This window comes from bacterium, from assembly GCA_035308905.1.
In the GTDB taxonomy this organism is placed as follows: domain Bacteria; phylum Sysuimicrobiota; class Sysuimicrobiia; order Sysuimicrobiales; family Segetimicrobiaceae; genus DASSJF01.
In genome coordinates this window covers 57,672-115,342 of the sequence record DATGFS010000031.1, presented here as the reverse complement: position 1 = coordinate 115,342, position 57,671 = coordinate 57,672, and the positions used below count along the sequence as shown (strand labels likewise).

At 68.3% G+C, this 57,671-nt stretch carries 51 protein-coding genes (2 of these 51 cut by a window edge); 27 read left to right on the top strand and 24 right to left on the bottom strand.

Going from position 1 to position 57,671, the window contains the following annotated elements; genetic code table 11:
• A protein-coding gene (locus VKT83_10010; protein HLY22787.1) for a glucoamylase family protein crosses the window boundary here: on the bottom strand, positions 1-6,004 show its 5' portion. Its footprint begins 2,795 nt before the window's first position; 6,004 of the gene's 8,799 nt are visible here — the first part of the coding sequence; its start codon is at positions 6,002-6,004; its stop codon lies off the left edge, out of view.
• 441 nt (positions 6,005-6,445) lie between these two features.
• Positions 6,446-7,696, bottom strand: a complete 1,251-nt coding sequence (locus VKT83_10005) for a M20/M25/M40 family metallo-hydrolase (protein ID HLY22786.1) — start codon at positions 7,694-7,696, stop codon at positions 6,446-6,448.
• A 144-nt stretch (positions 7,697-7,840) separates the two neighbouring features.
• Between VKT83_10005 and argH the strand changes: the two genes are divergently transcribed.
• The gene (argH, locus tag VKT83_10000) at positions 7,841-9,340 is read left to right on the top strand and encodes an argininosuccinate lyase (protein HLY22785.1); all 1,500 of its coding nucleotides are present in this window, start codon (positions 7,841-7,843) and stop codon (positions 9,338-9,340) included.
• On the top strand, positions 9,337-10,725 hold the full coding sequence (locus VKT83_09995) for an MmgE/PrpD family protein (GenBank protein HLY22784.1): 1,389 nt from the start codon (positions 9,337-9,339) through the stop codon (positions 10,723-10,725). Before argH ends, VKT83_09995 begins: the two co-directional genes overlap by 4 nt.
• On the opposite strand, the gene VKT83_09990 is transcribed toward VKT83_09995, so the two are convergent.
• The 7 genes from VKT83_09990 to VKT83_09960 form a co-directional block, all read right to left on the bottom strand.
• Positions 10,722-12,596: an ABC transporter ATP-binding protein gene (locus VKT83_09990; protein HLY22783.1), complete on the bottom strand. Its 1,875-nt coding sequence runs from the start codon at positions 12,594-12,596 to the stop codon at positions 10,722-10,724. The two genes, VKT83_09995 and VKT83_09990, sit on opposite strands and share 4 nt — an antisense overlap.
• 1 nt (position 12,597) lies before the next feature.
• A complete protein-coding gene (locus tag VKT83_09985; protein ID HLY22782.1) occupies positions 12,598-13,494 on the bottom strand; it encodes an ABC transporter permease in 897 nt (298 codons plus the stop codon).
• A 3-nt stretch (positions 13,495-13,497) separates the two neighbouring features.
• Complete coding sequence (locus tag VKT83_09980) at positions 13,498-14,442, bottom strand: ABC transporter permease (GenBank protein ID HLY22781.1); 945 nt, start codon at positions 14,440-14,442, stop codon at positions 13,498-13,500.
• A 15-nt stretch (positions 14,443-14,457) separates the two neighbouring features.
• Positions 14,458-16,005, bottom strand: a complete 1,548-nt coding sequence (locus tag VKT83_09975; GenBank protein ID HLY22780.1) for an ABC transporter substrate-binding protein — start codon at positions 16,003-16,005, stop codon at positions 14,458-14,460.
• Positions 16,006-16,021: 16 nt separating this feature from the next.
• Positions 16,022-16,432: a RidA family protein gene (locus VKT83_09970; GenBank protein ID HLY22779.1), complete on the bottom strand. Its 411-nt coding sequence runs from the start codon at positions 16,430-16,432 to the stop codon at positions 16,022-16,024.
• Between the two features lie 156 nt (positions 16,433-16,588).
• Entirely contained in the window at positions 16,589-17,965 is a 1,377-nt protein-coding gene (locus tag VKT83_09965; protein ID HLY22778.1) for an MmgE/PrpD family protein, read from the bottom strand.
• On the bottom strand, positions 17,965-19,125 hold the full coding sequence (locus VKT83_09960) for a Xaa-Pro peptidase family protein (protein HLY22777.1): 1,161 nt from the start codon (positions 19,123-19,125) through the stop codon (positions 17,965-17,967). Before VKT83_09960 ends, VKT83_09965 begins: the two co-directional genes overlap by 1 nt.
• A gap of 137 nt (positions 19,126-19,262) precedes the next feature.
• On the opposite strand from VKT83_09960, the gene VKT83_09955 reads away from it, so the two are divergent.
• From VKT83_09955 to VKT83_09945, 3 genes are read left to right on the top strand one after another with little or no spacing between them, the layout of a single operon-like run.
• A complete protein-coding gene (locus tag VKT83_09955; GenBank protein ID HLY22776.1) occupies positions 19,263-20,303 on the top strand; it encodes an ABC transporter substrate-binding protein in 1,041 nt (346 codons plus the stop codon).
• Positions 20,304-20,317: 14 nt separating this feature from the next.
• Positions 20,318-21,103 (top strand): ABC transporter permease, encoded by a 786-nt coding sequence (locus VKT83_09950; GenBank protein ID HLY22775.1) that lies wholly within the window; start codon positions 20,318-20,320, stop codon positions 21,101-21,103.
• Positions 21,104-21,105: 2 nt separating this feature from the next.
• Positions 21,106-21,876 carry an ABC transporter ATP-binding protein gene (locus VKT83_09945; protein HLY22774.1) on the top strand — a complete coding sequence of 257 codons (771 nt, stop codon included), beginning with the start codon at positions 21,106-21,108 and terminating at the stop codon, positions 21,874-21,876.
• On the opposite strand, the gene VKT83_09940 is transcribed toward VKT83_09945, so the two are convergent.
• Genes VKT83_09940 through VKT83_09925 form a run of 4 tightly spaced genes read right to left on the bottom strand, consistent with a single transcriptional unit; the run spans position 21,869 to position 24,366 of the window.
• On the bottom strand, positions 21,869-22,900 hold the full coding sequence (locus tag VKT83_09940; GenBank protein HLY22773.1) for an LLM class flavin-dependent oxidoreductase: 1,032 nt from the start codon (positions 22,898-22,900) through the stop codon (positions 21,869-21,871). The two genes, VKT83_09945 and VKT83_09940, sit on opposite strands and share 8 nt — an antisense overlap.
• Positions 22,901-22,925: 25 nt before the next feature.
• Positions 22,926-23,375: a DUF3830 family protein gene (locus VKT83_09935; protein ID HLY22772.1), complete on the bottom strand. Its 450-nt coding sequence runs from the start codon at positions 23,373-23,375 to the stop codon at positions 22,926-22,928.
• Positions 23,372-23,881 (bottom strand): DUF3830 family protein, encoded by a 510-nt coding sequence (locus tag VKT83_09930; GenBank protein ID HLY22771.1) that lies wholly within the window; start codon positions 23,879-23,881, stop codon positions 23,372-23,374. The genes VKT83_09935 and VKT83_09930 overlap by 4 nt, the downstream gene beginning before the upstream one ends.
• Positions 23,882-23,886: 5 nt before the next feature.
• Entirely contained in the window at positions 23,887-24,366 is a 480-nt protein-coding gene (locus VKT83_09925; GenBank protein HLY22770.1) for a DUF3830 family protein, read from the bottom strand.
• Positions 24,367-24,687: 321 nt separating this feature from the next.
• Between VKT83_09925 and VKT83_09920 the strand changes: the two genes are divergently transcribed.
• Both VKT83_09920 and VKT83_09915 read left to right on the top strand, forming a co-directional pair.
• A complete protein-coding gene (locus VKT83_09920; GenBank protein ID HLY22769.1) occupies positions 24,688-24,966 on the top strand; it encodes a type II toxin-antitoxin system RelE/ParE family toxin in 279 nt (92 codons plus the stop codon).
• 8 nt (positions 24,967-24,974) lie between these two features.
• Positions 24,975-25,313, top strand: coding sequence for a HigA family addiction module antitoxin (locus VKT83_09915; protein ID HLY22768.1), 339 nt, complete (start codon positions 24,975-24,977; stop codon positions 25,311-25,313).
• Here VKT83_09915 and VKT83_09910 read toward each other — a convergent pair.
• A complete protein-coding gene (locus VKT83_09910; protein ID HLY22767.1) occupies positions 25,294-26,913 on the bottom strand; it encodes an NAD(P)/FAD-dependent oxidoreductase in 1,620 nt (539 codons plus the stop codon). The genes VKT83_09915 and VKT83_09910 overlap by 20 nt on opposite strands.
• A gap of 52 nt (positions 26,914-26,965) precedes the next feature.
• Positions 26,966-28,177 carry a Xaa-Pro peptidase family protein gene (locus VKT83_09905; protein ID HLY22766.1) on the bottom strand — a complete coding sequence of 404 codons (1,212 nt, stop codon included), beginning with the start codon at positions 28,175-28,177 and terminating at the stop codon, positions 26,966-26,968.
• Between the two features lie 152 nt (positions 28,178-28,329).
• Here VKT83_09905 and VKT83_09900 point away from each other — a divergent pair, with 152 nt between their 5' ends.
• From VKT83_09900 to VKT83_09870, 7 genes are read left to right on the top strand one after another with little or no spacing between them, the layout of a single operon-like run.
• The gene (locus VKT83_09900; GenBank protein ID HLY22765.1) at positions 28,330-29,496 is read left to right on the top strand and encodes a M20/M25/M40 family metallo-hydrolase; all 1,167 of its coding nucleotides are present in this window, start codon (positions 28,330-28,332) and stop codon (positions 29,494-29,496) included.
• A complete protein-coding gene (locus tag VKT83_09895) occupies positions 29,493-30,413 on the top strand; it encodes an ABC transporter permease (GenBank protein HLY22764.1) in 921 nt (306 codons plus the stop codon). The genes VKT83_09900 and VKT83_09895 overlap by 4 nt, the downstream gene beginning before the upstream one ends.
• A complete protein-coding gene (locus tag VKT83_09890; protein ID HLY22763.1) occupies positions 30,379-31,299 on the top strand; it encodes an ABC transporter permease in 921 nt (306 codons plus the stop codon). Before VKT83_09895 ends, VKT83_09890 begins: the two co-directional genes overlap by 35 nt.
• 4 nt (positions 31,300-31,303) lie before the next feature.
• Positions 31,304-32,350, top strand: a complete 1,047-nt coding sequence (locus tag VKT83_09885; protein HLY22762.1) for an LLM class flavin-dependent oxidoreductase — start codon at positions 31,304-31,306, stop codon at positions 32,348-32,350.
• Positions 32,351-32,367: 17 nt separating this feature from the next.
• Positions 32,368-33,909: an ABC transporter substrate-binding protein gene (locus VKT83_09880; protein HLY22761.1), complete on the top strand. Its 1,542-nt coding sequence runs from the start codon at positions 32,368-32,370 to the stop codon at positions 33,907-33,909.
• 19 nt (positions 33,910-33,928) lie between these two features.
• Positions 33,929-35,089 carry a Xaa-Pro peptidase family protein gene (locus VKT83_09875; protein ID HLY22760.1) on the top strand — a complete coding sequence of 387 codons (1,161 nt, stop codon included), beginning with the start codon at positions 33,929-33,931 and terminating at the stop codon, positions 35,087-35,089.
• A complete protein-coding gene (locus VKT83_09870; GenBank protein ID HLY22759.1) occupies positions 35,086-36,111 on the top strand; it encodes an LLM class flavin-dependent oxidoreductase in 1,026 nt (341 codons plus the stop codon). The genes VKT83_09875 and VKT83_09870 overlap by 4 nt, the downstream gene beginning before the upstream one ends.
• A gap of 6 nt (positions 36,112-36,117) precedes the next feature.
• Here the strand turns inward: VKT83_09870 and VKT83_09865 are convergent, their stop codons facing one another.
• Positions 36,118-36,525: a pyridoxamine 5'-phosphate oxidase family protein gene (locus VKT83_09865; protein HLY22758.1), complete on the bottom strand. Its 408-nt coding sequence runs from the start codon at positions 36,523-36,525 to the stop codon at positions 36,118-36,120.
• 81 nt (positions 36,526-36,606) lie between these two features.
• Between VKT83_09865 and VKT83_09860 the strand changes: the two genes are divergently transcribed.
• Positions 36,607-37,668, top strand: a complete 1,062-nt coding sequence (locus tag VKT83_09860; GenBank protein HLY22757.1) for a CapA family protein — start codon at positions 36,607-36,609, stop codon at positions 37,666-37,668.
• A gap of 73 nt (positions 37,669-37,741) precedes the next feature.
• Here the strand turns inward: VKT83_09860 and VKT83_09855 are convergent, their stop codons facing one another.
• The gene (locus VKT83_09855; protein ID HLY22756.1) at positions 37,742-38,731 is read right to left on the bottom strand and encodes a hypothetical protein; all 990 of its coding nucleotides are present in this window, start codon (positions 38,729-38,731) and stop codon (positions 37,742-37,744) included.
• A 123-nt stretch (positions 38,732-38,854) separates the two neighbouring features.
• Here VKT83_09855 and VKT83_09850 point away from each other — a divergent pair, with 123 nt between their 5' ends.
• From VKT83_09850 to VKT83_09840, 3 genes are read left to right on the top strand one after another with little or no spacing between them, the layout of a single operon-like run.
• The gene (locus tag VKT83_09850; GenBank protein HLY22755.1) at positions 38,855-39,076 is read left to right on the top strand and encodes a hypothetical protein; all 222 of its coding nucleotides are present in this window, start codon (positions 38,855-38,857) and stop codon (positions 39,074-39,076) included.
• 2 nt (positions 39,077-39,078) lie between these two features.
• Positions 39,079-39,504: a hypothetical protein gene (locus tag VKT83_09845; GenBank protein ID HLY22754.1), complete on the top strand. Its 426-nt coding sequence runs from the start codon at positions 39,079-39,081 to the stop codon at positions 39,502-39,504.
• A 35-nt stretch (positions 39,505-39,539) separates the two neighbouring features.
• Positions 39,540-40,871: an HD domain-containing phosphohydrolase gene (locus tag VKT83_09840; GenBank protein ID HLY22753.1), complete on the top strand. Its 1,332-nt coding sequence runs from the start codon at positions 39,540-39,542 to the stop codon at positions 40,869-40,871.
• Between the two features lie 27 nt (positions 40,872-40,898).
• Here VKT83_09840 and VKT83_09835 read toward each other — a convergent pair whose 3' ends face one another.
• Genes VKT83_09835 through VKT83_09810 form a run of 6 tightly spaced genes read right to left on the bottom strand, consistent with a single transcriptional unit; the run spans position 40,899 to position 47,287 of the window.
• A complete protein-coding gene (locus VKT83_09835) occupies positions 40,899-41,807 on the bottom strand; it encodes an ABC transporter permease (GenBank protein HLY22752.1) in 909 nt (302 codons plus the stop codon).
• On the bottom strand, positions 41,804-42,757 hold the full coding sequence (locus tag VKT83_09830) for an ABC transporter permease (GenBank protein HLY22751.1): 954 nt from the start codon (positions 42,755-42,757) through the stop codon (positions 41,804-41,806). The genes VKT83_09835 and VKT83_09830 overlap by 4 nt, the downstream gene beginning before the upstream one ends.
• Before the next feature lies 1 nt (position 42,758).
• The gene (locus VKT83_09825) at positions 42,759-44,357 is read right to left on the bottom strand and encodes an ABC transporter substrate-binding protein (GenBank protein ID HLY22750.1); all 1,599 of its coding nucleotides are present in this window, start codon (positions 44,355-44,357) and stop codon (positions 42,759-42,761) included.
• Positions 44,358-44,408: 51 nt separating this feature from the next.
• Positions 44,409-45,179 (bottom strand): SDR family oxidoreductase, encoded by a 771-nt coding sequence (locus tag VKT83_09820; protein ID HLY22749.1) that lies wholly within the window; start codon positions 45,177-45,179, stop codon positions 44,409-44,411.
• Positions 45,180-45,195: 16 nt separating this feature from the next.
• Positions 45,196-46,008, bottom strand: coding sequence for a creatininase family protein (locus VKT83_09815; protein HLY22748.1), 813 nt, complete (start codon positions 46,006-46,008; stop codon positions 45,196-45,198).
• A 1-nt stretch (position 46,009) separates the two neighbouring features.
• On the bottom strand, positions 46,010-47,287 hold the full coding sequence (locus VKT83_09810; GenBank protein ID HLY22747.1) for an amidohydrolase family protein: 1,278 nt from the start codon (positions 47,285-47,287) through the stop codon (positions 46,010-46,012).
• Between the two features lie 132 nt (positions 47,288-47,419).
• Between VKT83_09810 and VKT83_09805 the strand changes: the two genes are divergently transcribed.
• The 5 genes from VKT83_09805 (at position 47,420) to VKT83_09785 (ending at position 53,045) form a co-directional block, all read left to right on the top strand.
• Positions 47,420-48,364 carry an ABC transporter permease gene (locus VKT83_09805; GenBank protein HLY22746.1) on the top strand — a complete coding sequence of 315 codons (945 nt, stop codon included), beginning with the start codon at positions 47,420-47,422 and terminating at the stop codon, positions 48,362-48,364.
• Positions 48,361-49,236 (top strand): ABC transporter permease, encoded by an 876-nt coding sequence (locus VKT83_09800; GenBank protein ID HLY22745.1) that lies wholly within the window; start codon positions 48,361-48,363, stop codon positions 49,234-49,236. The genes VKT83_09805 and VKT83_09800 overlap by 4 nt, the downstream gene beginning before the upstream one ends.
• Before the next feature lie 45 nt (positions 49,237-49,281).
• Positions 49,282-50,904: a peptide ABC transporter substrate-binding protein gene (locus VKT83_09795; GenBank protein HLY22744.1), complete on the top strand. Its 1,623-nt coding sequence runs from the start codon at positions 49,282-49,284 to the stop codon at positions 50,902-50,904.
• Between the two features lie 16 nt (positions 50,905-50,920).
• Positions 50,921-51,991 (top strand): 2-dehydropantoate 2-reductase N-terminal domain-containing protein, encoded by a 1,071-nt coding sequence (locus tag VKT83_09790; GenBank protein ID HLY22743.1) that lies wholly within the window; start codon positions 50,921-50,923, stop codon positions 51,989-51,991.
• An 88-nt stretch (positions 51,992-52,079) separates the two neighbouring features.
• Positions 52,080-53,045, top strand: coding sequence for a succinylglutamate desuccinylase/aspartoacylase family protein (locus VKT83_09785; GenBank protein HLY22742.1), 966 nt, complete (start codon positions 52,080-52,082; stop codon positions 53,043-53,045).
• Between the two features lie 23 nt (positions 53,046-53,068).
• Here VKT83_09785 and VKT83_09780 read toward each other — a convergent pair whose 3' ends face one another.
• Entirely contained in the window at positions 53,069-53,773 is a 705-nt protein-coding gene (locus tag VKT83_09780) for an RraA family protein (protein HLY22741.1), read from the bottom strand.
• A gap of 155 nt (positions 53,774-53,928) precedes the next feature.
• On the opposite strand from VKT83_09780, the gene VKT83_09775 reads away from it, so the two are divergent.
• The 4 genes in view from VKT83_09775 to VKT83_09760 are tightly spaced (at most 44 nt apart) and all read left to right on the top strand, a layout consistent with a single transcriptional unit that may run on beyond the window.
• A complete protein-coding gene (locus VKT83_09775) occupies positions 53,929-55,524 on the top strand; it encodes an ABC transporter substrate-binding protein (protein ID HLY22740.1) in 1,596 nt (531 codons plus the stop codon).
• 44 nt (positions 55,525-55,568) lie between these two features.
• The gene (locus VKT83_09770) at positions 55,569-56,492 is read left to right on the top strand and encodes an ABC transporter permease (protein ID HLY22739.1); all 924 of its coding nucleotides are present in this window, start codon (positions 55,569-55,571) and stop codon (positions 56,490-56,492) included.
• 34 nt (positions 56,493-56,526) lie between these two features.
• Complete coding sequence (locus tag VKT83_09765) at positions 56,527-57,408, top strand: ABC transporter permease (GenBank protein HLY22738.1); 882 nt, start codon at positions 56,527-56,529, stop codon at positions 57,406-57,408.
• Positions 57,409-57,419: 11 nt separating this feature from the next.
• Positions 57,420-57,671, top strand: partial view of a gamma-glutamyltransferase gene (locus tag VKT83_09760; GenBank protein ID HLY22737.1) — the 5' end (the start) only. The gene runs 1,359 nt beyond the window's last position; the window shows 252 of its 1,611 coding nt (coding positions 1-252); the start codon lies at positions 57,420-57,422; the stop codon falls past the right edge of the window.

Genomic DNA, 57,671 nt, shown 5'->3' with positions numbered 1-57,671 from the left:
CCTCCGCCTCGTCGATGCGAACCAGCACGATGGGCAGATCGCCTGAAATCCCGTGTGACCACAGCGCAGAGCGCTCGAACGCGCCGCGGCTCAGCACCTCGGAGGACGGCCGCAACGCAGGATCCGAGTACAGGACGGCATTGGCCAACCGCTGGAACAAATGCGCTTCGTCAGGCGCGATCCCCAGATGATTCAGCTGTACCTGCGCCTGTGTCCAGGCCAGCGTCAGCGTGCGTTCGAACGTGCCCGCATCCCGGTACTTGTCCGCCAGCGCCAGCACCTGGTCGCGGGCCGGCGCGACGATTGTGGAGAACACCACGCGCGCGGTCGTGCCCGGCCGGATACGCACCGTCCGCCGCAGGCTCATCACAGGGTCGAGGACGGCACCGACGGTGTTCGAAAGAGGCCGCCCGTCGATAATGGAGACGGGCGCGCGTACGTGATGCCCGCGTCCGAGAAATCTGACGCGATCCGTTTCGCACTGCAGGTCTCCGATGGAGTCGCCGTCCGCCACCGCCACGTGCGCGACCCAGACCTCGGGATCGTTCTCGTGTTGCCGGCGGCGCGTCGCCAGGAGCGCGTCCACGGCCGGCACGAACTCCGTCTCCACAAACAAGTTGGAAAACGCGGGGTGCGCCACATCGGCGGCCTGCGGCGCCAGCGCAAGCTCCGCATATGACGTGATTTGAACTTCACGTGTGCGCGCGCCGAGATTGGTGATCGATACGCGGCGCACTTCCGCATCGTCCTCGTCCGACACCAGCACCTCGAGCGTCGTGGCCAGCGCGCCATCCCGCCGGGTGATTTCGGCGCGGTCTTCGGTGAACCGGGCTTCGTAGGCATCCGGGACGGCGCCGCTGGGTTGGTAGCCCGCCGACCAAGACTGACCCGTCTGCGCATCGCGCAAAAAGATGTAGGTACCCCAGCAGTCTCGCGTGGCGTCTTCGCGCCAGCGCGTGATCGCGAGATCGCGCCAGCGGCTTGACCCCGAGCCGGCCGCCGTGATCATCACCCCGTAGCGTCCGTTTGACAGGAGATGTGTCCGGGGCACCGCGTCGTACGGGGTCGTGAATCGGCGCACGACCGGCACCGCGTGCGTCCCGGCGTGCGCCGCCGCGGGGACGTCTTCCGCGCGAGGCCGGGCGACCAGCACGTCGCGCGGCGTACGCTCCTGCAGGAGCAGCTCGGTCGCCTGCACGATCGGGTCCGCGTGGAATCGGGTGCGCATGGCCCCATCGTTGAGCACGTTGGCGAGCGCGACCACCGACATGCCCTGATGGTGCGCCAGGTACGCGCGCACGATCGCGACATGTCCCCCTTCGGGCACCCGCGTCCGCGTGTAATCGAGCGCTTCGTAAAATCCATACGCCCCCGTTCCACCGGCCTTGGCAATCCGCTCAAAGTTCTGCGCCGCCTGGCTGGGATCGATCATGGACGCGAGCGCGGTCGCGTATGGTGCGATCACCAGATCCTCACCGAGTCCGCGCTTGAGCCCTAAGTCCGGCACCCCAAAGCTGGTGTATTGGTACTCGAGGTTCAAGTCCCGCGCGTTGTACGCCGACTCCGAGATGCCCCAGGGCACGCGGCGCTCTGCGCCGTAGGCAATGTGCCGCCGCACCGCCAGTTCGCACGTTTGGCTCAGCAGGCTGCCGGACGGCGACATCATCACGAGCAGCGGCATGAGGTACTCGAACATGGAGCCCGACCACGAGATGAGCGCGGACCCGTGGCCCACCGGCGTGAGCGCCCGGCCGAGACGAAACCAGTGCGACGACGGGATATCGCCCTTGGCGATGGCGATGAAGCTCGTGAGGCGCGCCTCGGACGCAAGCAGGTCGTAACAGTTGGCGTCCAGGGCGCCGTCCGTGACCCGATACCCGATGGACACAAGCCGGCGCGTATGATCGAACAGAAAGCTGAAGTCCATTTTCCGGAACATGGTCTCCGCCCGCTCTGTAATCGCGGTCAGGCGGCGAACGAGCGCGGCCGCATCGTCGGCTGAGCGCCGGACGGCGTCTGCCAGGGCGTCGACATATCCCAAGGTGTCGGCGGCCGCGGATGCCTGGTCGAGCAGGCCTGCGCGGAATGCGGCAAGTTCCCGCAATGCTCCGTCGAAGCGTTCCGGAATGTCCGCGAGCGCAGGGAGCGGGTGAAACAACGACTCGATCGATGCCCAGTCCGGCGATCGCCGCAGAGAACGTGCGGTCATTGCGGTACTCTCGCCGGAATCCAGCCGGATCCACGGAACAAACATCGCCGCGTCCCGCGTGTGACTTTCGACGCATGCCGCGACGGCATCCGCCCACGCGCAGAACGTGGAGTCGGGAGCGTCTCCGCGTTCCTGAGCGAGGGCGTGAGCGATGTCGGCGATGGTGTGCGCACGCGTCCTTAGCTCGATGAACCGCGCCGCCCACTCGACGGGAGTGACCGGCATCGGCTGCAGCGAGTTGACCAGCGCGTCGATCGCATTACTGAGCTGCTTCCGGGTGACGATATGCGTGCGCGACGTCTCCGCAACCCCGCCGAGCGCTTCGCGCAAGAGCGCAATCGTGTCGTTCAGGCCGGCGAACGCGCGCTGTCCGAGAAAGGAATGCCGGACCAGTTCCCGGCAACCGTTCCCGAGGGCGAGGAGATGTGCGGCAAGGTTGCCGCTGTCCACTGAGGAGACATACTTGGGATCGAGCGGACGAAGTTCACGCGTGTCGTACCAATTGTAGAAGTGCCCGCGAAACGATTCGAGCCGGCTCATGGTCTCGAGAGTGCCTTCCAGTCGCGCAACGGCGTCCGCCGTACCCAGCCAGCCCAGGTCGCGCGCCGCCAACGTGGACAGGAGATACAGCCCCATGTTCGTCGGCGATGTTCGATGGGCCACGACCGGCTTCGGATTCTCCTGGAAATTATCGGGAGGCAGCGCGTGGTCCGCCGGAGTCACGAATACTTCGAAGAAACGCCACGTCCGGCGCGCAATCACTCGAAGCCCTCGAGCGTTCGTCTCGGAGAGCGGCTCGACCCGGGTGCGCCTCGGCGGCAGGCTGATCCACCGTGCGACCGCGGGTGCCGCGATCCAAAGCACGATGAACGGAAGCGCCGCGGCCGGCTCCGCGCGCCGTTCAACAGCCACCGCCGCCGGCACCGCCAGCGCAAGCACCACGCCGCCGGCCATGCGCGCATAGATTCCGGAGAGCGCCGGATCGCCCCCAGACCCGGTCTGCGTCGCAGTCACCCACTCCAAGAGACGCCGGCGGGTGATCAACATACGCCCCACCGTGCGCAGAATCGCGTCCAACATCAGCCATGTCTGAGACGCCAACAGCGTTACCGTAAGCCCGATCTGGGACGCGCCGACCGAAAGGTCGGTGAGGGCGGCGCGAACATAGGTGCGCCTGGAAATACCTCGACGAGGGGGCGTGAATCCGATGACGAAGGCCAGCAGCGCGGGGATCGCGATCGTCGCCAAGATGAACGCCGTCCACACCCAGGCCGCGGCCGACGGCAGCAGCCAGGCGGCGGCCAACGTGAAAAATGCCGCCGGAGCGGACAACGAGCGCCGCAGATTGTCGATCATCTTCCAGCGGCCGATCGCGGGAATCGCGACCGCGCGCCGCTCTCCCGACGTTGCGCGCCTCCGTCCGAAGACCCACGGCAGCAGCTGCCAATCGCCGCGCACCCAGCGATGCTGCCGGGCCGCCGCCGCTTCGTAGTGCGAAGGAAACTCGTCGAACAGCTCGATGTCTGACGCCAGCGCAACCCGCGCGAAGATACCTTCGAAGAGATCGTGGCTCAGCAGCGCATTATCCGGCATCTTGCCCGCCAAGGCCGTCTCAAACGCATCGACGTCGTAGATTCCCTTGCCGGTGTACGAGCCTTCTCCGAACAAATCTTGGTAGACGTCCGACGTCGCGGAAGCATACGGATCCATGCCGCGCGGGCCCGAGAAGATGGTCTGGAACAGCGATCCCTCGTGGTCGGCCGGGAGCGATGGGTTGATGCGCGGCTGCACGATCCCATAGCCTTCCACGACGCGCCCGGCGGACGGGCTGAAGCTCGGCTGATTGAGTGGATGCGCCATGGTCCCGATTAAACGACGCGCCGCGCCTCGCGGCAGACGCGTGTCCGTGTCGAGGGTGATGACGTACCGAACACCCGACGGGGCGTGCACCGGGCGTCCGCCGACCGGCAGAAACGTCGTGTTCGCGCCGCCCCGAAGCACCCGGTTCAGTTCGCGCAGCTTCCCTCGCTTGCGCTCCCACCCCATCCACGTACCCTCGCGCTCGTTCCAGACACGCTTCCGATGAAACAGCAGGAAGCGCTCTCCGCCGTCAGACGCGGGACCGTAGAGTGTGTTGAGCTTCACGACGCCGTCCACCGCGACGGCCAGGAGTTCGTCGTCACCGGAGAGGCTCTCGGCCGGCGCGTCCAGCCAGTCGGTGAGCAGCGCAAAGCGCAGTTCCTCGTCCGGGTTCGCCAGGTAGTGGACCTCCAGCCGCTCCACCAGCTGTTCCACCTGATGTTGGGCCGTGAGCAGCGCGGGCACGACGACCATCGTTCGCAGTTCCCGCGTGACTCCGTCGCGCAGCTCCCGCCGCGGCAGCACGTGCGGCTTGAGTGAGTGGGTCACGGCCCGGTTGATGAGCGCGATCGCCAGGTCGGAAGCCGGCACGACGGCGAGGAGGCCGAGCAGCAAGAGCCCCCACGCGGCGATTCCCGCGTTCCGTTCGTACAGCAGCGGCAGCAGCACGATCAGGGCGGTAAGGAGGGTAATCGACCCGAGGTAGCCCGGCACCGCGCTTCGCAAATAGAGGCGCAGGAGCCGGTCTCGCCAGACGAGGCGGTAACCGAGCTCGCGCTCCAGCGCCGGGCGTCCCCCGGCAATCAGGTAATAACCCGCATCGGCGCGGTCCTCGCGCGGCGGGCCGTCGCCGGACGGCTCTGGGAGGGCCCGTGTGATTCGGCCCACCACACGTCTCACGACCTCGATTTCCGAATGCCGCGATCCTCGCGAGAGGTCCTCGATCGCATGGCGGTACGAATCCCGCGTGGCGAAATCCATCTGGGCGAAGTTGGTTTCGTGCCGAAGTATTTCGTCCGCCAGGCTGACGCTCTCGAAGAATTCGGCCCAATCAAAGTCCGTCATCAAACGCATGCTGGTGATGATGTTCCGTACCGTGACGGTCATCGCAGCCTGTGCCTGGTGCCCGGTCCGGACAATGTCGTCGGCCGTCGTCCCCAGCGCCGCCACCCGCTGGTCGAGCCAGCGCTGGACAACATCCACCTTCGGGCCGAGATCCCGCAGACGCTGGACCAGCTGTACGATAAAGGCCGTGCCGAGCGGCGTTCCTTCGGCGCGGCGGAGGGCCGCGTCCGGTGAGATCGGAGCGTGCCCGTTTGCGCCGATCACGCTGTCAATTAGCATGTCGACGTCCTGGCGCGCGGTGCGGTTCCGCACGATGCGCTCGGCCAGCCTTCGCAGGTTCTCGACGAGCACCACGCGGAGGCTGATGGCCACGGCCCACAGCTCGCCGATGGTGAGCGGTTGTACCCGCTGGTACGCCGTCACAAAGCGGCGCAACGTGTCCGGATCGAAACGGCTGTCCGTGTGCGCCACAAAGGCCCAGGCCAGACCATACACGCGCGGATACCCGCGCAGGGGCCCCGAGGCGAGCTTCGGAAGTTCGCGGTAGTAGCCGGCGGGCAGATCGTCTGCGATCTCCCGGAGTTGCTGGTCGACGATGTGGAAGTTATCGACCAGCCATTCAGCCGCGGGCACGACCGCATACTCGTCCCGGATCGCCGGCGCAATCACCCGATACGAGTCCAGCAGCACGCGGCCGTTCTCTGCCACCCGCGGGGTCAGCGGACGGCCCCGGTCCGTGTCGTTCGTGACAGTCTGCGCCGCCGCGAGACTCTCCGCGTGCTGTTCCAGCCGCTCCAGGCTGAAAAGTTCCGCCCGAATGGGTTCTTCCAGATCGTCGAGCGTGAAGGTTGGCGGTTGATCCTTATTCATGCCGGCAATGCGGGATTCCGGCACGGGGGATCTGCGAGATACCCGTGAAGCTGCACCAACGGCACCCCTCTTCTCTGTATGTCTATCGTGGTTTTTCGATGCCGACGGAGTCGCTGCACGAAACCTCGGAGAAGCCGGTGTGTTGTTGGCCGAAGGAGACACCACCGCGCTCGCATCGTGCGGGCTGTCCCTGGTTAGTATAACAGGCGCAAAGACAATGTCCCCGGCGGCCGCAGCTACGTTGGCGCCGCCGTCGACGTCCACCCGTGGCGGCGAGCTATGACCGGCGAGATCCGCCGGAAAGAACTCTTGCCGATTCACTGGTTCTTTGAGCCTTCGAAGTGTCGGAAGATTGTCGAACATTGGCTTCGGGGTCATTCGGAATGCGCAGGTCATCGATTCAAATCCGCTCGCCGGCGATAGTCAGGAATTAACGCACGATCACGCGAGCAGCCTCGCCATCGTCAGCGCATGCGCCTTGGTGACATTGACTAGATCCGCGACTTCAATGTACTCGTCTGGCGCCGCGATATTGTGCGGCGTTGGCCCATATACGACACACGGCGTGCCACGCCGCCGCCAGAACCGGCAGTCTGTCCCGCCCAACGAGCAACTCAATTCTACGGGCGCACCTCGCACCGCGGTGACGCTGTCCACCATGGTCCGCACCAGGGGATGCGCCGGATCTGTGAAGTTGGGATCCCGCCAGTGGCGGACCTCGCACTCGATATGCGGATGCCGCTCGAGCCGAGCGCGGACTTCGTTCATCACCTCGGCGTGCGTGAACCCGAACGGCATGCGGATATCGACCCACGCTTCGGCGTGGTACGGGATCAGACTATCCTTTTCGCCCCCGCGCAGCACTCCGACGTTGACCGTCGTCTCGAGGATATACCGCGCCGCGCCGGATCCGAACATCGCGTCAAACGTCGGACCGATCTTCGCCGCCATCTCGCGCAGCCAGGGCGGCGTACCGGCGTACGGGCCGGCGAGGCCCCGCAGATCGGTCAAGAAATCCATCAGCAGATGATTCGCGTTGCGGCCCATGCTCGGCACCGGACTGTGCCCCGAGAGCCCGCGGGCCGTAAAAGTCAGGCGGCTCGCGCCCTTCTCGCCGAACCGGACGAGGCTCGCGCCGCTCGGCTCGGCGCTCAGCACCATGTCGCCCTGCACTTCCGGACAGTTTGCCGCCAGGTGCTCAGACCCGAACTTTGCCCCGGTCTCCTCGTCCGACACGAGCGTCAGCGTGATCCGCCCACGCCAGTCCCGGCGGTGCTCCGCCATGACGAGAAAGGCCGTCATCAGCGCGGCGTCGCCGCCTTTCATGTCGATCGCGCCGCGGCCGTAGATGCGGCCGTCGACGAGCTCGCCGCCGAACGGGTCGCGGGTCCAGCGGCCGCGATCGCCGGGCGGGTACGTGTCGAAGTGGCCGTTCAGCACGAGGTGCGGCCCGGGGCCGGCGCCCGTGACGGTTGCGATCAAATTCGGGAGGCCCTCGCGCACGGTGACGTCTGACTGCTCCACGCCGGGCGCGTCGAGATCGCCGCGCGCAAACCGGTGTACCTCTGTCGTGTCGCCGGGCGGGCTGCTCTCCCGGTCGATGCTGGGAATCTGGAGCAGCCGTTGGCAGCGCCGAATCAGCTCCTCGCGCCGCGCCTCAACCGCTCCACTGACCCGCTCGCCCAGCTGCATGCGATGCCCTCCAAAGTTGGCTGTTCCGGTCAAGACACTACGGCCCGTCGGTGGCGCCCACCTCCGGTGGGGACGAGCGGACGGGACTGCGCTTCTCACCCATCGAATAGAGCGGCACCCGCTCGAGGACGATCGAGGTGACCCGTGAAGCAGGATCTCTTTCTCGAAGAAGCTCGGCTCGGCCCGCGCAGCGACGTCTTGATCGAATATGACGAGATGCCGAGGCTGCCGATGTTTCGCGAGCGGTTCCGCGCGTACGCGCTGGTGGACCTCGCGCACGCCGTCATGATGGTCGAGGAGGGGATGCTGACCCGCGAGCGCGGCGCCAAGCTGCTGCGGGGCCTGCGGCAGGTCCTGGATCTCGGTCCCGACGACTTTCCGTGGGAGCCGCGGTCGGGCTCGTACCTCGTGCAGATCGAACGCTACCTCGAGCAGCAGTTTGGTCACGACATCGCGGGGCGGCTCCAGACCGGCCGCAGCCGCAACGACCAGGAGGCCGCCGCGGACCGCGTCTACCTGCGCGACGCGCTCCTCGGCACCATCGCCGATCTCATCGCGCTGGAGCGCGCGCTGCTCTCGCTGGCCGCACAGCACACCGAGACAATCATGCCGGCGTACACGCACCTCCAGCACGCGCAGCCGGGCACGTTCGCGCATTATCTGCTCCGCGAAGCGAGCATCTTCGAGCGCGATCTTCAACGTCTGGAGGGCACATTCGCTCGCACCAACCTCAACGCGCTTGGCGGCGCCGCGCTGGTCGGCACGTCGTGGCCCGTGAACCGCCGCCGGACGGCCGAACTGCTCGGGCACGACGGTCTCGTGGTGAACGCCTCCGACGCGGGCGTCTTCGCGCGGGATGTGCTTGAAGAAGGCGTCGCCGCCCTTGCGCTGCTGATGAGCAACCTGGGCCGCCACGCGACCGACCTCTACGTCTGGTCGTCGTGGGAATTCTCGTTTGTCGAAGTGGCCGACGGCCTGGCCGGCACGAGCAGCATCATGCCGCAGAAGAAGAACCCGCACGCGCTCGAACGGGTGAAGGCCCTCGCGGGGCAGGCGGCCGGGTGGCTGCCGTCGATGATGTGTGCGCAGCGAGGCGTGCTCTCGACCGATCTCGACGCCATGTTCGGGGACGACACCCTGGCGGAGGCGCTGCGCGCGTCCCGCGCCGGGCTCCGCCTGCTGGCTGAGGCCGTGCGGACGCTGCGTGTGCGCGCAGACGTGATGGCCGAGCGGGCGGGCGTGTTCTGGAGCACGGCCAGCAACCTGGCCGACGAACTCGTCCGCCGGTTCGATCTGCCCTTCCGGACCGCGCATCATGTCGTGGGGCGTTTCGTGAAGTACTCGACCGACGCCAAACAGGGCCCGGCCGACGCCTCCGTCGAGTTGTTCCGCCGCGCCGCGCAGGAGATGGCCGGGCGCGACATCGAGCTCGGCGCCGCGGATCTTCACCGCATCCTGGATCCGCGCGCGTTCCTCGAGACGCGGGTCACCGAGGGCAGCGCCAACCCGCGCCACGCCGCGGACCACATCCGCGTGCTCGGCGAGGCGACCGACCGGCACGCCGCCTGGCACGCGCAGCAGACCGGCAAGATCGCGGCGGCGATCGCGGGGCTCGAGCGCGCCGCCGGGGCGCTCTCGGCATGACGGCCGTGCCGTCCACCGGGACCGCGACGACGACGCGCGCCGGGCAACTCGCCGAGTTCGGCGTTTCGCTGCGCCTTGACCAGGTGCCGGCCGCCGTCCTCGCCCACGCGAAAATCCTGACACTCGATACATTGGGCGCGGCGCTCGCCGGCGTGCCGACCGCGGAGGGCCAGGCGGCGATTCGCGCGGTCCGGACGCTGGCGGCGCCTGACGGGCCGTCGACGTTGTGGGGCACCGCGCAGCGCACCACGCGGGCGGGCGCGGCCCTGGTCAACGGCATCACCGCGCATGCCCAAGAACTGGACGACTTCGGCGGGTGCGATCATTCCGGTGCCGTCGTCCTCCCGGCCGTGCTGGCGGTGTGCGAGGGCCGCGGAGTCCCGGGGGCCCGCGTCCTCGAGGCGATCGTCGTGGGCTACGACGTGGCGCTCCGGGTCATGGAGGCGGCCGGCGGCTATCGAGCCCACAACGGACGCGGCTGGCACTCGACCGGGACGTGCGGGAGCTTCGGCGCCGCGGCCGCGGTCGCCAAAGTATTGAATCTGGACGCCCGCCACACGACGTGGGCGCTCGGGTTGGCGGGCACCTTCACCGGGGGGACGTGGGCGTTTCTCGCCGACGGCGCGATGAGCAAGCGTTATCATCCCGGGCGCGCCGCCGAGTCGGGCGTGGTCGCGGGCGTGCTGGCAAGCGAAGAGTTTACCGGACCGTCGCAGGTCTTCGAAGCTGAGTGGGGCGGATTCCTGAACACCTACGCGCGGGGCGACGCCCAGCCGGAGCGGCTCACGCAGGGGCTGGGGACGGATTTCAAGATCATGCGCAGCGGCGTCAAACCATACGCCTGCTGCCGCGGCGCGCACAGCGCGCTGGACGCCGTGCTCGATCTGCGGCGCCGCCACACCTTGGCCCCCGACCGGGTCGCTGGTGTCGCGATCCGGTGCACCGCGGCTGACATGCAGATGCTGGGGGACCGGGCACCCGAGACCCGCCTGGCCGCCCAGATGAGCCTGCCGTACAGCGTGGCGGTCGCCCTGATGACCGGCCGGGCCTTGTTGGACGAGTATGAAGATAAGTGGCTCACGGATCGCGCCACCCGCGCGCTGATGGCGAAGGTCGACATGCGCGTCGATACGACCCTGCCGGAGGGCACTGAGCCCTACATCACGATCACGACCACCGATGGACAGGCGCACACCGGACACGTGGACGTGGGACGCGGCGCGCCCGAGAACCCACTGCCAGACGCTGAGGTGATCGCGAAATACCGGGATCTCGCCGCCCGCACGCTGCCGCCGGCATCGGTCCGAGCGATTGAGGCCATCACGCTGTCACTCGACGAACGACCGAACGTGGACCAGCTGCTCGAAGCGCTGCGCGCCCCTTAGGCTTCCGCCCGCGTCTTGAAGGTCGGCACCGCCGCGAGCAGCGCTTTGGTGTATTCGTGGCGCGGCGAGCCGAACACGTCTTCGGTCCGCCCTTCCTCCACCACGCTCCCGCGATAGATCACCATTACGCGATCCGCGAGATGCCGCACCACCGACAGGTCGTGGGAGATGAACACGTATGAAACCCCGCGCGAGTCTTGAAGAACGACCAGCAGGTTGAGAATCGTCGCCTGGACCGACACGTCGAGCGCCGAGGTCGGCTCGTCGCAGACCACGATGTCGGGATCGGCGGCAAAGGCGCGCGCGATAGCCACGCGCTGCCGCTCGCCGCCGCTCAGTTGATGCGGCAGCCGGTCGAGATACCGCGCGCCGAGTTTGACCGCCTCGAGCAGCGCCGTTGCCCGTATGCGCCGGTCCTCGCGGGTGCCCCCGCCGAACAGCTCCAGCGGCCGGGCCACCGCCTCGAACACGGTCCGGCGCGGGTTCAACGTCAGGTCCGGATTCTGGAAGACAATCTGGATGTGGCGCCGCGTGGACCGCGTCCACCGTTCGGGACGCCGCGGCAGCGCGCGGCCCCGCAGCGTGATCTCGCCCGCGGTCGGCTGCAGCACCCCGACGAGGCAGCGGCCAAGCGTGGTCTTGCCCGATCCGCTCTCGCCGATGATCGCGAGAGCCTCCCGGCCGAAGACCGTGAGGGACACGTTGTCGAGCGCCCGAAGTGGCGGGGCGCCAAGTCCGGGAGCGAGGCGGCGTCCCGGCGTCCCATACTGGTGCGTGAGTCCGTGCGCCTCGAGCACGGCCGCTCCCGCGTCGACGGCCCGGCTCGCCGCGCGGATGCTTTCGGGAGGCACCGTGTCCGGCCCCGGGACCTTCTCCCAGAAGAAGCACCGGCTCGCCCGGCCCGGCCGGGCCTCCACCAGCGGCGGTGGCTCCCGGCGGCACCGGTCCTCGGCCATCGCGCACCGCGGCGCGAACTGGCAGTGGGTTACCGGCGCGGCCGGATCGGGCAGCGCGCCTTCGATCGCGGGCAGCAATCGCTGCGCGGACGGCGCGTCCACGCGGGGCAGGCACCGGAGCAGCGCCAGCGTGTAGGGATGCGTGGGCCTGGCGAAGACATCGGCGACCGGCCCCGTCTCCACCAGTTCGCCGGCGTACATGACCCCGACGGTGTCGCAGAGCTGCGCGATCACCGCCAGGTTGTGCGAGATGTAGAGGATCGCCGCGCCGGTGCGCGCACGCAGGGACCGCACCAGCTGGAGGATGCGGGCTTCGGTCGTGACGTCCAATCCCGTCGTCGGCTCGTCCATCACGAGCAGATCCGGATCGCACGCCAGCGCCATCGCAATCGACACGCGCTGCTGCTGGCCGCCGCTGAGTTGGTGAGGATACTTGACGGCCACGCCGGCCGGATCGGGGAGCTGCACCGCATTGAACAGCTCGACGGTCTTCGTGAAGGCAGCCGCGCGGTCGAGTCCTTCGTGTTCTTGCAGCACCTCCATGACCTGGGCGCCGACGCGCAGGACGGGATTGAGCGTGCTGCCGGGATTCTGGAACACGATCGACAGCCGCCGCCCCCACAGCGCGCGCAGCGCGGCCGGGGATTTGGTGAGGAGCGGCTCACCGCGGTAGCGCACGTCGCCCCGCACGGCGGCCGGTGGGCGCAGCGCGCCCATGACGCCGAACCCCACGGTGCTCTTCCCCGAGCCCGACTCGCCGACGAGCCCGAAGATCTCTCCCGCCGCGACGGCGAACGACACGCCGCGGACGGCGTTGACCGGACCGCGCGCCGTCCGGTAGACGACCTCGAGGTCCCGCACGTCCAGGACCGGCGTCCCGGTGGTGGTTCCCGTTGGTGCTGCCCGGGCGGCCATGCTACTCTGGCCTCAGGCTGGCCTGGATGCCGTCGCCGAGCAGGTTCGCGCCCACGACCGCGCTCGAGATCGCGACCGCCGGCGGCAGCGCGAGCCAGGGCGCCTGGTTGAGGAAGGGCAGCGCCTCGTTGATCATGAGGCCCCAGTCGGGGCTTGGCGGCGCGGCGCCCAGGCCGAGGAAGCCGAGGGACGTGGCGAGCAGGATCGAGTAACTGAAGCGGATGGTCGTGTCCACAATAATCGGCGTCCACGCGTTGGGCAGCAACTCGCGGAAGAGGATGTACCATCCGCGCTCGCCCCGGGCGCGGGCCGCGTCGACGAACTCGGACGCGGCGAGGCTCAGGACCACGCCGCGCAGCACCCGCGCGGCCCGCGGCATGAAGACGACGGCGATGCCGATGACCACGTACGTCGGGCTGTGGCCGAGGCTCGTAAGGATCAGCATCGCGAGCAGGATCGACGGAAAGGCCATCAGCGCGTCCATCGTTCGCATCAGGACCTCGTCGACGACGCCGCGATAGTACCCGCCGACGAGGCCGACCGTCACGCCGAGCGCTTCACCGAGCACCGTGCTGACGACGGCGAGCGTGAGCGTGCCGCGCGCTCCCCACATGACGCGGCTTAACTGATCGCGCCCGAACTGGTCCGTGCCCGCGAGGAACTGCCGGGACGGCGCCTCGAGCAGGTGCGTCATGTGAAATTCGGTGTACCGGTACGGTGCGAGCGCGGGCCCGAGGACCGCTAGGACGAGGTGCACGGCCAGGATCGCCGCCCCGACCGTCGCGGCCTTCGACCCGCGAAGGGCACCGGCGGCACGGCGCAGCGCCATCCACCGGCGCGCCGCGGCCGCGGGACCGACCGGCAGGGGGCTCGCGGCGGGAGGCAGGAGCTCGGCCACGGCTCAGTACCGGATCCGCGGGTCCAAGTACGCGTACACGATGTCGGCCCCCAGGTTGGCGAGCCCGTAGGCGCTGGCGACGACGAGCGTGGCCATCTGCAGCATGGGCACATCGCGGTGGTTCACGCTGTCGACGAGCAGCCGGCCGAGTCCCGGATACGAGAAGATCGTCTCGACGATCACGATGCCGCCGAGCAGGAAGCCGACGTTGAGGGCGACGATCCCGACGGTGGGGAGGAGGGCGTTGCGCAGCGCGTGCGCCACGACACGGCGCGGCCGCAGCCCTCGGAGGCGCGCGGCCTCCGTGAACGGCTGCCGGATCGCGTCGATCATGCTGGCGCGCGTCATGCGGGTCATCTGCGCCAGCAGCGCGAGGATCAGCGTCAGCACCGGCAGCACGAAGCGCGCGGCCTGAGACGCCAGCGAGGCCTGCGGGTCGACCATGCTCGACGGCGGGAAGATCCGGAAGCGGTAGGCCAGCAGCAGAATCAGCAGCGTGCCCCAGACGAACTCCGGCAGCGACAGCGCGATCAGCGTGAGCGTGCTGATTGCGTGGTCGAGCGGTCGGTCGCGCCGCAGGGCCGCGACGACCCCCAGCCCGATCGAGAGCGGCACGGCGATGAGGAGCGCGAGCCCCGCGAGCACCGCGGACCGTCCCAGCCCTTCGAGGACGAGCGGCCGCACCGGCATCTGGTAGAGCAGGGACTGCCCCCAATCGCCCCGCACCACGCCGCCGATCCACTCCGCGTACCGGACCGGCGCGGGGCGCGTCAGTCCCAGTTTCAGCCGGAGGGCCGCGAGATCTTCCGGCGTGGCCGAGGTGCCGAGGATTTCCGTCGCGACGTCGCCGGGCAGGAGCTGCACGACGGCAAACACGAGCACCGAGACGACCGCCAGCACCACGGCCAGCGCGCCCAAGCGGCGGGCGATGAACCCCAGGCTGCGCACTGCAGGCGGCGGGGATCAGCCTTCGAAGTAGGCCTCCCGGAAGTCCCACCACCGGAGCGGATGCACCGCGACGCCCTTCACGTTGCTGCGCATCGCGGCCGTGTACATCGTGAAGTACGGGACGACCCACGGACCGTCGACGTGGATGACCTGCTCCGCGCGCGCGTAGAACTCTTTCCGCTTCTTGAAATCGGTCGTCGCCCGGCCCGTGTCGAGCAGCGTGTCGACGTCCTTGTTGCTGTACGCGTCGTTGAAGCCGCCGCCGGTCCGGAAGTAGGGGTACAGCGTCTCGTCGATGCTCGCGCGTCCGAACCAGTTGTTGGCGTAAAACGGCTTCTTCTTGTAGACGGTCGCGACGTGGACGGACCACGGCACATTCTTGACGTCGATCTTCACCCCGGCGGGCGCGGCCATCTGCTGGTAGGCCACGGCCAGTTCCTGCAGCCCGACCCGTTCGTTCGACGTCCACAGTTCAATGTTGAGCCCGGAGCCATACCCGGCTTCGGCCAGCAGCGACTTCGCCTTGGCGACGTCGTAGGTGTGGGTGGGCGTCGTGGCCGCGTAGTACGGGCTGAAGCTTGGGACCGAATGGTCTTCGCCCGTGCTCGCGTGCCCCTGCCAGACGGCCTTGATCAGGGCGTCGCGGTCCACGAGGTACTTCAGCGCCTGCCGCACGCGCACGTCGTTGAACGGCTTCTCCGCGTTGTTCATGGTCAGCGGCTGGAACCCCGGGCTTTTCACCGAGACCACCGACACGCCCGGCGTTTGGAGGGCCGGCATGTACGACGCCGGCACCTCGAACATCGCGTGGACCGAGCCGCCGGTCAACGCCGCGACCTGAGCGGCCATGGCCGGCATGTTGACCTCCCACAACTCGTCGAGGTATGGGCGGCCGGGATCCCAGTAGTTCTGGAACCGCACCATTCGGGTATAGGCCCCCGGCCGGAACTCGGCGAGGCGGAAGGGGCCGGTGCCGGACGGCGCGGTCTTGATCAGCGCGGCCCGGTCGGCTGGCAGGATCCGCGCGTACGTCGTGCCGAGGGAGATCGGCAGATCCGCGTAGGGGATCGAGAGCCGGAAGCGGACGGTGTAGTCGTCGGCGGCCTCGATTTTGTCGATGGGGCCCACCGAGGTGCGCGCCGGCGAGCCGTTCTTGGGATCGAGAATGCGCTCGAAGGTGAAGACGACGTCGCGCGCGTTGAGCTCGCGCCCGTGGTGGAATTTGACACCCCGCCGGAGATTGAACGTCCACACGTCGCCATGCGCGTTCGAACTCCAGCCGCTCGCCAGCTGCGGGTGCACCACGAACTTCTCGTCGACGCGGGTGAGGTTGTCGTAAATGGCCGCGGTGATCATGTACTCGTCGCCGGATACCGCGTAGGCCGGGTCGATGGAGAGCGGCGAGCTTGCCCAGGCGATCTTCAACGTGCCGCCGCGCTTTGGAGCGGCCGAGGCCGCCCCGGATCCCGCGAGCGTGACCGGCTGGAGCGCCGCCGCCGCGGCGGTCGCGGCGCCGTATTGCAGGAGGCGTCTCCGGCTCAGCATGCCTGTTTTTCGATCCATCTCGAGCACCCCCGAGTTAGCGATCGATGACGGCGAACGCGTCAATCTCGACGAACAGGTGCGGCAGCGCGAGGCCGCTGCAGACCACCCCGGTGCTGCAGTGCTTGACGCCTTCGAAGTACTTGTCGATCATCGCGTAGACCGCCTTGCGGTACTTTACGTCGGTCACGTACACGGTCAGCTTGCAGACGTCCTTGATGCTGCCGCCCGCTTCCTCCGCGAGCTGCTTGATATTCTTGCAGGCCTGCTCCGCCTGCGCGCCGGCGTCGCCTTCGCCCACAAAGTTGCCCTCGATGTCGTAGCCCGTTTGCCCGCGGAAGAAGATGAAGTCGCCCTTCGTGCGGATGGCCATCGAGAACATGCCGTTGGCGTGGTGGCGGTACGGCAGCTTGGCGCCTTCGAATGAACGGATGAACTGCTTCGCCAATACCCTTCCCCCTTTCCGTGATCGGAGCGAGTGCGAGACCGGAACGGCCGTGCGCTGGGCGACGGCCGTCGAGGTGGCCGCTGTTTCTCCGGTTCGGCGCGCTTCTCCTTGAAGATGCCGGCGGCGGCGCGGGTTCAGCGCGGCTCGACGGCTCGGTCAGGCTCGGGAAAGCGCTCCGGTGAGCTCTTCCAGCGAGCCGACGGCCTCGAGTTCAGTGACCATCTGCAACACCGCGGCCGCGCGCCGGCCGCCGATGACCGGCTCGGCCAGCTCGCGGAATTTCTCTTCGATCTCCTGCCACGTCATTGGATCGTCCGGCCCTCCGTGGCACAGTTTGCGGGAGTGCTCGAATGTGCCCCGGGCGGTCTCGACGGCCACGGTGGACGGAATCCGGGCGGAGTTGCGGTTCTGCGCGTACTCCGCCTGCGCCGTTTCATCCAGTTCGACCGCGACGCGGTCGATCAGCGCCAGCACTGCGGGGTCCGTGCGGTTCGCCTCGAGCCACCAGTCGGGCCGCGGCCGCCCGAGCAGCGTCATCGCGACGGCATGCGGGACGCTGAACTCGGCGTCGACCATGGTCGCCGGCCGGCGGATTTGAAACCAGTCGACGAGCGGCGCCATCGACCGGACCGTGACCCGGCGGACCTCGCGCGGCTCCATGTGGTGCGCGGTCATCACCTGCCGCAGCGCATCCACGGTCGAGTGCAGCCACCGGCAGCACGGGTACGGTTTCGACGAGACGCCGAGCAGGTCGAACTCCGTGCCCACCCCGCGTATCATCCGGTCGAAGTCGCAGCGGTCGGACCCGGCCATGATCCAGAGACCGCGCTCGCCGTCGAGAATTTCGCGCGTCGCCCCAAACCCGCGCTCGGCCAGCAGCGCGGCGCGGAGGCCGCCCTCGGCCGGCCACGCCACATTGTCCTTGACCCATGACACCCGATCTTCGTCCCACCCGACCTTCCCGTCGTGCGGCAGCGGGGCGAAGGCGCCGGCGAGCCCGAAGGCGCACAGCGTGCGCTCGACGTCGAGGCCGAGCAGCCGCGCGGACGCGGCGGCCGCCCCGAATGTCTGCGTCACCCCGTTGCCGTAGACCAGAACCCGGCGCTCCCAGCTGGGCTGGATCGCGCCCCTGATGTGCGCCCACACCTCATATCCGACCAGCACCGCGAGCATGAACGCGTCGCCGCGTAAGCGCCGCGTCTCCGCCAGCGCGAGCGCCGCTGGGATAATCGTCGCGCCGGGATGGCCGGTCGGTCCGGTGTCGTCGTAGTCCAACGCGTTCGCGGCCATGGCGTTCGCGAACGCGGCCGGGCCCGGCGCCGCCTTGATCGAGGTGCCGACGACCGTCGCGCCGCCGCCACCGCCGGCCACGTCCGCCGCGGCGCGCGCCAGCGGTGTGCGGCTCCCCCCGAGCGCGCACCCCAGATGGTCCAGAATCAGTTCTTTCACTCTCTGAACGACCGGCGCGGGTACGCCGTCGAGCGATGCCGTGGCAGTGTAGCGCGCGAGCACGGCGGTCGGGGTGGTCGCCATCAGATCAGCCGCAGCTCTCTGGGCAGGGCGCTGAGGCGTTCGCACCCGTCCGGCGCGACGGCGACCGGCTCACCGAGATAGAGACACAGGTCGCCGCCCTTCGTCAGCGCCCCCGCGAACAGAAAGAAGGTCATTCCTTCGCGCAGCACATGGGGATCCGTCTCTTTGATCCGCAGATTGTCGAGCCACGTGGGAGGATAGCCGATCCCGATGCCGTAGCCGACATGCCGTCCTCTGCGCGACAACCCCTGCGCTTCCAGCCGGTCGACCACGCGCGTCGCCACTTGCGCTGCCGGGAGGCCCGGCCGGATCATCTCCAGGCCTTCTTCGATGCCTTCGCGCAGACCGTTATAGAGACTGCGGATCTCCGACGCGGGCTCGCCGAGGTGCCCGGAATGGACGGCGACCGCGTGGTAGCGTTTGTACGGCGCGCCGATCTCGATCGTGAAGGGATCGCCGGGCTGCATGACGCGCTCGGTCGCCGCGCCGTGCGTCTGCGTCAACGTTCTCGGGCCGGAGGCGATCGGCGGCGCCACGGCGGGATAGTCCGCGCCGAGCGTTGAGAGCGTGTACAGCACCGCCGCGTTGACATCACACTCGCGCACGCCGGGGCGGGCGGCCTCGAAGGCCGCCGTAAAGGCCCGGTCCATAATCTGCGCGGCGCGGCGCATGTAGGCGAGTTCCGCGGGCGACTTGGTGAGCCGCAGTTCGGTCACGAGGTCGGAAGCGTCCACGAGGTCGACGCCGTCTGGGATCTGCTCCCGCAGCAGGTCGTAATAATAAGGAAGCAGGGCGTGGCTCTTCTTCTCGATGCCGATGCGCCGGCGGCCCGACAGCCCGTGCCGCTCTTTCAAAATGTCGACCGTGAAGGCGCCGGGATTCACGTGGCTGTCGTCAACCCAGGGCCGGATCTCGTTGATGAACGGCGACTCCCTGATCATCAATGCGTCGGCCCCGCGGCAGATCGCAGTCGGTGCGGAGCCGTCGGCCGGCAGCACGACCGTTTGGTACACCCAGTAGCCGATCTGATCGTAGCCAAACAAGTAGTAGAGGCTCTCTTGATGAAACAGCAGGAGCAGATCGAGGCGGGCGTCGCGCATCGCCGCGCGGGTGCGCTCGATCCGTGCCTCGTATTCCGCGAGCTCGAACGGCAGCGCCATCGTCGGTCACCCCGGGTCCGGCGTCTCTCAGCGCGTCACCTTCTCGCCGGGGCCCGCGCGGGCCTCGTTTCTCCAGGAATGTCGCAGCCTCTTGAGGTACATACCTCGCGGAGACGCAGGGAACAGGGGGGAAGGGGATGCATCGAGGTATCGCAGCCTGGATCGTGGTTGTGGTGGTCATGATCGGCGTAGCCGTCGCGGACCGCACCGGCTTCTCCAGTCCGTCGATACCGGTGACGGTCAACGACTACGTGGGTGGAATCACCAGCAGCGCGCCTCAGGACTGGGCGGCGGATGCGCAGGGATTCTTCGCCAAGCACAACCTCAAGGTGAACTTCGTCATCCTGGAAGGCACGTCCCAGGCCGTTCAAGCCGTCGCCGCCGACAGGACGGGCCGCGCCTTTGTACAGGGGGACATCCTGGACGAGATGCTGCTGGCGGACAAGAACCCGAGCGCACCTCCGCTCATCGGCATCGCCGGCAACGAACCACGAAATCCCGTCGCGTTGATATTCTTGAATTCGAGCGGCATCAAGTCGCCCGCGGACCTGGCCGGCAAGACCATCGGCGTTCCGACCGGCAGCCTGTCCGAACAATACCTCGACATCTTTCTCCAGAAGCAGGGGATCGCGAAGGATAAAGTGACGGTACAGAACATCGGCTTCGGCGCGCTCCATCCTGCGCTGATGCAGAAGCGGGTCGATGCCATCTGTGAGTTCGCCAGGGGCCTGGCCAGCCTCGACATCGTCGCGCAGCAGCAGGGCCAGAAAGTCGGATCCTTCCTCTTCGGCGACTATCACATGCCCTCGCCGTTGGGCGCCGTGGTGGTGCAGAAGAGCCTCGTCGACAAGGACCCCGCGGTGGCGGGCGCCATCGCCGCCTCGCTCAACGAGGGCCTCCACCTCTGCGTGATCAACCCGGAGCAATGCATCAAGGACTTCATCGCCAAGAATCCGGGGCGCGACTACGATCAAACGCTGGCGGAGTGGAAGGTCGCGCTCAAGGCGCAGTACGGGCTGGACGCCGCGACGGTGCAGAAGATGAAGCCCGCCCAGCTGGGGTGGTTCGATCCGCAGCTCGTGTCGGCGACGCTTCCAGAGCTCAGGACGATGTTCAAGATCAGCAAGATCTTCACCCCGACCACACTGTACACGAACCGGTTCGCCGAGCACCCGTAGCCGGGTCCGGGGGAGTGGCGTCGAGCGGCAGAGCGAGCCGGGCCGGCCTGCCGGGGCTGGCCGACTACGGCCTGCCGGTCCTTTCGTTTATCGTAGGCATCGTCCTGTGGCAGCTCGCGGTCCGGCTGTTCAGGATCCCCGCGTACCTGTTCCCATCGCCCTCCGCGATCGCCCAGGTCTTCTTCGACGGCCGCATCAATTGGGTGCACCAGACCCTGATCACGCTGAACGAGGCCGTCACAGGCTGCGTGATCGGCATTCTCGTGGGCTTCGTGATCGCGCTCGTGATCACGGTGTCCGCAACGCTGAACAAGATCCTGATGCCGTACATCGTCGCGCTTCAGGTGCTGCCGAAGGTTGCGATCGCCCCGATTATCTACATTCTGCTGGGCTTCACCAACACGTCGAGGATCCTGCTCATCGTGATCCTCACGTTCTTCCCGATCGTCATCAACGTGAGCACCGGGCTGACCGACGTGGATCGCAACCTGATCTTCCTGCTCCAGTCGCTGCGCGCGAGCAAGGCGGTGATCTTCTACAAGGTGCGGCTCCCCAATTCGCTTCCGTACTTCTTTGACGGATTGAAGATCGGGGTGTCGGGCGCATTGGTCGGGGCGATCGTCGCGGAGTTCGTGAGTTCCAACAGCGGCCTCGGCTTTCTCATTCTGAATTCCCAGTACACGTTCAACACGGTGGCCGCCTTCGGAGCGTTCACCATCCTGACCGTGCTGGGGCTGCTGTTGTATGGTGCTGTGGTCCTGCTGGCGCGGCAGCTGATGCCGTGGTACCGGTCCGGTTGAGCATGACCTCCGTCGTCGTCCTCGAGCACGTCGGCAAGCACTACACGACCGTCAAGGGGGCCGAGGTCCAGGCGCTCAAGGACGTCTCGCTGTCGGTGCAACAGGGAGAGACCGTCGCGATCGTCGGACCGAGCGGATGCGGAAAGAGCACGCTCCTCCGGCTGATCGCCGGGGTCGAGAGTCCCGGCAGCGGCAGCATCCACCGGGAGACGGCGGGCGGGCAGTTCGTCGTCGGCTACGTGTTCCAGGATTCAAGCCTGATGCGGTGGAGGACCGTCTACGACAATATCAAACTGCCGCTGGAGGTCGTCAAGAAACAGGACCTCGGGAACGTCGACAAGCTCATCGACATGATCGGCATGAAGGGGTTCGAGAAGAGCTATCCGATCGAACTGTCCGGCGGCATGCAGCGGAGGGTCTCGATCGCGCGCGCATTCGTGCACGAGCCGTCGATCATCCTGATGGACGAGCCATTCACCGGAGTGGACGAACTGACCAAAGAGGCGCTGCAGAGCGAGCTGGGGCACCTGATCCGAACGCTTCACGTCACCGCGCTGCTCGTCACCCACGATATCGAGGAAGCGGTATTTCTCGCGGATCGAATCTTCGTCATGTCGCCCAGACCGGGCGCGATTGTGGAGGAAGTGCCGGTGAACCTCCCGCCCGCAAGAGACTCATCGACGCGGTCCCATCTCGAGTTCTTCGCCGCCGCCAACAAAGTGCGCGCAAAACTCCTCGAGATGCATGCGATGAGGGTCGACGCGGCTACCTGAAGCGCGGCATCACCTTTTCGGCGAAGGGCACGATCACTTTCTCGTGTTCCACTTCTGACCGTGGGGCGGAAAAGCACCTCAGCCAGATCTCGTTGATGCCGAAGGAGACGATCTCGTTGATCTTCGTGATGCAGTCCTCGGCCGTGCCCGCGACCGAGAACCGCTTGATGACCTCGTCTGTCAGATAGGTGCGATCACGGTACGCCGCTTCTAATCCCTCCCGGCCCCTCTCCCGACACTGCGTGAGAAAGGACGGCAGCGCCGGGTCGAAACCCTCGAGGATCGCGGGGTAGGCCTCCGGCGAGGTATTCACGAGCGCCTGCGTCACGAACCACCTGACGTTCTCCACCGCTTGATGTCCGTCGTCCGATATGGACGTGTAGACCCACGAAATCCGCCGGACGTCTTCGAAGCGCCGGCCCGCCTTCGCGGCGCCTGCCCTCACCCGCTCGATCGCGAACGCCAGCTGCGCCTTGGACGCGTAGGTCGCGATGATGGCGCCGTCTGCGATCTCGCCGGCGAGCTCGAGGTTCAGCGGACTTCTGCTCGCGATGAGGATCGGGATGTCCGGCCGTACGTCGAACCGCAGGCGGGCGTTGGTCAGTTTGAACAGCCGGCCGTCGAAGTTGACGGTTTCTCCGCCGAACAGCCCCCGCGCCATGGTGATGGTTTCACGAAGCGCCCGGTTCACGTGCCTGCGCTCGAGGTGCATCTCGGCGAAACCGGATCCTCCGGCGCCGAGCGCGAGCAGGGCCCGTCCCCCCGACAGTTCGTCGAGGCTCGCGACGGCGGCGGCCAGCATCGCGGGGATCCGGCAGAACGGATCGGACACGCACGGCCCGAGCTTGATCGTCGTGGTATTCAGCGCGTCGGCGGCGAGCGTGACGAAGACGTCTTTCTCGCCCGAGAATCGCTGGTCGGCGTGGACGAAGTGTTCGAAGCCGAGGTCCTCGGCCAGCTTCGCCACCGAGACCACTTTCTTCAGCGGCTCCACCGGCGCCATCCCGACGCCAAACCTGACCATCAGGCCGTCAGGCCGGTCCGTTCATCTACGCGAAGCTAATGCGCATCTTGCCCATGCCTTCCCGGCGCATCCGCGGGGCCTCATGGGCAAGCGCATCGATCCCCTCAGTGATTCTTCCGACAAGGTTCGTGGCCAGCGGACCGTCGATGCCCCGTACCGCGCTGTCCCGCTCGTAGATGAATCCGATGACGAGAAGGTCGCGGACATGCCTCGGCCACTCGGGCGTCACGAAGATGGCCGGTTTGTAGTACACGAACAGGTCGCCGACGGTCTGGTAGATCGTCTGATTCTCTTCCGGGACGCGATCGGCGGCATCGAGCACGACGTAGACCTCGCGGCCGTTCTCCATGCTGTGAATCGCCTGCTGCTCGATCGGAAGCATCTCCTTCAGCCATGTCGTGGTCTTTGGCGCGTCCTGCTCGTCGAGTTCCGCGAACGCCTCGACGTCCCCCAGCGTGATTTTCACTCTCGTCATTTGTCGAGTCTCTTCACGACGAGCTTCTGCAGGCCGTTGTGGCGGATCTCTTCGCACTTATGCGCGAAGTCCTTTGGGATGTCGATGAACGTGGCGAACAACGTGGAGACCTGCAAATTCGACTCGCGGCCGCTGCGTGCCGGGTCGTCCGCGGCCCTCCCACCGGCGGCCGGGTCGCCATAGAAGATCGCGAACTCTGACAGCTCGCGCTGGAACTCGGCGCTGTAGGCCAGCTGCTTGCCGCGAGACATCTGGGGGGACCGCCAGAAGTAGACGATGTCGCCGGGGGCGGTGGTCCCGCGCCGCGCCGGCCCCTCCGGGGGAAGCCGGAGGATCTTCTCGCCGTGAAGATGCAGCATGATCTCGCGGCTCGACCAGTTGGCGTGGATGGCCATCCCTTCGGCCGGAAGCATGTTCCAGACCGCGTCGCACGTCTTCGGCACGACGTCGTCGTGCATCTCGGCCACGGCCGTTGTTCCACCCAGCTCGAAGAGCAATTTTCTCATCCGGCTCACTCCATCTTCTCGATGAGGAGGGTCTTCTGGCCCCGGTAGATCATGTCTTCGCACGCCCTTGCGAAGCCCTCCCGGCTGGAAGAGATGTTCGCAAAGAGGTTCACGGCTTCCGGCCCTCGCGGTCCCTGCGGCCTCGTGTCCCTGTCATACACGATGCCTATCTCCGCGGATTCGTACCTTCGATAGGGGGAGCCCCGGAAGTAATTGCGGGGCCTGTAGTAATAGAAGATGTCACCGGGGACGGGAAGGTAGGTGAGCGCGTTCTCGGGCGGAAGCACAAACGTCTGGTCCAGGTGGGCCAACACCTGATGCCCGGACCAGATGTCATGGATCGCCTGGAGGCGCAGGGGTAAGAGCCGCCATATCGCCTCACACGTGTTTGGACAGTCCTCCTCCAGAAGATCTGCGACCGCGGAGATATCATCATCCGGAAAGGAGATCCGGATTTTTCGAGACAGAACACGCTGATCGGGCACCGATCCACTCCCCCCAGTTGTTCCACGCGTCGGTGAGGTCTTTCTCGTTGTTGATTTCTACCACTCCTGTTCAATTCCCGCACTGAAGACGGTCGCGAAGTGAACCGTTGGTTGATAAATCGGCCCTTTTGATCCGGCGTTGACAGCTAGCGAGAGACCCTTATCGTTCCTCAGGACTCTCGTGGGAGTGCGCAGATTGGCGGAATCCGCTTCAGGCGGCGTTCGCAATGTGCAGGTCATGGGTCCAAATTCGATCGCCGGCTTCAGTGTCGCCGATACTTAATGCTTGACGTGTAACGCGACGCGTTATACACTTATGCCGTGATCAAGTCTTTCCGATCACAGGCAACTCAACAGCTTCACTCGCGACAGCGTGTGAAGCTGTTCCAGGCCTTTGAGCGGACGGCCCAGAGAAAACTACGGCAGGTCGATATCGCGACGGAGTTGCGCGATTTGGCATCGCCGCCGGGTAATCGCTTGGAGGCGCTTCATGGCGACCGAGAAGGGCAACATAGTATTCGGATCAATGACCAATGGCGAATTTGCTTCGTGTGGCGGGACGGAGACGCTTATGACGTGGAGATTGTCGACTATCACTAGGAGGAGCTATGGCCAGGGTTAGATCCCGTAAGCTTCCACCGATCCATCCCGGTGAGATCCTTCGCGAGGATTTCATGGTGCCGCTTGGCATCAGCATGAACAGGTTGGCGCTCGACCTTCACGTGCCCGTAACTCGCGTCGCTGAGATTGTTCACGAACGGAGAAGCGTCACTCCAGATACGGCTCTGCGTCTCGGACGCTACTTCAACACCAGCGCCCGCTTCTGGCTGAACGCGCAAGCATTCTATGACTTGGAAGTCGCCGAGGATCGGCTTCAACGCGCTGTGGAGCATGACGTACGACCTTTCACGAGGACCGAGCGGCGGGTCAGGGTTTCGGCAGGGTGAACGAGTTGAATGCCAGGAGAGTAAAGCCTTCATAGCCCCGCGCGGCAACTTCATCGCATTTCCGCCTGTACGCGCCGACTCCGCCGACATACGCCAGAAGGACGCGCGGCTTGCCGGGGATATTGGCCCCCATGTACCAGGAGTCGGTCTGCGGATACAGCGTGCGGTCCGCGACCTCTTCGGTATGCGCAACCCACGCGTTCTCCGCTTCCACGGTTGGTTCGATTGCCGCCAGCCGGCGCCGGCGGAGATAGGCGAGGCAATCGGCGATCCAGTCGACGTGCTGTTCGATCGACACGATCACGTTGGCAAGAAAGGACGGGCTGCCGGGCCCGGTGATGATGAACAGGTTCGGGAAGCCCGCGGTCATGATGCCCAGGTAGGCGCGCGGACCCTGCGCCCACTTCCGCTCCAGCGCGGCGCCGTCTCTGCCCCGGATATCGATCTTGTGCAAGGTGCCCGTGATCGCATCGAAGCCGGTCGCGAACACGATGCTGTCCACGTCGTACTCGGCGCCGGACGTCCGGATGCCGGACGGGCCGATCTGTTCGATCGGCGTCGATCGCACGTCGACCAGCGTGACGTTCGGCCGGTTGAATGTCGCGTAGTAGCCCGTCTCGACGCAGAGGCGCTTGGTGCCGAGAGGAACGTCTCGCGGGAGGAGCCTCTCGGCGACCGCTCGATCCCGCACGATCGCGCGTATCTTCGAGCGCACAAACTCGGCCGCGGTCTCGTTGGCCTCTCGGTTGACGGTAATGTCCTCGAATGCCGCGGTGAAGCCCAAGCCGCCGCGCTGCCATCGCCGTTCGTAGATGCGGTTCCGCTCCTCCGGCGAGACGTCCAAGGCCGAGGCCGCGCCCGGCTCGGTGAGAAGTCCGCCCGACGATGTCCGGGCCCGCAGCCGGTACTCCGCGCGGTGCACGTCCCAATCCGCGATGACCTCGGGCGGCAGCGATCGGTTGTGCGCGGGCACGCTGAAGTTCGGCGTTCTCTGGAACACGAACAGATGCGCGGCCTGCCCGGCGATGATCGGGATGGATTGAACGGCGGACGAACCTGTCCCGACCACGGCGACCCGTTGGCCGCTGAAGTCGACCCCTTCGCGGGGCCAGGTGCCGGTGTGATACGTGCGCCCGCGGAACGATTCGAGACCCTTGAAATCGGGAATATGCGCCGCGGACAAGCAGCCCGTCGCCATGATGCAGAATCGCGCCGTGACCTCATCGCCGCGGTCGGTTCGAATCGTCCAATTGTTCGCGGCGTGATCGAAGATCGCGGCCGTCACGCGCGTGTCAAACTGGATGTCCCGTTTGAGGTCGAAGCGCTCGGCGACGTGATTGATGTACCGCAATATTTCCGGCTGAGCCGCGTAGCGTTCGGTCCAGCGCCATTCCCGCTCGAGCTCGGCGGAAAAGGAATAGGAGTATTCCAAGCTTTCCACGTCACAGCGGGCGCCCGGGTACCGGTTCCAAAACCAGGTGCCGCCGACGCCGCTCCCCGTCTCGTAGACGCGCACCGAGAGGCCGAGCTCGCGCAGGCGGTGGAGCATGTACAATCCCGCGAACCCGGCGCCGACAACGACGGCGTCGAACACGTTCACGCGGTGCCGGCGGCGGTGCGGAGCCTGTCCCGGCCGCGCTGCGCCGGCCGGATCACGGCCGGACGGTCAATTCACGGTTGCAGTTCGTCAGCGTCTCGAAGCCCTTGTCGGTCACCAGAACGGTGTCTTCGATGCGGAAGGCGCCGATCGCGAAGTCGTAGATGCCGGGCTCGATCGTGATCACCATGCCCGGTTGGAGCACCGTGGTGTCGCCCGGGGCCACGGACGGAATCTCGTGGACGTCCAGGCCGAGCGCGTGGCCCGTCCGGTGCAGCATGAACTTCTCGTACCCGAGCTCGCGCGTCGTCGTCTCGGCGACCTTGTCGACGTCCTGGATCGCGATCCCGGGCTTCACCGCGTGCAGGGTGCGGTGGAAGATCTCGGACTCCGCCTCGTAGAACTCGCGCTGGCGCTTCGAGACCTCCCCGATGAAGACGCCGCGCGTCAGGTCGCCCCAGTACCCCTTGTAGACGGCCCCGATGTCGAAGTTCAGCATGTCGCCCCGCCGCAGCGCGCGGGAGGACGCGTACGGGTTGAGCATATCGTACCGGTCCGGGCCGGAGGCGACGACCAGAAACCCCGGTGATTCGGCGCCGTGCTCCATCATCGTCACCCCGAGCACGCGCTGCAGCGTCGTCTCCGTGACTCCTTCCCGCGCCGCCTCGACGGCGGCGTCGAAGGCCGCGTCGGTCGCCGTGCACGCCGTGCGCAGGTACGCGATCTCCTGCGGCGACTTCTTGACCCGCACGCTCCACATGATGTCGGCCGCGTTGACGAGCTCCGCGTCGGCGAAGATCGCGCGCAGCGCCTCGAACTGGTCGTACGTCATCGCGAGCCGCTGGCCCACCGCGAGCTCGAACCCGATGCGCCCGGTGCGGAGGCGCCGCTCTTCGGCGACTTCGCGGATGATCGTCGGGGCGTCCGGCCGGTCGGCGAAGAGTCCCTTGCCCCATCCCCGGATGTCCTCGACCCACGACGTCTTCCGCCCGTCGCCGACCTCCAGGTTGGGCAGCACCAGCACCGGTTCGCCGTCCGCCGGCACGATCGCGTAGAACGGCCGGAACTTGCTCTGGTAGAGGATCGTTCGATACCCGGTCAGGTAGATGAGATTCGACGGATCGCTGAGCACGAGCCCCGCGATGTTCGCCCGGCGCATCGCCCGTTGGACGTTCGCGTACCGCTGTTTGTATTCATCGATCGAGAAGTCCAGGAACCGCGTCCCGGGGCGCGCGGGGGACGCGCCTCTTCCATCACTCGGGCTCATGTCAAACCGCCTCCTCGCGTTGCGAACATCGCTACACAGGAACTCTTTCGCTAGCGGTGCAATCTCCTTCCCAGAGGATTGGAAGCGGCACGCCCGCGCGCTCACGCGGCGCCGGCGCCGCGCGCGCGTAACCCCCGCACGGAGGAGATGGTGTGTCGTTGGATCCCGTGCACGTCGCGGCCGAGATCGACGCCGAGGCGGCCATCCGGTCCCTGCAGGCGCTCGTGCAGATTCCCGGCACGACGGGAGACGAGCGCCGCGTCGCCGAGCACGTCGCCGAGAGTCTGCGGCGGGCGGGCGCGCGCGTCACGGTCGACCGCCACTGGAACGTGGTCGGCGAGGTCGGATCTCAGCGGGGCCCGGGGCTCCTGCTGCTGACCCACACGGATTCGGGGCCGGCCGGCGCGATGGAGGATCCGTACAGCGGTGAGACGCGGGACGGAGCGCCGTTCGGCAAGACCGGTCCGGTCGTGTACGGCCGCGGCGCGTGCGCGCCCAAGGCGTCGATCGCGGCGATGGTCGCCGCGATGGCGGCGCTCGCGCGGCACGGCGACGCCCTGCCCGGCCGCGTGCAGATGGCCGCGGTCGTGAAGGACCTCGCCGCCAACCACGAAGGCGTGCGCCAGATCGACGCCGCCGGCCTCGTGCAGGCGGACGTGTGCATCGCGGGCGAGCCGTCGAACAACGCCATCGTGCTCGGCGCCCGGGGCATCGCGCATTACGAGGTCGAGTTCACCGGCGTGCCCACGCACTGGGGCCGGCCGCGCGACGGCGCCAACCCGTTGTACGCGCTCGGCGCTTTCGTCCTGGAGCTCGAGCGCGTGGAGCTTCCGACGGACCCGGTGCTCGGCGCCGCCACCCTGGCGCCGTTTGCCGTGGACTCCACCGCGGTGCCGCCCCGCACGCCGGGCCGCTGCCGCGTGATGGTGGACCGGCGCGTGCTGCCGGGCGAGTCGCCGGAGACGATCGGCCGATCGCTCCAGGATCTGGCGGATCGGATCGCCGGGGAGCGGCGCGGCATCGGCGGACACGTCCGGGCGGCGAGCGGCATGTTTCCCTACGCGGTACCGGAGGGGGCGCCGATCGTGCGCCTCGTCGAGCGCGCGGTGCGGGCGGCCCTCGGGCGCGCGCCCGAGCACACATACATCACGTTCTCGAGCAACGCCGGATACCTGATCCGGGAGCGCAACCTGCCGAGCCTCGCGTTCGGTCCCGGCCGGATCGAGGACGCCGGAGAGCGCGAGCACGTGGCCGTCGACGACGTCGTGGCCGCGGCGAAGGTCTACGCGGCCGCGGCCGTGATCGCCGGAGAGTCGTGACGGCCTACGTGTTTCGGCGGGTGCTCGCCCTCGGGCCGCTCCTGCTCGCGGTGTCCGCGCTGGTGTTCGTCGCGCTGCAGTTCGCGCCGGGCGACCCCGCCGTGCTGATGCTCGGACAGGACGCGACCCCGCAAGGGGTCGCGACCCTCCGCCACCAGCTCGGCCTCGACCGGCCGCTCGCGGCGCAGTACACCGGATTCGTCCTTCGGGCGCTCCGCGGCGATCTCGGCCGCTCGTTCCAGACCCACCGTCCGGTCGCCGGCGAGCTGGCGAGGACGTTCGGGGTCACGTTCGTGCTCGCCACGCTGTCGCTGGCGGCGGCGACGCTCACCGGTATGACGGTGGGGTGCCTCTCGGCGCTGCGGCGGCAGAGCTGGCTCGACTACCTCGCGCGGGCGATCGTGCTCGGCGGCGTGTCGATCCCGATCTTCTGGTTGGGCCTTCTGCTCATATCCTGGTTTGCGATCAAGTACCCGCTGTTCCCGGTCTCGGGGTGGGGCACGCCGGGCCAGGTCGTCCTGCCGGTGATCACGCTCGCGGCGTTCCCGCTGGCCGCGATCGCCCGGATGACGCGGTCCAGCGTGCTCGACGTGCTCGGGTCGGACTACGTGCGCACCGCGTACGCGAAGGGGCTGGGCGCGCTCCGGATCGTGGCGTTTCACCTCCTCAAGAACGCGCTGATCCCGGTGACGACCGTGGTCGGGCTGCAGTTTGGGACGGTGCTCGCCGGCGCGGTGCTCACCGAGTCGGTGTTCGCGCTGCCGGGGCTCGGCACGCTGCTGCTGACCGCGGTCCTGGGCCGCGACTACGCCATCATCCGGGGGGCGATTCTCCTCGTCGCGGCCGTGTTCGCGATCATCAACCTGGCGGTCGATCTCGCCTATGCATATCTCGATCCGCGGATCCACTACGCCTAGCCCCGCGGTCCCGAGCGCCGCGTCCGCCGCGCGCAGGGGCCGCGCCCGGGGTTTCTGGCGTCTCTGCTGGTCCCGCCTGCGCCGCGACCGCGCCGGTATGGCGGGGCTGTTCGTCGTGCTCGTCATCGTCGCCGTCGCCGCGGCGGGCCCGCTCGTGTGGCGCCTCGATCCGTCGGCGCAGGTGCTGTCCGGACGCGCGGCGCCCCCGGGCGGACAGGCGATCCTCGGCCGCGACGCCCTCGGGCGGGATATGCTGTCCCGCGTCGTCGTCGGTTCCCGGTTCACGCTCGGCGGCGGGCTGGTCGCGACCGCGCTGGGGCTGTGTCTGGGCACCCCGCCGGGTCTTCTCGCCGGCTACTACGGGCGCTGGCTCGACGGGGGCATCATGCGGATCACCGACCTGCTGCTTGCGTTCCCGTACTTCCTGCTCGCGATCCTCGTCGTCGCCGTGCTCGGGTCCGGCCTGTGGACGGCCGCCGCGGCCGTCGGCCTGACGAAGATGCCGCAGTACATCCGCGTGGTGCGCGGCGCGGTGCTCTCCGTCCGGCAGCAGGAATACGTCGACGCGGCGCGCGCCGCGGGCGCCTCGCATTACCGCACGATGCGGCAGCACGTGCTCCTGAACATCACGGCGCCGATCATCGTCCTCGCCACGGTAGGCCTGGGCGGCGACCTGCTGGCGATCGCCGGCTTGAGTTTCCTCGGTCTGGGCGCGCAGCCGCCCGTGCCGGAGTGGGGCCTGATGGTGAGCGAAGGACGCAACTACCTGTTCGACGCGCCGCACGTCATGGTGATCCCGGGCCTGTGCCTGATGAGCCTCGTGCTCGCGTTGAACCTGCTCGGCGACGGGCTGCGGGATGCCCTCGATCCCAGGCTCTACCGGTAGGCGGATGATGCGATTCGGCATCGGGCTCACGCCCGTGGACGAGCACGACGAGAACGTGCGGCTCGGCGTGCTGGCGGAGACGCTCGGCTACGACGTCGTCTGGGTTCCGGACGAGCGCTTCTTCCGGGATTGCTACGTGACGATGGCCGCGATCGCCGAGGGTGCCACGCGCGTGCGGATGGGCCCGTGCGTGACGGATCCGTACACCCGGCACCCCGCGCTGACGGCGGCCGCGATGGGGACCCTGGACGAGCTCGCGGGCGGGCGCGGCATTCTCGGCATCGGGGCGGGCGCCTCGGGGTTCGACGCGATGGGGATCGCGCGCGAGCGGCCCGCCGCGGCCATCCGCGAGGCCGTCGCGCTGATCCGGCGTCTGTGGGCCGGGGAACGCGTGACGCAGGAAGGCCAGATCGTGCGGTTTCACGCCGGCGCGCTGGACTTTCCGGCGCGGGCCTCGATTCCGATCTACATCGCGGGGCGGGGGCCGAAGATTCTGGAGCTGGCCGGCGAGGTCGCCGACGGCGTGATCATCGGCGCGCTGGCCTCGCCGCCGACCTTCGAGTACGCGATGCGCCACATCCGCCGGGGCGCCGCACGGACCGGCCGCGGTCTGGAGGGGTTCGAGACGATGCTCTGGCTGCACACCGCGCTCAGCCCGGACGCGGCGCAGGCGCGGGACGCGGTCCGCAAGATCGTCGTGGGCGTTCTGGTGTCGTCGCTGCCGGTGCTGGACGAGCTCGGCGTGGCGGTGCCGGAACCGCTCCGCCGGGAGCTGGCGACGGTGACCTACGGCGCGCACTCCGTGAGCATGGCGCGCGCCGCGGAAGGGGTGCCGGACGACGTGCTGGCGCACTTCACGATGGCCGGCGACGCCGCGGCCTGTCTCGAGCGCGTGGCGGCGCTGGAGCGTCAGGGGGTCACGCAGGTCGCCGTGCTGCCGTGGCGCGTGCCCGGCCAGACGCTGGAGCGGTTCATCACAGACTTCGCCCGGGACGTGATCGGCCCGTACCGCGGGAGCCGTCCCGAGGTCCCGCAGACGAAACACCCGTAGAGGGGGAGGTGCTCGAAATGTACCAACGTCGGCCACACCGGCCGGGACTCACGGCCGTGATCCTCGCCATCCTGGTCGGGCTGCTCGGCCTGCCGGCCTGGACGTCGGCGCAGAGTCCCGCGCGCGGCGGCACGCTCACGATCGCCGAGGGAACCGATGCCCTGACCCTGGACCCGCACAACTACAAGGCGGCGACCGACATCATCGTGAGCAATCTGATCTACGACACGCTGGTGCGGTTCGATCTCAATCTGAACCTTCGCCCGGGCCTCGCGGTGGGCTGGCTCGAGTTGTCCCCGACCTCGTGGCGCTTCGACCTGCGCCAGGGCGTGAAGTTTTCGGACGGGACGCCCTTCGACGCCCGGGCGGTGAAGATGAGCCTCGAGCGGGCGGCCGCCTCGCCCCGCGGCGCCGGCTACGCCGGCGTCGTCGACCGCGTCGACATCGTGACCCCGGCACGCGTGATCGTCCACCTCAAGCGGCCCTTCGCGCCGTTTTTAAAGAACTTGGCCGCCCCCATCGTCGCGATCATCAGCCCCTCGGCGCTGCAGCCGGGCGCGCCCGACATCAATACCCACCCGGTGGGCACGGGCCCGTTCATGCTGTCCGAATGGGTGCCGAATCAGCGCCTGCAGATCGTGCGCAACCCCAACTACTGGGGCCGCGCGGCGTATCTCGACGCGGTCGTCTTCCGGCCGATCGCCGAAGACAGCACCCGGTTCCTGGCGTTCCGGGGCGGGCAGGTCGACGTGATCTCCAACCCGCCGGCGAACCTCGCCGCGCAGATCCGCGCCAATCCCAACCTGAGCCTCGACACGAGCCCGTCCACCCGCGACGTCCGCGTCGCGTTCACGGTTACGAATCCGCCGTTCAACAACGTCAAGGTGCGGCAGGCCGTGGCGATGGCGATCGACCGGGGCCCGATCATCAAGTTCGTGCTGAACGGGCTCGGCCGCGAGGCCAAATGCGGCCTGATCCCGCCGGAGATCATGGCGACGTCGCCGTGCGCCGACCTGCCGTTGGACGTGGCGAAGGCGAAGCAGCTGCTCGCGGAGGCGGGATTCGCCAACGGCCTCACGACGCAGTTCTGGACGCCGGAGGGACGCTATCTCGGCGACCGGCAGATCGCGGAGGCCGTGCAGCAGCAGCTGCAGCAGATCAACGTGCGCGCGAACATCAAGGTGATGGAGTGGGGCGCCTACCTCGACGCGCTGGCCCGGCACGAGGCGCAGATGTTCATCATCGGGTGGGGCTGGATCACCGGCGACCCGGCGCAGGCGCTGCGGCAGAACTTCCAGACGAAGTCGGCCTTCAACTACTGGAACTACAGCGACCCCGCGTTCGACCGGATGCTGGATCAGGCGGAGGCCCTCGACAGCCCGACGAAGCGCCGCGACATGTACAACCAGATGTCGTCGATTCTGCTCGTGCGCGACGCTGTCTCCAAGGAGATCTACTACACGCTCAACATCTACGGCCTGAGCAAGCGGGTGCACGCCTTCCACGGCACCCCGGTCGAGCTCATCGACCTGAGCGACACCTGGATGGCGCCGAAGTAGCGGCCTCGCGGAGGGGCACATGGACGATCTGTTTACGAAGGCCGAGTACGAAGGGCGGCTGCACCGCGCGCGCACCTTGATGTCGGCCGCCGGCATGGACGCGCTCCTCGTCACCGCGCCGCGCAACCTGACGTACCTGACGGGCTACCGCACGAACCTGTTCTCCAGCACCTTCCGGCCCTTCACGGCGCTCATCCCGCTGGAGTCGGACCCGGTGCTGCTGCTGCCCAACCTCGAGGTGTGGCAGGGGGAGGGCACCGGCTGGATCGCCGACGTGCGCGGGTGGGGCACGGGGATGGGCTCCGTGGCGCGCGATCCGCTCGAGCTGATCAAGATCGCCGCGGACGAGAAGCGCGTCTCGGCGGGACGGATCGGCGTCGAGCAGTCGCGGGGGCAGCGCGTCGGCATGACGCTGGAGCAGTACGGACAGCTGCAGCGCCTGCTGCCCGGCGCGACGTGGCTCGACTGCGCCCCGCTGATGTGGGACCTGCGCGTGGTCAAGTCCCCGCAGGAAGTCGCGTACATGCGCGAGGCCTGCCGCATCACCGACGCCGGCATCGTCGCCGCGCTGGAGACGGTGCGGGAAGGCGTCACAGAGCGAGAGCTGCAGGTGGTGATGGGGACGACGATGATGCGCGAGGGGGCCGACACGGTGCGGTCGCTCAGCATCGCCTCCGGCCCCCAGCGGTACGCGATGCTCAACGCGCCGGCGACGTCCCGGGCCCTGCGGCCGGGGGAGATGGTCACGTTCGACTGCGGCGCGGTCTACAACGGGTACCACGGCGATCTCACGCGCGGCTATTTCATCGGTGAAGTGAACGACCGCCAGCGGCAGTTCTACGAGGCCAGCCTGGAGATCTTCTGGGAGGCCGTCCGCGCCGTGCGGCCGGGCGTGACGTGCGAGGACGTCGACCGGGTCGCCGAGGAGGCGATCGTGCGCCGCGGCTACCGGGAGTACATGCTGCACCGGACCGGCCACAGCCTCGGCATGGAGGTGCACGAAGAGCCGTCGATCGGCCCGGGCGTGAAGGTCCCCCTGCGGCCCGGCATGGTGCTGGCGGTGGAGCCGGGCATCTACGACTTCACCATCGGCGCCTTTCGGAACGAAGACAACGTCGTCGTGACGGAGAGCGGCTGCGATCTCCTGTCCAACGCGCCGCGCGAGTTGATCGTCCGATGACCGCTCCGCCGCTCAGCGTCGGGGTGGGGCTGCTCCCCGAGGTGCCGGCGCGCGCGCTCGCCGACGCCGCCGCGGAGGCCGAGGCGCGGGGGTTCTCGACCGTGTGGGTGCCGGACGAGCGGTTCTTCCGGGACGTGACGGTCACGCTCGCCGCCGTGGCGCGAAGCACCCGGACGGTGCGCCTCGGGCCGTGCGTCACCGACCCGTTCGTGCGGCATCCCGCGATCACCGCCACGTGCATGGCGACGCTGCAGGAAGCGGCGCACGGCCGTCTCGTGGTCGGGCTCGGCGCCGGCATCAGCGGCTTCGGCGCGATGGGCATCGCCCCGCGGCGCCCGGCCGAGGCGATCAAAGCGACCGCCCGCCTGCTCCGCACGCTGCTTGCCGGTGACAGTGCGGCGGTCGACGCGCCCTTCCGGTTCCACGGCCGGATGGACTTCGGTCCCGTACCGGTGCCGCCGATCTACGTCGCGGGCCGGGGCCCGCGCGTGCTCGAGGCGGCCGGCGAGGTGGCCGACGGCGTCTTGCTGGGCGGGCTGGCCGCACCCGCGATGGTCGAGCGCGCGATGGCGTTCGTGGACAAGGGACTCGCGCGGGCCGGCCGGACGCGCAGCGACGTCACGCTCGCGGCGTGGACCCACACCGTGATCGGCGCGGATGCCCGGCGCGTCTGGCGCCGCGCGCGCCTGGTCGTGTTCGGCATCCTCTTGTCCAGCCGGGACGTTCTGCCGACCTTCGGTGTCTCGCTGCCGGCCGCGCTGGAAGCGGCGATGGGCCCGGTGCGATACGGTGATCATTGGAAACTGCCGGACGACGTGCTCGCGCTCATCCCCGACGGGGTCGTGGACGCGTTTACCGTGTCCGGCACGCCCCCCGAATGTCTCGCCAAGCTGCGCGGGCTGGCCGCGGCGGGTATCACGCACTTCGCGCTGCGGCTGTGGCCGGTCGACGACGGCGGACCGCTTACGCCGATGCGGCTCTTCGCCGACGAGGTCTTGGGCCGCCTGGTCCCCGCCGCGTAGCGGCGGCTACAGCCCCCAGCTGCGGATCCGTCGCGGGACGGCCCGAAAGGCGCTCCGCCCCGCGTCGGCCATCATCCCCTTCGCGTACGGCGGGCCCCCGACCGGACCCAGGTACCGCAGCGCGAGCGCCGACGCCACGCGTTCCGCCTCGCCGGGAATGAACTCCACGGTCAGGTCGATCTCGATCCCTTGCCGTCCTTCGAACGTGGCGTCGTCGACGACGAAGGCCGCGCGGGGATCGCGCGCGAGGTAGCGCGCCGTCCGCCTCGTCGTCACGGTCGTGAAGTAGAAGACATCGCCCTCCAGCGCATACCAGTGGGGCACGACGTGGGGCGCGCCGGCCGGCCCGACGGTCGCGACGTGCGCGAGCCGCGGCGGCTGCAGGAAGGCCCGCTGTTGCTCAGTTAACATCATTGTCGCCTCTACGGTTCGAGCACGGCCAACGCCTGCTCGGGAGCACGCATAGGCCAGACGAGAGCGGATGGGAGGCGTCGGATGAGCCCGGCAGCCCGGGGAACCGTCAGCTTTGTCGGCGACGTGATGATCCGCCGGCCGTTCGCGGAGAGCGGCCGCGGCACGACGCCGGGATTCCACCGCGCGATCGCGGCGATGCGCGAGAGCGACGTGGTGATCGCGAACCTGGAAATGCCGCTGTCGCGTCGCGGCCACCGCGTTCCAAAATGGTCTAACCTGCGCTCGGACCCCGAAGTGATCAAGGACGTACGGGCGATGGGCATGGACGTGGTCACGCTTGCGAACAACCACATGTACGATTACGGTCCGGAGGCGCTGCTGGACACCCTCGAGGCCTGTCGTGGCGCCGGGATCGCGTGCTGCGGCGCCGGGCCGGATCTGGAAAGCGCCCTCGCGCCGGTCAACGTCCGCGCGGGCGGCGCGTCCGTGGCCGTGCTGAGCGTCGCCTGCACGCTGCCGGTCGAATCCTCGGCCAGACCCGGCAAGCCTGGCATCGCGCCGATCGACGTGACGTATTCGTTCGAGCTCGACATCAATCTCATGGTCGAGCAGCCCGGCACGGTGCCGATCGTGCACACGTGGACGTCGCCGGCAGATCAAAAGGTGGTGTGCGACCGCGTCGCCGCGCTGCGCGCGGGAGAACAGACCGTGGTCGTCGCCGTTCACTGGGGCGTGCCGGAGAAATGGCTGTCTCCCTCGCTCGGACATCTCGCGGAGTACCAGCGGCCGCTTGGGCACGCGCTCGTTGACGCCGGCGCGGACGTCATCTTCGGCCACCACTCGCACTGCCTGCATCCGATCGAGGTGTACCGGCGGAAACCGATCTTCTACAGCGCGGGCAACTTCCTGTTCGAAGATCCGCGGTCGTTCATGGCGCCGGAATCCGTGATCGTGCAGCTGGGAGTAGGTCCGGATGGCTTCGACGTCACGATCGTGCCGGTCATCCTCGACGCGAACGGATTCCCGGAGCTCGCGACAGGCGACGGCGCCCGCCGCGTGTTTCGCCTGCTGTCCGAGCTGTTGCGGGAGTTCGATGCCGTGCTCGAACCGGACGGTGACCGGGCGCGCCTGTCCCTGCGATAGAGGCCGTCCTGCGTCATGGCTCATACTGATTCTCGATACGACGATCCACTGCGGGCGTTTCGTGCGCCCGCTCCTACCCGCCGGGTACAAACTCCAGCTGCACCGGATAGGCGGACGCACCCTCAGGCACCGTCCAGATGTCCAACGGCCAACGGCCGGGAGGGATTTGAAACCGGCCGATCTCCCGCACGGCGTCACGGCCGAGCGGCGGGATGTCAACCAGCGTCCCGTTGACGATCAGGATGCCGGCCGCCGGTCCGTGAAAGGGAGAGAATTTGACGGTCAACAGCATGGGACGGCCGGAGGGATTGACGCACTCGACGCGGAGATGATACACGACCCCGTAGTTGCCTTTCAGCATGAAGCCCTGCGTCGGGCTGCTGAGATAGCCGGCGCCGGCAAGCAGGAGACCGCGCGGCTGATCCAACCGCGCCTCGAGGTGTTCCTCTATGAAGGGCGATTTGAAGACGCCGAACGGGTGCGTGCCGACGCGCGTGAAAAAGCTCGCGGGGGCGATGTCCGCCTCCGAGGTGCCCGGGAGGTACGCGAGGACCACGATGGTGAGCCGGCCGGTCATGATCTGAAGCTGCGCGAGGCCGCTGATCACGTCGTGGGGCTGCAGCACCGTCTGGACGAGCGGCTTCCACTGATGCGGCGCGATCTCCAGTGACGTCGCGGCGCCGGACAGGACGGCCTGCCAGAACCGGAGAATGGCGCGGTGTCCCACGCTCATCGGGTTGGGAGCGGGACCGCCGGCCCCCAACGTCAGCGCCAGGTGCGCCGGAACATCGTCGTCGTCACGCGCCCAGACCTGGATGGCCATCGGAGAATCGGACCGCGCATTCTCGTGATGGTACAGCAGCCTCACGCACGTGGCGGTTTCCGTTTCGGCGTAGAGCAGTCCCCGCGTCCCGCGCACCGCCTCAGGGTTGTCGCTGACAAACAGCAAATCGGCCGCACACGGAAGGGGAATCGGCCGGCCGGCGTCCACCGGCAGGGGCAGGCCGAACATCGCGGCGCAGCAGAGCATTGCCAGCGCGTGCAGGCGGGTGCGCGGTTTCATGCCGGTGGGTCTCATGCCCCCTACAACGCCTCGATAGACACCCGTCAACCCGGAGTTTGTGAGCAAGTTCTCGATGCGACCGGCACAGCATCGAACGCGCGTGTACAATGCAGAAGAAAGCAGGTGATGCTTGTGCCGGGCAGGATTCGCGCGAAGGCGGGATTACCGTGGCCCGTAACGGGGACGTACGTGTGCGACAAGTGCCACAACAATCAGATCGGGCAGGCCGGTGTCGTGGCGGCGCGATGCACCGCCCCCCGCGTGGACAGGCCGGAGTTGTGCAACTGCGCGTACTTCGTCCTGGTCGCGACGGACGATCGACTGAAGGACTTTAACGGGGGCTGAGAATGGACACGAGTCACGAACTGGCCCCGCCGCTCCCTCATCTGCTCTATGCGATAGCCGAGGAAGACGCCGATGATTGGGCGACCGATTCCCAGGGGGATCTCTGGGCCGGGTTGCTGCGAGACGGCGCGGAGATCGTGCGGCGCCTCAGGGAGCAGATCGAGGCGAACGCCGCCGTCGTGCAAGGGGAGATCGAAGCGGAGGACCGGGCCGCGCTCGGCGCGGCATCCGGCGTCATCGTGAGGCGCGACCACCGCCGAAACACCGTCTCCGCGCGCGCCTTCGCCGACGAGGAGGACCTGCTCGCCGAATGGGAAGCGAGCAAGGCCGAGCTGGAGGCGGGCGGCGGCGCCGTGGAGGCCGCCGAAATGGGAGACAGCACCGAGGGGCCATCTTCCGGCCCAAAGCCTCCGCGCGACGACGACTGAAGGCCGATCGTGGTGCCCGAGCAGGCATGGCCGGTGTGAGCGGTCCTGAAGGGACGCCCCTGCCCTCAGGGCGGGCGTTCGTCGCATCGGTTCAGCGGACGATCGAACGCCTGGAGCCGAGGGGATCCACGCGGGCGTATCGGATCACCCTGCTCCAGCGTTTCACGCTGGTGAGCCTGCTCACGACGCTCGCCGTCGGCGGGCTGTTCGGGACGATCGCCATACATCTTATGGAACAGTACGCGCTCGACCAGCACGCGCACAGCGCGGCGGTCTACGTGTCCGAGTTCCTCGCGCCGCGTTTGGTCACGGCCGATTTCCTCCAGCCGCCTCCGGCGCGCAGGGTCGAGTTTGAGTTCGCCGCTCGCGGCCTGATCGGCAGGGCCGGCATCCTCCGGGTCACGGTGTGGAACACGCACGGCCGGATCCTCTACAGCAGCGCGCCCGAGATGATCGGCCGCACATTTCCATTGCCCCCGCCTGCCGAGGCGGCCCTGGCCGGGCAAACCCGGTCGCAGATCCTCGCGCTTTCCGCGGGGCCGGGGCAAAAAGTCCAGCGTGCGATGGAGGTGTTCGTGCCGATCGTCCCGGACGGCGCGCATCGCCCCGTAGGCGTGTACGATATCGTGTCGGACCTGACCGATCTCAACGCCGCCCTGAACCGGCTGCGCTGGTCCGTTTGGGCGAACGGGATTACCGGTCTGCTCGTCCTGTACGTGGCGTTGTTTACGATCGTCCGCCGGGCGTCGCGCGATCTGGAGCGGCAGGAGGTCACGCTGCGCGGCGCGTTCGCGGGGGCCGTACAATCGCTCGTCTCCGCCGTCAATGCGCGGGACGCCGCCACGGCGACCCACTCCCATCAGGTGGCCGATCTCGCCGGGGCCATCGCGGAGGCGGCGGGGTTGGACGAGACCGGCGTCGCCAACGTGCGGATCGCGGCCTTCCTGCACGATGTGGGGAAGATCGGCATCGCCGACCACATCCTCGACAAGCCCGGCCCGCTGACGTGGGAGGAGCGCGCGGACATGCGGCGCCACGCGCTGGTCGGCTACCACATCCTGTCGCCCGTGCCGATCCCCGAGGCGGTCAAGGTCGCGGTTCGCCATCACCACGAACGATGGGACGGAGGCGGGTACCCGGGCCATCTCGCCGGCGAGGCCATTCCGATCGCCGCCCGCATCATTGCCGTCGCCGACACGTTTGGGGCGCTCACGGCCGATCGCCCCTACCGGTCGGCGCAGGAGTCGGCGGAGGCGGCGGCGCAGATCGAGGGCCTTGCCGGCACCCAGTTCGACCCGCGGATCGTCGCCGCGTTTCAGCAAGTCTGGCGGCGGTGGGCGGAGGGCGACGGCTCTCGGGGAGTCTGAACCCTCACCGCCGCGCGGTTGGTCTGCTCACAAAATCTGGCGGGGGTCGAGCGCATCGCGCAGGCCGTCGCCGAGAATATTGAAACAGAGACTTACGAGGAAGATCGCAACGCCCGGGATCGTCGCGACGTGCCAGGCGCCGGCGAGTGCCGTCCGCCCTTCGCTCAGCATCGCTCCCCATTCGGGCGTGGGCGGTTGAACGCCCAGCCCGAGAAAGCTCAGCGCGGCGGCGAACACGATCGTTTTGCCGGTCTCGAACGTGCCGTAGACGATCACCGACGACACGGTGTTTGGAAGGATGTGCCGCCAGAGAATCCGGCGGGTGCCCGCGCCCAAGGACTGCGCCGCTTCCACGAACGGCCGCTGCCGCAGGCCGAGCACGAGCGACCGCACCAACCGCGCGAAGCTGGGGATCGCGACGACGGTGATGGCGAGCATCGCATTGTAAATCGACGGCCCGAGCGTCGCGACGATCGCCAGGGCGAGCAAGATCGCGGGGAACGCAAACAACACGTCGAGCGACCGCGTGATGATCTGGTCCAGGCGGCCGTAGTAGCCAGCGACCAATCCCACCGCCGTGCCGCCCAGCGCCGAGAGCACGACCGGCACGATACCGACGATCAGCGAGATCCGGCTGCCCCACATTAACCGGCTGAGCACGTCGCGGCCCAGCTCGTCCGTCCCCAGCGCGTGACCGGCCGTTCCCGGCGGAGCGAGGCGAATCCGGGGCGCCACGCGCGTCGGATCGTAGGGCGCGAGCTGCGGCGCCAGTACGGCCGTGAGGATCACCGCGACGATCACCGCGAGCGCGGCCGCCAGCATCGGCTCCCGCCGCAGCCGGCGCCACACGAGCGCGCTGAACCCCCGGCTGTCGCGGCGCGGCCCATCGGCGCCCAGCAGGGCCGGCCTGGCGGCGATGCTCCCGCTCTCGCTCACGTACCGTACCGGATTCGCGGATCGAGCACGCCGTAGCAGATGTCGACGCAGAGATTGATCAGCACAAACATCGTGGCGACGAGCAGCACCCCGCCCTGCACGAGCGGCAGGTCGCGCGCGCCGATCGCATCGTAGAGCTGCAGCCCCAGCCCCGGCCACGAGAACACGGTTTCGACCAGGATCGAGCCGCCGAGCAGGTATCCGATTTGGATGCCCATGAGCGTCACGACCGGGAGGAGGGCGTTGCCCAGCGCGTGGCGCGCCACGACGCGCGGCTCCCGCAACCCTTTCGCGCGCGCCGTCCGCACGTAGTCGTCCGCGAGCGTCTCGAGCAGATTTGATCGGGTGAGCCGGGCGAGGACCGCCGCGGGCACGCCGGCGAGCGTGAGCGCGGGGAGGGTGAGATGCCAGAGCAGATCCGGCAGCCCGGCCGGCCCCCGCAGCGAGTACATGCCGTTCGACGGGAACAGGCGAAAGTGCAGCGAGAAGACCAGAATGAACACCAGGCCCAGCCAGAAGGCCGGCATGCTGTTCCCGAACAGCGCCACGACCATCGACGCGCGGTCGACGATCGAGGATTTGTGGGTCGCGGAGAGAATGCCGGCCGGCACGCCGATCGCCACGGCCAGCACCGACGCGGCGATCGCCAGGATCAGCGTATTCCGGAGCCGGGCGACCACCATCTCGGTGACCGGCGCTTCCAGCTGAATGGACCGTCCGAGATTGCCGCGGACCGCCCGGCTCAGCCACGCCGCGTACTGCACGTAGAGCGGCCGGTCCAAACCGAGGCTCTGGCGGATGAGCGCGACCTGCTCCGCCGTGGCCTGCGGCCCGGCCAGCACCTGCGCGGCGTCGCCGGGGATCAGCTTCATCGTGAGAAACACCACGACGGAGACGCCCACCAGCACCGGGATCGTGGCCAGCAGCCGCTCGAGGCCGAACCGAAGCATCTCAGGCGCCGAGCGACACCGTCCGGAAGGTGAACATGTAGGAGTTCGGGTTCACGAACCCTTTGACTTTCTTGTTCCAGGCGCGGGCGGCTTTCTGGTTGACCACGAACACCCACGCGGCGTCGTCTACGACGGTTTGCTCGATCTGGAAGTAGAGCTGCCGGCGCTGCGCGTCATTGGTCGTGCCGAGCGCCCTCTTCAACTGCCTGTCGACCGAGGCGTTGCCGTACCAGCCCGGGTTCGTGTTGCCGTTGGGCGGCTGGAGGTCGCTGCGGAACATCCGCTGCAGATTGACGAACTCGTCGACGCTGAAGCCCACCTGCAGCGCGTTGACGTTGCGCTGGATGCCGTTGGCCATGTTGTTTTGGAACGTCTGGAACTCTTGCTGCGAAAACGTCGCGTTGATCCCGACCGCCTTGAAATTCTGCTGGATGAACTCGTTCATCTGGATGCCGAACGGCGAGCCCGCGCCGCCCGCCGGGATCCAGACCTCGAGCGGCAGGCCATTCGGGAATCCCGCCGCGGCCAGGAGCTGCCGGGCCTTCGCGGGGTCGTAGCCGTACCCGGTGATGTTGGGATCGTATCCCGGCGTGCCCGGGGCGTGGGTGCCTTTCGCCGGCGACGCCAGGCCTTTCATCACGTCGCGGGCCAGTGTCTCGCGGTCGATGGCCCAGCTCATCGCCTGGCGCAGCGGGCGCTTGGTCGTCGGCGGATACTTGTGGTTCGGAATGTAGCCCCAGGTGTTCGGGAGCTGCGCCAGGTCGAGCACGAGATTCGCGTTGGACTTGACCGCGGCCATGCTGTCCGGGTTGACCGCGTTGATCCAGTCGACTTCGCCGGTCTGGAGCGCCGTCACGCGCGTGACCGCTTCGGGCAGAGGGTGGACGATGAAGCTGTCGAGGACCGGCGCCCCCGCCCAATAGTCCGGGTTGCGCTCGAAGGTCACCTTGACGCCCTTTTCGCGGCCGGCGTACTTGAACGGCCCGGTGCCCACCGGATGGTTGGGATAGTCGTCGTTGCCGTACCTTTGAATCGCGGCCGGACTCGCAATCGAATAGGTCCCGAACGCCAGCACCGGCAGGAAGTCGGCAAACGGCTCCTTGTGCACGATGCGAAGGGTGTATTTGTCGACGACCGTCACGCTGTCGAGGCCGCCGTACCCCAGCTTCAGGCTGCCGGCGCCGGCTTTGCTGTAGTACTTGTGGCTCGGATCCGAGTCGCGGTCGATGTTGAACTTCACGGCCTCGGCGTCGAACGGCGTCCCGTCGTGAAACTTCACGCCCTGCCGCAGCTTGAACGTATACGTCCTCGCGTCGGGCGAGACTTGCCAGGACGTGGCAAGGTTGCCCACCAGCGGCTGGTTGGCCTTGACGGTCATGTCGCGATCCACGAGGCGGTCGTAGATGTTGTGGAGCAGCGTGCGGGTGACCGCGCCGCGGTCGATGTCGTTGTCGAACGCCCCGGGTTCGGCCTCCCAGCCGCAGATCAGCGTGCCGCCCGGTCTCGCGGCCGCGCGCGCGGTCTGCGGAGCCAGGATCGCGCCGCCGGCCCCGAGCGCGACGGTGGAGAGAAAACGGCGACGGCTGATCGAACGCTTCACGGCGGTCCCCCCTCTACGATCTCGACGCGATCATGATCCGGGACACACGGCTCACACGCTTGGATTGTTCTGCGCGCCGTCGACCGCCACGTTGGTCCCGTTGATCCAGCGCGCGCGCGGCGACAGCACGAACGCGACCACGTCGGCCACTTCTTCCGCGGTGCCGAGCCGCTGCCACGGGAATTCGCGCTCCACGAACGCCTGGAATCGCGCTCCCTGTTCCCGGCTGAACCGGTCCCACCCTCCGCCGGGAAAGAGGATGGAGCCCGGGCTGATCGTGTTGATGCGGATCCGGTGGGAGGCGAGTTCGCGCGCCAGCGACCCGGCGAGAAAGATCTCGGCGGCCTTGGCCGCGCCGTACTGCGCGTGGGTCCCCGGCTTCGACCCCGAGACCGACGCGATGATGGCGATGCTGCACTCTTCGCGGGCCCGCATGTGCGGCAGGGCCGCGCGGATCGCGCGAATCGAATGGCCGACGTTGAGGTCGAAGGTACGCAGCCAGTCTTCCGCCGTCGCCTCGAGCGTCGCCCGGCGGATCATGCCGCCGACGTTCGCGACCACGTGGTGGATCTCGCCAAACTCGGCCGCCGTGGCTTCGGTCATCCGCTCGAGGTCGCCCTCCACGGTGACGTCGGCGACGTCCCCGCGAACGCGCGCGTTGGGACCGCTGAGCGCCGCCACCGTCTCGTCGATCTCGCGCCGGTCGCGGGCGCACAGGCTGACGTGACATCCCTCCGCGACGAGCGACCGGCAGATCGCCCGTCCGATGCCTCGCGTGCCGCCGGTGACCACGGCGACGTGATTGCGCAGTCCGAGATCCACGGCGTCCCCCTCGAGGTCAGTCTCGTCCCGCGGCCGCCTGGTTCGCCTGACTCAAGCGCAGAAACGCCGGCACGAACTCCCGCGCGTACGTCACCATACGGTCGAGGATCTCGCGGCCGTGCTCCTCGGACGCCACGGTCCAGTCCCCGCTGGCCCCGCTCGGCAGCACGTCCGCGGCCTCGCTGAACAGGCCGATCGAGAATCCCTGAAACGCCGCCGTGCGGTACGACGTGGCCGCGATCGGTCCGTCGTACTTCACGTAGCCCCGCGTTTCGGCGTGTCCGTCCTTTACGACGGCCTCCGGGTGGAGCCCCATCATGACCGAGATCGTCGGCTCCCCGCCATGGCCAAAGACTTTCGCGGCGTCCGGGATGACCCCGCGACCGACGTACTCGGCAAGCCGCCACGGATACAGGATGCCGAGCACGATGCCGTGCCGCCGGCGCATCTCCGCCGCGACCGGCTCGATCGCCGCCTCGTTCGGACCGTGGTTGTTCACGACGATGATGTGGCGGAAGCCGTGGGCCGCGTATCCTCCGATGACGTCCCGGACCAGGGCTTCGAGAGTCTCGAGGCGCAGCGTCACCGTGCCGGGAAATGCGGTGTACGGAGTGTATCCGTACCACAGCGGCGGCGCGACGTAGACGTCCGCGAGGCCTTCCGCCGTCTGCCGGCAGAGATATTCGGCGAGCACGGTGTCGGCGCCGGTGTACCCGGCCGGACCGTGCTGCTCGACGCATCCGATCGGCACCATGAGCACGGCGCGGTCCTTGGGGATCGCGCCGATCTCCTTGTAGCTCATCAGCGCGAGGTTCCACTTGCGGGCCATTCTACGCCCTCCGGAGGACCTTCGCCGGTGCCGGCTCGGGGGATTTGTAGACGGTGCCGTCCTTCATCACGAGCTTGATGCGCGCCGGGTCCGCGACGGCGGCGATGTCCTCCAGCGGGTCGCCGTCGACCAGGATCAGATCCGCCCGTTTGCCCGCCTCGACGGTGCCGAGTTCGCCCGCCATGCCGAGCAGCGAGGCCGCCGCGCCGGTGCTCGCGACGATCGCCTGCATCGGCGTCATCCCCGCCTCGACCATGTAGGGGAGCTCCCGGCCGTTCTGCGCGTGGCCGAGGGCGCCGGCGTCCGTCCCCATCGCGATCTTGACGCCGGCCTCGAGGGCCCGGCGGAAGTTGCGCTGCTGCGTCTTCAAGACGAGCGGCAGCTTGGCCGCGACGTAGGCCGGGAGGGCCCGCGGGTCGGCGTCGAGGCGTTCTTTCATCCGGCGTGTGACGCTGAGCGTCGGGACGAGCCACACGCCCTGGCGCGCCATCCGCTCGATGTCCGCCTCGTCCGCGACCGCGGCGTGCTCGATCGAATCGACGCCCGCCTCGAGGCAGATCTTGAGTCCGTCGCCGCCGTGCGCGTGCACCATCACGCCCTTGCCCGCGGCGTGCGCCTCGTCCACCATCGCGCGGAGCTCGTCGAGGGTGAACTGCCGCGTCGCCGGCCCGCCGCGCGGCGAGCCGACGCCGCCGGTGGTGGCGATCTTGATCCAGTCGGCTCCCAGCCGGATGATTTCGCGGACCTTCTTGCGGCACTCGTCGGGGCCGTCGGCGATCCCGTCGGGCACGCCCGGCAGCCGCGGAAAGTCCGACGTGAGGCCGCACGGCTGGATCAGGTCGCCGTGGCCCCCGGTCTGCGTGATGATCACGAGGCTGATCAGCATCCGCGGACCGGCCAGCAATCCCTCGTCGATCGCCATCTTCAAGCCGAGGTCCGCGCCCGCGGCGTCGCGGAACGTGGTGATGCCGGCGAGCAGCGTCTCGGTGGCCCAACGGGCGACCTGCAGGACGGCCAGACTGGGCGCCAGGTTGAACCGCCGGCGGAAGTCGTGGCCGAAGTGCGCGATGTGGTCGTGGGTGTCGATAAGCCCAGGCATCAGGGTGAAGTCCGGATGGTCGTGCACCACGAGCCCGTCGCCGGCCGGCGGCGCCGCCGCGGCGGGCCGAACGTGCGTGATGCGGCCGCCCTCGACCAGGACGGCGACGTCCCGCTGGACCGGACCGCCGGTGCCGTCGATCAAACGTCCCGCCTTGATCAGCGTCGCCGCCGTCTCCATCGACCGCGCCTCCTCGTGCCGCTGCGTTCCGCCACTTCTTGCCGCACGCGGCGGAATACCTCCCCGGGGCGCGGCAGGAGACCCCGCGCGCAGGCCCGCATTGAGTACCATCCTCATTCACGCCGGTTTGCGATGACGACCTTCGTGCTGCGCCGCGCGCTCGGCGTCGTCCCGCTCTTGGCCGGCGTCTCGATGATCCTCTTTGGACTCCTGCAGGCGATTCCCGGCGGCCCGCTCGCCGTCTACCTCAACAACCCGTTCATCACCGGCCGCGATCTCGCGCTGCTCCGGCACCAGTTCGGGCTCGATCAGCCGGTGTACGTGCAGTACATTCGGTGGTTCGGCGCGTACGCGGCCGGCCACTGGGGGGTCAGCTATTCCTCGGGCCAGCCGGTCGCCGGGCTCATCGCGGGGCGCCTGCCGGCCACGCTGCTGCTGATGGGCACCGCGCTGGTGCTGGCGCTGGCGTTCGCGGTGAGCGCCGGGGCCTACAGCGCGGTGCGGCAGTACTCCGCGTTCGACTACGCCATCACCGTCTTCTCGTTTCTCGGCATCTCGATGCCGGTCTTTTGGTTCGGGCTGATGCTGCAGCTCGTGATCGCCGTTCATTTCGGCTGGCTGCCGGTCGCCGGCTTCGGCAGCGGCGGCGGCTGGGGCGATGTCGCGCGGCACCTGGTGCTCCCGAGCGTGACGCTCGCGCTGTTCACCGCCGGGCGGTGGAGCCGGTTCACGCGCGCCGGCGTCCTCGAGGTGCTGGGCCAGGACTACATCCGCACCGCCCGCGCGAAAGGGCTGCCGGAGCGGCGCGTCGTCTACCGCCACGCGCTGCGAAACGGCCTCATCCCCGTCGTCACGATCGTCGCGCTGGACCTGGCCGCCCTCGTCTCCGGCGCGGTCGTGACGGAGACGGTGTTCGCCTGGCCGGGCATGGGCAATCTCCTGATCCAGTCGATCTCGAGCGTGGACTATCCCACGCTGCTCGCGATTCTGATGCTGAGCTCGTTCGCCATCGTGGTGTCGAACTTCATCGCGGACGTGCTGTACGTCGTCCTCGATCCGAGGATCGTGTACCGGTGAGCGTGCGCGCCGCCGTCCTGCCGTTCCGGCGGTCCGGCCTGTGGCTCGACGCGTGGCGGCGGTTCACGCGCGACCGGCTCGCGCTTGCGGGCGGGATCGTGCTCGCCGTGCTGGCGCTCGCCGCCGCGGCCGCCCCGCTGCTGACCCGGTACGCGCCCAACGAGGTGGACTTGAAGCAGCTCGACGCGGCGCCGTCCGCGTCCCACTGGTTCGGGACCGACGATTTGGGCCGGGACGAGTTCAGCCGCACGCTGTACGCGGGCCGCGTCTCGCTGTCGATCGGGATCGCGGTCGCGATCGTGGCGGCCTCCGCCGGCACCACGGTCGGCGCGCTGGCCGGATACTACGGCCGGCTCGCCGACGCCGCGCTCATGCGCTTCACCGACGTCGCGCTCTCGGTGCCGCCGCTGCCGCTCATCATCGTGCTGTCCGCGGTGGTGAAGCCGTCGCCGCAGATCCTCGTGCTGATCATCGCCGGCGTCGGCTGGATGGGGACGGCGCGTCTCGTGCGGAGCGCGTTTCTGTCGATCCGCGAGACCGAGTACGTCGAGGCGGCCCGGGCGGCGGGCTGCGGCAGCCTGCGCATCATCCTCCGCCACGCGCTGCCGAACAGCCTCGCCCCGGTGATCGTCGCGGCGAGCCTGGCGGTGGGCAACGCGATCATCACCGAATCGGTGCTGTCGTTCCTCGGCGTCGGGATCCAGCCGCCCACGGCCTCGTGGGGCAACATGCTGCAGAACGCGCAGTCCACAATGGCGACCAAGCCGTGGCTCTCGATCTTCCCGGGCGTGCTCATTCTATTGAGCGTGTTGAGCGTCAACGGCCTGGGCGACGGCCTGCGGGATGCGATGGACGTGCGGGCGAAGCAGTAGGCGGCGGACGCCTTCCGCCGTCACAGCGCGAAAGGAGACCACCACATGAACCGACATGTTCTTCGGCCTCTGCTCCGATTCGCGGTGCTGTGCTTCGCCGCGCCGGCCCTGGCGCTCGTTGCGCGGCCCGTGGCGCCGCCGGCGGCCGGCGCCGGGATCTCGCAAATGGTGGTCGCCTACTACATCGAGCCCGACACGCTCAACCCCTACGCGACCCACGTGCTCTCGGCGAAGGAGCTGGACGTCGTCGAAGGCTTCGAGGCCACCGACGACCAGATGCAGTACCTCCCGCATCTGGTCCGCGAGGTGCCGAACCTGACGAACGGCGGGGTCAAGCTCACCGCCGACGCCATGACCGTCACGTGGCGGCTCAAGCCCGGCCTGAAGTGGAGCGACGGCCAACCGGTGACCTCGGCCGACGCCGCGTTCACGTACAAGACGATGATCGATCCCTCGTTTCGGGTCGACAGCCGGGCGGGGTGGGGGCTGATCGCCGCGGTGGACACACCGGATCCGCTCACCGTGGTCGCGCGGTTCAAGGAGCCGTACGGCGCCTATCGCGACCTGTTCCGCTACCTGCTGCCCAAGCACGTGCTCGACGGACACGACATCAACACCTACGCTGCCTACAACCGGTCGCCGGTCACGACCGCGCCGTACGTCGTGCAGGAGTGGGTGCCCGGTCAGTACCTGACGACCGTGGCGAATCCCAACTACCGCGACGCGGCCAAGGGGCTGCCGCACATCAAGAAGATCGTCTGGCGGTTCGTGTCGGACTCGAACACGCGGATCAACATGCTGCGCACCCGCGAGGCGCAGATCGCCTGGGCGCTGCCGTTCGACCAGATCAAGCCGCTGCAGTCGGCGTCCGGGATCAAAGTCGTCGTGCATCCGCTGAACGCCTGGATGCACTTCGACTTCAACCTTCACCGGACGCTGTTCCAGGACGTCCGGCTCCGGCAGGCGGTCGCGTACGCGGTCAACAAGCAGGACATCGTGGCCGGCGTGCTCGGAGGGCTCGGCCGGCCGGCCGGGCCGCCCGTCACGCCGCTGTCGTGGGCGTATAACCCGAACGCCTACAAGCAGTACCGGTACGACGCGGCCAAAGCCAAGCAGCTGATCGCGGAAGCGGGGTGGGCGCCCGGCACCGACGGCATCGTGCGCAAGGACGGCAAACCGCTCGCGTTCACGAACTGCAACAGTGTCGGCGACGCGACGCAGGACCGGGTGCAGCAGGTGATCCAGGCGGAGTTGCGCGCCGTGGGGCTGGGGATGCAGATTCACAACTACTCGCCGACCGTGTACGGGCAGATCCGGTTCCAGGGCGAGTGCGACACGCTGTTCCACCGCTGGATCGTGCCGGCCTATCCCTCGCTCTCGCAGTTCTACGCGTCGGACGCGATGCCGCCGAACGGTTTGAACGAGGACTTCTACGCCAGCGAGGAGTTCACGGACACGATCCGCCGGGCGGAGCGGACGATCGACCAGCCCGCGGCGAAGAAGCTGTTCTGGCAGGCCCAGGAGATCCTCGGCCGGGATCTCCCGTCGATTCCCATCTACTACCTGTACGGGGCGCAGGCCACGACGACCCAGATGCGCGGGCTCGTCGGCAACCCGACGAACGACGGCGACGGCTGGAACATGGAGCAGTGGGTGCTCGAGCCTTAAGGAGGTCATGGAGGTCATGGCCAAGATCACGATCGTAGGGTGCGGCGCCATCGGCGGGTTGGCGGGGTTCTACATGGCCCGCGCCGGGGAGCCGGTGCTGTTCGTCGATCAAAACGCGGACCACGTCCGCGCGATCCGGGAGCGCGGCATCAGCGTCAACGGCTTCTACGGGCCGATGGCCGTGGGACCGCAGCGCGCCGCGACGCCGGCCGAGCTCGACGAGCCGCTCGACGGGCTGGTGTTTCTCGCGTGCAAGTCGCAGGCGACTCGGGACGCCGTGCGCGGGATCGTGGAGCGTCTCGCGCCGGGCGGGTGCGTCGTGTCGCTGCAGAACGGCATGAACGAAGATCTGATCGCCGAGGCCGTCGGGCGCGAGCGCACCATGGGTGCCCTGCCGGACTACGGCGGCGCGTACCTCGACCCCGGATTGCTCGAAGCGGTCCACGCCGGCGTGGTGTACGTGGGCGAGCTCGACGGGCGCATCACGCCGAGGGTGCGCGAGGCGGCGCGTCTCCTCGGCATCGGTCCCAACAAGTGCGAGCTGCTGACCGACATCGTGGGGCGCGTGTGGACCAAGCAGGTCTACAATTCGCAGATCGTCCCGACCGCGCTCATCGACGAGAAGGCGGTGCTGGCCGACCGCCGCGTGCAGCGGCTCGCGGGCGCGGCCGTGCGCGAGGCGATGAAGGTCTCGGACGCCGCGGGCATCCGGCTGCACGAAGACGAGTGGTTCCATCCGGAGCTCTACCGTCCGACGACGCCCGAGGGAACCGCGCGGCTGTTCGCGGCCTACGACCGGCTCGTCCAGCACCTCTCCGGCCACAAATTGACGACCCCGCCCGGCGGCTACCAGTACGTAAAAAAGGCGAGCGGCATTCACTGGGACATCGCCTACCGCAGGCGCAAGAGCGAGGCGGACCACCTCCTGGTGACGTGCGTCGCGGACCGCTACGGGGTGGAGGTCCCGCTCAACCGCAAAGTCATCCAGATGATCAACGAGCTGGAGGCGGGCACGCGGAAGATGGGCTGGCACAACATCGACGAAGGGAATGCGTACGCCCAGGAGATAGGTGTCGCGCTTCCATGAGCCGCGGGGGCGGCGCCCAGGCCGTCCCCGCACCGTTTAGCCGGGCACTGCAAGAGGTCGGCAGGCCTCCCGGGTTCGGCCGCGGCTGATGACGACGCGCCTGGCCGAGTGGATCGACGTCGCGAGTTTGCCGCCGGCGTCCCGTCATTCGTTCGACCTGGCGGTGGCGCCGCTGGCCGGCGGGTCGTGGCTCACGGTCCCGGTGGAGGTCATCGTCGGATCGCGCCCGACCCCTCGTCTCGTGGCCATCGCCGGCGTGCACGGCGACGAGCCCGACGGCATGCTGGCGCTGCTGGACTTTGCCCGGCAGACCGACCCGGCCGCGCTCCGCGGTTCGGTCGTGCTGGTGCCCGTCGCCAACCCGCCCGCGTTTGCGGCCCACCAACGGCGCAGCCCGCTGGACGATCTCGACCTCAATCGAACCTTTCCGGGTAGATCCGATGGGACGCCGTCGGAACGGCTGGCCTACCGTCTTGTCAGCGACATCCTGGCCGGTGCGGATCTCGTCTTCACGTTGCACAGCTGGTACGCGACCGGGATGGTCGTGCCGCACGTGGAGGTGCCGGGCGGCGACGACGCCGTGTCCGGGCGGAGTTGGGAGGCGGCGGGGGCGGCCGGTTTCACGCGCATTCGCAGAGGAGACTGGCCGGCGGGCGTTCTCGGCCTGGCGGCCGCTGCGCGCGGCATTCCGGTGCTCGAGGCGGAGATCGGCGGCCAGGGAATGTCCACTCCGGAGAACCGCAGCGCTTACGTCGAGCACCTCACCCGTCTCCTGCGGCACCTCGGCATCATGGACGGCGAAGCGACGCCCAGCCCGAATATCGAGGCGCTCGGCCGGGGACTCGTCCACGCCCCGGTGGGCGGGATGCTGCGGCTCAACGTCCGGTTGGGTGACTACGTGGAAGCGGGAAGCGTTCTGGCGTCGATCACGAACCTTCACGGCGAGCAGGTGGCGGAGATGCGCGCTCCCTACGCAGGGTTGGTTGCCGCGGTCCGCAGATTTGTCTCTGTGAATCCCGGCGACATCGTCTTCGCGCTGTATCCGCGCCGGTAGCGGCGAGCGCCGGTGCGGCTCGGTTAGCCCGGTGCCTCACCGTCAATGGCGAAGCCCTGTTTCCGCAGCGAGTCGACGATGCCGTCGATGGCGGTGACCTCGCCGCGCTCGAGCACCGGCTGGACGCGGGCGTGGCGCTCCTTCAAGCCTTCGGCCTGCCGCAGCACCCAGTCCGCCGCGGCCGGCGGGATGACGACGATGCCGTTGGTGTCCGCGACGACGATGTCTCCGGGATGGACCACCACGCCGCCGCACGCGACCGGTACATTCACTTCTCCCGGCCCGTCGAGCGGGGGCGTTGCCGTCGCCTGATGTCGCGCGAACACGGGGAAATCGACGGCCTCGGCCTCTTCCGGATCGCGCGCCGCGCCGTCGATCACGACGCCGGCGATCCCGCGGCGCTGCATCCCTTTGCTGACGTTGCCGCCCCACACGGCGAAGGCGTCGATCCCCCACGCGTTGACCACCATGACGTCGCCGGGTTGCGTCTGCTGCATGCCGAACTTGATGACGTTGAAGGCCCCGCGGGGCACGGCCACGGTCACGGCCGGTCCGGCGATTCGGCGCGTGACCGGGTAGATGGGGTGGATGCCCGGATGGACCGTATAGGATCCATTCATGACGTCGGAGAGGTCCGGCGGGGCGAACCGCGCGAGCCGGCCGATCAGTTCCGGCGACGGACGACGGATCGTCTGAAATCCTCGAAAACCAAGCTGTTCTACCGCCATGTGAGCCTCCGGCGCGGCGCGAATATCAGGACTGTGAGATTTGAGATACAATCTGACCCGATGGGAGTCCTGGAAAACCTCGCACCACGGCTACGCCAACGAGGAACGGTAGGTAGGACGGTCGGCACGATCAGACAGGGGGACACAAGGGGGAGATGATGCGGCGACTTTTGCTTCTGCTCGTCCTGGTGGCGGTCTTGGGTCTTCCTCAGCTCGGCTTCACAGCGGCGGCGCCGCAGCGGGGCGGCTCGCTCGTCTACTCGCTCGACGGAAGTCCGGACCGGCTCGATCCGAATCTGTCCGGGCTGCGGCCGGCTCAGATCGTGTTCTTCCAGATCTTCGATCCGCTCGTCGTGCGCGATCCGAAGGACAATACCATCAAGCCGTGGCTGGCGGCGTCGTGGACGGTCTCACCGGACGGCAAGACCTACACCTTCCGGCTGCGCCCGGGCGTCCGGTTCCACGACGGTACGCCGTTCGACGCGGCCGCGGTCAAGTTCAACTTCGACCGTACGCACAATCCGGCGCTCGGCGCCCGCTGCGGCGGCTGCGCCGTCGGCTTCTACGAGTCGGCCGACGTCGTGAACCCGACGACGGTGCGGATCCACCTGAAGTCGCCGTGGGCGCCGTTTCTCGACGCGGCGAGCCTCTTCTACCGGATGGTCTCGCCGGCCGGGGTCCGCAAGGTCGGCGATCAGGACTTCGGCCGCAATCCGGTCGGGACCGGACCGTTCCGGTTCGTCGAGTGGGCGCCCAACGATCACGTGACGCTGGAGCGCAACCCCGGCTACAATTGGGCGCCGTCGTTGTTCACGCATCAAGGGCCCGCCTACCTCGACCGCGTGACCTTCCGCATCATCCCGGAGCCCTCGACCCGCGTGGGCGCGCTGCAGAGCGGCGAGCTGCAGGTGACCACCGCGGTGTCGCCGCAGGACTTCCAGCGGCTGGCGCACGATTCGCGGTTCCGCCCGATCGTCGGCCTCGCGCCCGGATCGCCGTACAATTGGGCGATCAACGTGACAAAGGCGCCGACGGACGACCTCGCGGTCCGGCAGGCGATGGAGTGGGGCATCAACCGCGACCTCATCGCGCGGGTAGTCTACGGGTCGTTCCAGTCGTACGGCGCGTACCGCCCCGCCTACACGCTGCTGAGCCCGGTGACATGGGGGTACGACAAGGGCTCCGAGATCTATCATTACGATCCCGCGAAGGCCAAAGAGCTGCTCGACGCGGCGGGCTGGAAGGCCGGTCCGGACGGTGTCCGGACCAAGGCCGGCCAGCGGCTCGTGATCGTGTTCAACGCCTGGGAACACGGCATCCCGGAGCTCGTGCAGTCCGAGCTCCGGAGCATCGGGATGGACGTCAAGATCGGCATCTACGACGCGCTGACGGTGAACGAGAATCAGCGCAAGGGCCAGTCCAATCTCTCGCCGCTGCCGGGCGCGCGCACGGATCCCGACGTGCTGTCCGCGTTCCTGCACTCGCGCAACGTCGGGGGCGGCGGCTTCAACTTCTCGTTCACCAAGGACCCGGCGCTGGACCGGCTGTTCGACGAGGGCGCGACCGAGGTCAACATCGCGAAGCGCAAGCTGATCTACGCGGAAGCCGCGCGCTACGCGATGGACAAGGCCTATATGCTGCCCATCACCACGCGGGACAACGTGTCGCTCGAATCCGCCAAGGTCCAGGGCCTGCGCTTCGACGCGACCGGGTTCTTCCCGTTTCTCTACGACACGTCGCTCGCGCCGTGAGCCCGGCGCCCGCGGCCCGCGCGCGGCCCGCCTAGCCGGCCCGCATGGGGTCGTTCATCGGCTACCGCCTGCTGCACAGCGCGATCGTCGTCGCCGGCGTGCTCGTGCTGGTGTCGCTGATGATCCATCTCGTGCCCGGCGACCCGGCGCAGCTCATGGTGGGGGACGCGCCGGTGTCGGCGGCCCAGCTGCAGATGATCCGGCACAGTCTCGGTCTCGACCGGCCGCTCTACCGGCAGCTCGCGGACGACGCGCGGCGGTTCGCCGTGGGCAACCTGGGCCGCTCCCTGCGCTCGGGCCGGCCGATTCTGGATGACCTCCGCGCCGCGCTTCCGTCGACCCTGTCGCTCGCGCTCGCGGCCATGGCCTTTGGCTTGCTCGTCGGCGTGCCCGCAGGCGTGCTGGCCTCCGTCCGCCGGGGCGGGTGGATCGACACGGCCGTCACCGCGTTCGCCGTCGTCGGCATCTCGCTGCCGTCGTTCTGGACGGGCATCCTGTTGATCGTGGTGTTCGCGGTCCAGCTCGGCTGGTTCCCGACGAGCGGGCAGGCCGGGTGGCGGGCGCTGGTCCTTCCCGCGCTGACGCTCGGATGGTATCCGGCGGGGGCGCTCGCGCGGCTGCTCCGCAGCTCGATGCTCGAAGTGCTGCGGAAGGATTACGTCGGCGTGGCGCGTGCGAAGGGCCTGAGGGAGCGGGTCGTCGTCGTCCGCCACGCCCTCCGCAACGCGCTGCTGCCGACCGTCACGCTGGGATCGGTGCAGTTCGGGACGCTCCTCAGCGGCGCGATCGTCACCGAGACCGTGTTCGCGCGCGACGGCATCGGGCGCCTCGTGGTCGACGGGATTCTGCAGCGGGATTTTCCGGTCGTGCAGGGGGTGGTGCTGCTGATCGCGGTGATCTACACGCTCGTGAATCTCGTCACAGACATCATGTACGCGTGGCTCGATCCGCGCATCCGGTATTCGTGACGGCCGGGGCGACGCCGCGCGGGTGGTTCCCGACATGGCCGTAGCCGCCCCGGCCGCGCGGCGGCCGCGCTCCCGCGGCGCCCTGCGGTGGGGCCAGTTTGTGCGGCGTTCCAACGGCGCGAGCCGCGCGGCGTTTCTGTTCCTCGGCTTGATCGCGGCGGTGGCGATCGCCCCCGAACTCGTGGCTCGATATGACCCCGTCCAGATGGGTCCCGAGGCGGTGCTCGCGCCTCCCTCGCCGGTGCATCCGCTCGGGACCGACGAGTTCGGGCGCGACATCGCGAGCCGCGTCGTGTACGGCGCCCGCACGTCGCTCGGCTACGCGGTCCTCGCGACGGTGATCAGCACCGCGGCCGGAACGCTGATCGGCGTGACGGCGGCCTACTATGCGGGCGCGTACGACAACGTCGTCATGCGCGCCGTCGATGTGTTGATGGCGTTCCCGGGCATTCTGCTCGCGCTGATCGTGGTGACGCTGCTCGGCCCCGGATTGACCCACGCGATGGTGGCGGTCGGCATCGGCCAGACCCCCGGGGTCGGGCGCGTCGTCCGGAGCGCCACGCTCGGCGCGAAGAGCAACCTGTATATCGAAGCGTCGCGGGCCGTGGGCGGATCCGGCGCCTGGATCATGTGGCGGCACCTGCTCCCCAATATCCGGCACGTCGTGCTCGTGCTGGCGACGCTGGGATACGGCGCCGCGATCCTGGTGGGCGCGTCGTTGAGCTTTCTCGGGCTGGGCGCGCAGCCGCCGACGCCCGAATGGGGCAGCATGCTCGAGACCGCCCGGGGATACCTGCAGAGCGACTGGTGGGTCGGCGTGCTGCCGGGCATCGTCCTCGGCGCGACGCTGCTGAGCGTGAACGTCGTCGGCGATCAACTGCGGGACATACTCGATCCGAGCCTCAGGCTCGACTAGGAGCGGACCCGATGCGAGCAGGAGCGATCGCCTGTCCGGAACCGCCGGCCGCGGAGACCGGTGAGGGGATCTTCGCTCAGGGCGGAACCGCCCTCGAGGCGGCCGTCGCCGCAGCCGCGGTGCAGGGCGTGACCAATCCGCTTGGCTGCGGCCTCGGCGGCATGGCGCACATCATGGTCGCGCGTCGTGGCTGGCCCGCGCCGCGATTTCTCAACGCCTCCGTCGCGGTGGGCTCGCGGGCTGAGCCGGGCGTCTTTGAAGAG

Coding starts and splice junctions, on each gene's coding strand:
- VKT83_09780 (HLY22741.1), bottom strand. CDS start 53,773: ATGGCGGTAGAACAGCTTGGTTTTCGAGGATTTCAGACGATCCGTCGT.
- VKT83_09810 (HLY22747.1), bottom strand. CDS start 47,287: ATGGAGACGGCGGCGACGCTGATCAAGGCGGGACGTTTGATCGACGGC.
- VKT83_09935 (HLY22772.1), bottom strand. CDS start 23,375: ATGACGAGAGTGAAAATCACGCTGGGGGACGTCGAGGCGTTCGCGGAA.
- VKT83_09845 (HLY22754.1), top strand. CDS start 39,079: ATGGACACGAGTCACGAACTGGCCCCGCCGCTCCCTCATCTGCTCTAT.
- VKT83_09865 (HLY22758.1), bottom strand. CDS start 36,525: ATGATGTTAACTGAGCAACAGCGGGCCTTCCTGCAGCCGCCGCGGCTC.
- VKT83_09880 (HLY22761.1), top strand. CDS start 32,368: ATGTACCAACGTCGGCCACACCGGCCGGGACTCACGGCCGTGATCCTC.
- VKT83_09890 (HLY22763.1), top strand. CDS start 30,379: ATGCATATCTCGATCCGCGGATCCACTACGCCTAGCCCCGCGGTCCCG.
- VKT83_09795 (HLY22744.1), top strand. CDS start 49,282: ATGAACCGACATGTTCTTCGGCCTCTGCTCCGATTCGCGGTGCTGTGC.
- VKT83_09955 (HLY22776.1), top strand. CDS start 19,263: ATGCATCGAGGTATCGCAGCCTGGATCGTGGTTGTGGTGGTCATGATC.
- VKT83_09975 (HLY22780.1), bottom strand. CDS start 16,005: ATGGATCGAAAAACAGGCATGCTGAGCCGGAGACGCCTCCTGCAATAC.
- VKT83_09775 (HLY22740.1), top strand. CDS start 53,929: ATGATGCGGCGACTTTTGCTTCTGCTCGTCCTGGTGGCGGTCTTGGGT.
- VKT83_09770 (HLY22739.1), top strand. CDS start 55,569: ATGGGGTCGTTCATCGGCTACCGCCTGCTGCACAGCGCGATCGTCGTC.
- VKT83_09995 (HLY22784.1), top strand. CDS start 9,337: ATGACGGCCGTGCCGTCCACCGGGACCGCGACGACGACGCGCGCCGGG.
- VKT83_09960 (HLY22777.1), bottom strand. CDS start 19,125: ATGGCGCTGCCGTTCGAGCTCGCGGAATACGAGGCACGGATCGAGCGC.
- VKT83_09805 (HLY22746.1), top strand. CDS start 47,420: ATGACGACCTTCGTGCTGCGCCGCGCGCTCGGCGTCGTCCCGCTCTTG.
- VKT83_09930 (HLY22771.1), bottom strand. CDS start 23,881: ATGAGAAAATTGCTCTTCGAGCTGGGTGGAACAACGGCCGTGGCCGAG.
- VKT83_09855 (HLY22756.1), bottom strand. CDS start 38,731: ATGAAACCGCGCACCCGCCTGCACGCGCTGGCAATGCTCTGCTGCGCC.
- VKT83_09830 (HLY22751.1), bottom strand. CDS start 42,757: ATGCTTCGGTTCGGCCTCGAGCGGCTGCTGGCCACGATCCCGGTGCTG.
- VKT83_09790 (HLY22743.1), top strand. CDS start 50,921: ATGGCCAAGATCACGATCGTAGGGTGCGGCGCCATCGGCGGGTTGGCG.
- VKT83_09905 (HLY22766.1), bottom strand. CDS start 28,177: ATGAGCCCGAGTGATGGAAGAGGCGCGTCCCCCGCGCGCCCCGGGACG.
- VKT83_09815 (HLY22748.1), bottom strand. CDS start 46,008: ATGGCCCGCAAGTGGAACCTCGCGCTGATGAGCTACAAGGAGATCGGC.
- VKT83_09940 (HLY22773.1), bottom strand. CDS start 22,900: ATGGTCAGGTTTGGCGTCGGGATGGCGCCGGTGGAGCCGCTGAAGAAA.
- VKT83_09885 (HLY22762.1), top strand. CDS start 31,304: ATGATGCGATTCGGCATCGGGCTCACGCCCGTGGACGAGCACGACGAG.
- VKT83_09945 (HLY22774.1), top strand. CDS start 21,106: ATGACCTCCGTCGTCGTCCTCGAGCACGTCGGCAAGCACTACACGACC.
- VKT83_09785 (HLY22742.1), top strand. CDS start 52,080: ATGACGACGCGCCTGGCCGAGTGGATCGACGTCGCGAGTTTGCCGCCG.
- VKT83_09860 (HLY22757.1), top strand. CDS start 36,607: ATGAGCCCGGCAGCCCGGGGAACCGTCAGCTTTGTCGGCGACGTGATG.
- VKT83_10005 (HLY22786.1), bottom strand. CDS start 7,696: ATGCAGCTGGGCGAGCGGGTCAGTGGAGCGGTTGAGGCGCGGCGCGAG.
- VKT83_09965 (HLY22778.1), bottom strand. CDS start 17,965: ATGGCGACCACCCCGACCGCCGTGCTCGCGCGCTACACTGCCACGGCA.
- VKT83_09990 (HLY22783.1), bottom strand. CDS start 12,596: ATGGCCGCCCGGGCAGCACCAACGGGAACCACCACCGGGACGCCGGTC.
- VKT83_09870 (HLY22759.1), top strand. CDS start 35,086: ATGACCGCTCCGCCGCTCAGCGTCGGGGTGGGGCTGCTCCCCGAGGTG.
- VKT83_09915 (HLY22768.1), top strand. CDS start 24,975: ATGGCCAGGGTTAGATCCCGTAAGCTTCCACCGATCCATCCCGGTGAG.
- VKT83_09875 (HLY22760.1), top strand. CDS start 33,929: ATGGACGATCTGTTTACGAAGGCCGAGTACGAAGGGCGGCTGCACCGC.
- VKT83_09765 (HLY22738.1), top strand. CDS start 56,527: ATGGCCGTAGCCGCCCCGGCCGCGCGGCGGCCGCGCTCCCGCGGCGCC.